The 57,671-nt window shown below is 59.8% G+C and carries 44 protein-coding genes, 7 tRNA genes and 1 pseudogene (2 of these 52 running past the window's edge); 38 read left to right on the forward strand and 14 right to left on the reverse strand.

The window, feature by feature from the left end; all coding sequences use genetic code 11:
- A protein-coding gene (gene rsgA, locus ACTG1P_RS17530; RefSeq protein ID WP_013724084.1) for a small ribosomal subunit biogenesis GTPase RsgA crosses the window boundary here: on the reverse strand, positions 1–251 show its 5' portion. Its footprint begins 784 nt before the window's first position; only the first 251 of its 1,035 coding nucleotides appear in the window; the start codon lies at positions 249–251; its stop codon lies off the left edge, out of view.
- A gap of 91 nt (positions 252–342) precedes the next feature.
- On the opposite strand from rsgA, the gene orn reads away from it, so the two are divergent.
- The 8 genes from orn to ACTG1P_RS17570 all read left to right on the forward strand — a co-directional run bounded on the left by orn (position 343) and on the right by ACTG1P_RS17570 (position 1,765).
- Positions 343–888 (forward strand): oligoribonuclease, encoded by a 546-nt coding sequence (gene orn, locus ACTG1P_RS17535; RefSeq protein ID WP_005349380.1) that lies wholly within the window; start codon positions 343–345, stop codon positions 886–888.
- 178 nt (positions 889–1,066) lie between these two features.
- Positions 1,067–1,142, forward strand: a tRNA-Gly gene (locus ACTG1P_RS17540).
- 37 nt (positions 1,143–1,179) lie between these two features.
- Positions 1,180–1,255 (forward strand) — tRNA-Gly (locus ACTG1P_RS17545).
- 33 nt (positions 1,256–1,288) lie between these two features.
- A tRNA-Gly gene (locus ACTG1P_RS17550) sits at positions 1,289–1,364 on the forward strand.
- Between the two features lie 25 nt (positions 1,365–1,389).
- Positions 1,390–1,465: transfer RNA gene (locus ACTG1P_RS17555), tRNA-Gly, on the forward strand.
- A gap of 24 nt (positions 1,466–1,489) precedes the next feature.
- Positions 1,490–1,565 (forward strand) — tRNA-Gly (locus tag ACTG1P_RS17560).
- Between the two features lie 24 nt (positions 1,566–1,589).
- Positions 1,590–1,665, forward strand: a tRNA-Gly gene (locus ACTG1P_RS17565).
- A 24-nt stretch (positions 1,666–1,689) separates the two neighbouring features.
- Positions 1,690–1,765 (forward strand) — tRNA-Gly (locus ACTG1P_RS17570).
- 425 nt (positions 1,766–2,190) lie between these two features.
- Here ACTG1P_RS17570 and ACTG1P_RS17575 read toward each other — a convergent pair.
- The 3 genes from ACTG1P_RS17575 to ACTG1P_RS17585 form a co-directional block, all read right to left on the reverse strand.
- A complete protein-coding gene (locus tag ACTG1P_RS17575) occupies positions 2,191–2,400 on the reverse strand; it encodes a cold-shock protein (protein ID WP_005297820.1) in 210 nt (69 codons plus the stop codon).
- 274 nt (positions 2,401–2,674) lie between these two features.
- Entirely contained in the window at positions 2,675–3,343 is a 669-nt protein-coding gene (locus ACTG1P_RS17580) for a LysM-like peptidoglycan-binding domain-containing protein (protein WP_278168575.1), read from the reverse strand.
- 99 nt (positions 3,344–3,442) lie between these two features.
- Positions 3,443–5,545, reverse strand: a complete 2,103-nt coding sequence (locus ACTG1P_RS17585) for a methyl-accepting chemotaxis protein (protein ID WP_201980645.1) — start codon at positions 5,543–5,545, stop codon at positions 3,443–3,445.
- Between the two features lie 273 nt (positions 5,546–5,818).
- On the opposite strand from ACTG1P_RS17585, the gene gltX reads away from it, so the two are divergent.
- The gene (gene gltX, locus ACTG1P_RS17590; RefSeq protein ID WP_440001819.1) at positions 5,819–7,234 is read left to right on the forward strand and encodes a glutamate--tRNA ligase; all 1,416 of its coding nucleotides are present in this window, start codon (positions 5,819–5,821) and stop codon (positions 7,232–7,234) included.
- A gap of 144 nt (positions 7,235–7,378) precedes the next feature.
- Here the strand turns inward: gltX and ACTG1P_RS17595 are convergent, their stop codons facing one another.
- Complete coding sequence (locus tag ACTG1P_RS17595) at positions 7,379–8,629, reverse strand: methyl-accepting chemotaxis protein (protein WP_005362726.1); 1,251 nt, start codon at positions 8,627–8,629, stop codon at positions 7,379–7,381.
- A gap of 100 nt (positions 8,630–8,729) precedes the next feature.
- Between ACTG1P_RS17595 and ACTG1P_RS17600 the strand changes: the two genes are divergently transcribed.
- From ACTG1P_RS17600 to ACTG1P_RS17650, 11 genes are all read left to right on the forward strand, one after another.
- Positions 8,730–9,482, forward strand: a complete 753-nt coding sequence (locus ACTG1P_RS17600; protein WP_234924342.1) for a potassium channel family protein — start codon at positions 8,730–8,732, stop codon at positions 9,480–9,482.
- 146 nt (positions 9,483–9,628) lie between these two features.
- Positions 9,629–10,234, forward strand: coding sequence for a TIGR04211 family SH3 domain-containing protein (locus ACTG1P_RS17605; protein WP_005335443.1), 606 nt, complete (start codon positions 9,629–9,631; stop codon positions 10,232–10,234).
- Between the two features lie 313 nt (positions 10,235–10,547).
- Positions 10,548–13,712: a bifunctional proline dehydrogenase/L-glutamate gamma-semialdehyde dehydrogenase PutA gene (putA, locus tag ACTG1P_RS17610; RefSeq protein WP_440001820.1), complete on the forward strand. Its 3,165-nt coding sequence runs from the start codon at positions 10,548–10,550 to the stop codon at positions 13,710–13,712.
- 221 nt (positions 13,713–13,933) lie between these two features.
- Positions 13,934–14,713 (forward strand): NAD(+) diphosphatase, encoded by a 780-nt coding sequence (nudC, locus tag ACTG1P_RS17615; protein ID WP_440001821.1) that lies wholly within the window; start codon positions 13,934–13,936, stop codon positions 14,711–14,713.
- 168 nt (positions 14,714–14,881) lie between these two features.
- Positions 14,882–15,949, forward strand: coding sequence for a uroporphyrinogen decarboxylase (gene hemE / locus ACTG1P_RS17620; protein ID WP_440001822.1), 1,068 nt, complete (start codon positions 14,882–14,884; stop codon positions 15,947–15,949).
- Positions 15,950–16,061: 112 nt separating this feature from the next.
- Positions 16,062–16,991 (forward strand): ROK family protein, encoded by a 930-nt coding sequence (locus ACTG1P_RS17625; protein ID WP_440001823.1) that lies wholly within the window; start codon positions 16,062–16,064, stop codon positions 16,989–16,991.
- A gap of 60 nt (positions 16,992–17,051) precedes the next feature.
- Positions 17,052–18,062: an erythrose-4-phosphate dehydrogenase gene (epd, locus tag ACTG1P_RS17630; RefSeq protein ID WP_440001824.1), complete on the forward strand. Its 1,011-nt coding sequence runs from the start codon at positions 17,052–17,054 to the stop codon at positions 18,060–18,062.
- Between the two features lie 61 nt (positions 18,063–18,123).
- Positions 18,124–19,287: a phosphoglycerate kinase gene (locus ACTG1P_RS17635; protein WP_005335436.1), complete on the forward strand. Its 1,164-nt coding sequence runs from the start codon at positions 18,124–18,126 to the stop codon at positions 19,285–19,287.
- A 116-nt stretch (positions 19,288–19,403) separates the two neighbouring features.
- A complete protein-coding gene (gene fbaA, locus ACTG1P_RS17640) occupies positions 19,404–20,483 on the forward strand; it encodes a class II fructose-bisphosphate aldolase (protein ID WP_005335434.1) in 1,080 nt (359 codons plus the stop codon).
- 159 nt (positions 20,484–20,642) lie between these two features.
- Positions 20,643–21,947, forward strand: coding sequence for an NAD(P)/FAD-dependent oxidoreductase (locus tag ACTG1P_RS17645; RefSeq protein ID WP_440001825.1), 1,305 nt, complete (start codon positions 20,643–20,645; stop codon positions 21,945–21,947).
- A 240-nt stretch (positions 21,948–22,187) separates the two neighbouring features.
- Positions 22,188–22,775: a hypothetical protein gene (locus ACTG1P_RS17650; RefSeq protein ID WP_440001826.1), complete on the forward strand. Its 588-nt coding sequence runs from the start codon at positions 22,188–22,190 to the stop codon at positions 22,773–22,775.
- A gap of 53 nt (positions 22,776–22,828) precedes the next feature.
- On the opposite strand, the gene ACTG1P_RS17655 is transcribed toward ACTG1P_RS17650, so the two are convergent.
- The 3 genes from ACTG1P_RS17655 to cutA form a co-directional block, all read right to left on the reverse strand.
- Complete coding sequence (locus tag ACTG1P_RS17655) at positions 22,829–23,242, reverse strand: hypothetical protein (protein WP_440001827.1); 414 nt, start codon at positions 23,240–23,242, stop codon at positions 22,829–22,831.
- A gap of 131 nt (positions 23,243–23,373) precedes the next feature.
- On the reverse strand, positions 23,374–25,161 hold the full coding sequence (locus ACTG1P_RS17660; RefSeq protein ID WP_440001828.1) for a protein-disulfide reductase DsbD: 1,788 nt from the start codon (positions 25,159–25,161) through the stop codon (positions 23,374–23,376).
- Entirely contained in the window at positions 25,158–25,475 is a 318-nt protein-coding gene (gene cutA, locus ACTG1P_RS17665) for a divalent-cation tolerance protein CutA (RefSeq protein WP_440001829.1), read from the reverse strand. The genes ACTG1P_RS17660 and cutA overlap by 4 nt, the downstream gene beginning before the upstream one ends.
- 244 nt (positions 25,476–25,719) lie before the next feature.
- On the opposite strand from cutA, the gene ACTG1P_RS17670 reads away from it, so the two are divergent.
- Positions 25,720–26,076, forward strand: coding sequence for a hypothetical protein (locus ACTG1P_RS17670; RefSeq protein WP_005362699.1), 357 nt, complete (start codon positions 25,720–25,722; stop codon positions 26,074–26,076).
- A 162-nt stretch (positions 26,077–26,238) separates the two neighbouring features.
- Here ACTG1P_RS17670 and ACTG1P_RS17675 read toward each other — a convergent pair whose 3' ends face one another.
- Positions 26,239–26,685 (reverse strand): PACE efflux transporter, encoded by a 447-nt coding sequence (locus ACTG1P_RS17675; protein ID WP_005335423.1) that lies wholly within the window; start codon positions 26,683–26,685, stop codon positions 26,239–26,241.
- A 125-nt stretch (positions 26,686–26,810) separates the two neighbouring features.
- Here ACTG1P_RS17675 and ACTG1P_RS17680 point away from each other — a divergent pair, with 125 nt between their 5' ends.
- Entirely contained in the window at positions 26,811–27,692 is an 882-nt protein-coding gene (locus ACTG1P_RS17680) for a LysR family transcriptional regulator (RefSeq protein WP_042080104.1), read from the forward strand.
- 6 nt (positions 27,693–27,698) lie between these two features.
- On the opposite strand, the gene ygfZ is transcribed toward ACTG1P_RS17680, so the two are convergent.
- Positions 27,699–28,607, reverse strand: coding sequence for a tRNA-modifying protein YgfZ (ygfZ, locus tag ACTG1P_RS17685; protein WP_440001830.1), 909 nt, complete (start codon positions 28,605–28,607; stop codon positions 27,699–27,701).
- A gap of 111 nt (positions 28,608–28,718) precedes the next feature.
- Here ygfZ and ACTG1P_RS17690 point away from each other — a divergent pair, with 111 nt between their 5' ends.
- Together ACTG1P_RS17690 and ACTG1P_RS17695 are read left to right on the forward strand one after the other, a co-directional pair.
- Complete coding sequence (locus ACTG1P_RS17690) at positions 28,719–28,988, forward strand: FAD assembly factor SdhE (RefSeq protein WP_005335417.1); 270 nt, start codon at positions 28,719–28,721, stop codon at positions 28,986–28,988.
- Between the two features lie 19 nt (positions 28,989–29,007).
- Positions 29,008–29,400 (forward strand): protein YgfX, encoded by a 393-nt coding sequence (locus tag ACTG1P_RS17695; protein WP_440001831.1) that lies wholly within the window; start codon positions 29,008–29,010, stop codon positions 29,398–29,400.
- A gap of 158 nt (positions 29,401–29,558) precedes the next feature.
- Here ACTG1P_RS17695 and nadB read toward each other — a convergent pair whose 3' ends face one another.
- A complete protein-coding gene (gene nadB, locus ACTG1P_RS17700; RefSeq protein WP_440001833.1) occupies positions 29,559–31,166 on the reverse strand; it encodes an L-aspartate oxidase in 1,608 nt (535 codons plus the stop codon).
- Positions 31,167–31,348: 182 nt separating this feature from the next.
- On the opposite strand from nadB, the gene rpoE reads away from it, so the two are divergent.
- The 11 genes and pseudogenes from rpoE to cysQ all read left to right on the forward strand — a co-directional run bounded on the left by rpoE (position 31,349) and on the right by cysQ (position 41,003).
- Positions 31,349–31,930 carry an RNA polymerase sigma factor RpoE gene (gene rpoE, locus ACTG1P_RS17705; RefSeq protein ID WP_005335411.1) on the forward strand — a complete coding sequence of 194 codons (582 nt, stop codon included), beginning with the start codon at positions 31,349–31,351 and terminating at the stop codon, positions 31,928–31,930.
- A gap of 22 nt (positions 31,931–31,952) precedes the next feature.
- The gene (locus tag ACTG1P_RS17710) at positions 31,953–32,555 is read left to right on the forward strand and encodes an RseA family anti-sigma factor (RefSeq protein WP_440001834.1); all 603 of its coding nucleotides are present in this window, start codon (positions 31,953–31,955) and stop codon (positions 32,553–32,555) included.
- Positions 32,556–32,576: 21 nt separating this feature from the next.
- Complete coding sequence (locus ACTG1P_RS17715) at positions 32,577–33,557, forward strand: MucB/RseB C-terminal domain-containing protein (RefSeq protein WP_005335407.1); 981 nt, start codon at positions 32,577–32,579, stop codon at positions 33,555–33,557.
- Positions 33,558–33,650: 93 nt separating this feature from the next.
- Positions 33,651–34,112 (forward strand): SoxR reducing system RseC family protein, encoded by a 462-nt coding sequence (locus tag ACTG1P_RS17720; RefSeq protein WP_201972855.1) that lies wholly within the window; start codon positions 33,651–33,653, stop codon positions 34,110–34,112.
- 116 nt (positions 34,113–34,228) lie between these two features.
- Positions 34,229–36,022, forward strand: a complete 1,794-nt coding sequence (lepA, locus tag ACTG1P_RS17725; RefSeq protein ID WP_005335396.1) for a translation elongation factor 4 — start codon at positions 34,229–34,231, stop codon at positions 36,020–36,022.
- A 3-nt stretch (positions 36,023–36,025) separates the two neighbouring features.
- Positions 36,026–36,948, forward strand: a pseudogene (lepB, locus tag ACTG1P_RS17730) (signal peptidase I).
- Positions 36,949–37,620: a ribonuclease III gene (gene rnc, locus ACTG1P_RS17735; protein ID WP_005335394.1), complete on the forward strand. Its 672-nt coding sequence runs from the start codon at positions 36,949–36,951 to the stop codon at positions 37,618–37,620.
- Positions 37,617–38,516 carry a GTPase Era gene (gene era / locus ACTG1P_RS17740; protein WP_005335393.1) on the forward strand — a complete coding sequence of 300 codons (900 nt, stop codon included), beginning with the start codon at positions 37,617–37,619 and terminating at the stop codon, positions 38,514–38,516. The genes rnc and era overlap by 4 nt, the downstream gene beginning before the upstream one ends.
- Positions 38,517–39,227, forward strand: coding sequence for a DNA repair protein RecO (recO, locus tag ACTG1P_RS17745; protein ID WP_005335391.1), 711 nt, complete (start codon positions 38,517–38,519; stop codon positions 39,225–39,227). It begins immediately after the preceding gene.
- 84 nt (positions 39,228–39,311) lie between these two features.
- Positions 39,312–40,049 (forward strand): pyridoxine 5'-phosphate synthase, encoded by a 738-nt coding sequence (gene pdxJ / locus ACTG1P_RS17750; protein WP_005340919.1) that lies wholly within the window; start codon positions 39,312–39,314, stop codon positions 40,047–40,049.
- Positions 40,050–40,235: 186 nt separating this feature from the next.
- Positions 40,236–41,003 carry a 3'(2'),5'-bisphosphate nucleotidase CysQ gene (gene cysQ / locus ACTG1P_RS17755; protein WP_440001835.1) on the forward strand — a complete coding sequence of 256 codons (768 nt, stop codon included), beginning with the start codon at positions 40,236–40,238 and terminating at the stop codon, positions 41,001–41,003.
- Positions 41,004–41,090: 87 nt separating this feature from the next.
- Here cysQ and ACTG1P_RS17760 read toward each other — a convergent pair whose 3' ends face one another.
- The 3 genes from ACTG1P_RS17760 to ACTG1P_RS17770 form a co-directional block, all read right to left on the reverse strand.
- Positions 41,091–41,387 carry a YciI family protein gene (locus ACTG1P_RS17760; protein WP_440001836.1) on the reverse strand — a complete coding sequence of 99 codons (297 nt, stop codon included), beginning with the start codon at positions 41,385–41,387 and terminating at the stop codon, positions 41,091–41,093.
- Positions 41,388–41,411: 24 nt separating this feature from the next.
- Positions 41,412–41,963 (reverse strand): septation protein A, encoded by a 552-nt coding sequence (locus ACTG1P_RS17765; RefSeq protein WP_041210614.1) that lies wholly within the window; start codon positions 41,961–41,963, stop codon positions 41,412–41,414.
- A 90-nt stretch (positions 41,964–42,053) separates the two neighbouring features.
- Positions 42,054–43,577, reverse strand: coding sequence for an aminotransferase class V-fold PLP-dependent enzyme (locus tag ACTG1P_RS17770; RefSeq protein ID WP_440001837.1), 1,524 nt, complete (start codon positions 43,575–43,577; stop codon positions 42,054–42,056).
- A gap of 175 nt (positions 43,578–43,752) precedes the next feature.
- On the opposite strand from ACTG1P_RS17770, the gene trhA reads away from it, so the two are divergent.
- The 3 genes from trhA to ACTG1P_RS17785 form a co-directional block, all read left to right on the forward strand.
- A complete protein-coding gene (gene trhA, locus ACTG1P_RS17775; protein ID WP_005335337.1) occupies positions 43,753–44,388 on the forward strand; it encodes a PAQR family membrane homeostasis protein TrhA in 636 nt (211 codons plus the stop codon).
- Positions 44,389–44,515: 127 nt separating this feature from the next.
- On the forward strand, positions 44,516–46,177 hold the full coding sequence (locus tag ACTG1P_RS17780; RefSeq protein ID WP_064339525.1) for a putative transporter: 1,662 nt from the start codon (positions 44,516–44,518) through the stop codon (positions 46,175–46,177).
- Positions 46,178–46,405: 228 nt separating this feature from the next.
- On the forward strand, positions 46,406–57,671 hold the 5' portion of the coding sequence (locus ACTG1P_RS17785; RefSeq protein WP_440001838.1) for a retention module-containing protein. 974 nt of this gene lie beyond the right edge of the window; the window shows 11,266 of its 12,240 coding nt (coding positions 1–11,266); it begins with the start codon at positions 46,406–46,408; its stop codon lies beyond the right edge, outside the window.

Genomic DNA, 57,671 nt, shown 5'->3' on the forward strand with positions numbered 1-57,671 from the left:
GGACGCCACACCACCTTGTCGCCGCACACCAGACTGCTGATGCTGCTGCGCCGCAGGTTGCTGCGGTGGATGGTGCCATCGACCGCTTCCACGTCTGCGTGCTGACCAAAACGGCTGATTACCACCCCTTCGATGGCGGGGCCAAACAGGGTGTCATCCACCACTGTGGTGTGATCTTTTTGCAGCCGCCGTTCGCGGTTGGCCTGGACGCGCCTTTGTTGACCCAGATTGAGTTTTGCTTTCTTTGCCACTCGATTCGCCAGTTTATGAACAGATCCAAAGCCAGTATGATACATGCAAATTGGCAAAATTCCGCCATTCCTCCCAATAGAGAGAGCAATCATGACAGTCAGCGCGCAGAACCTGGTATGGATCGACATGGAGATGACGGGTCTGGACCCCGAAGAGAACGTGGTACTGGAGATTGCCACCATAGTCACCGACAAGGATCTGAACGTACTGGCCGAAGGGCCGGTCATCGCCATTCATCAGAGTGATGAAGAGCTGGCCAAGATGGACGAGTGGAACGTCAACACCCATACCAAGAGCGGTCTGGTGGCCCGGGTCAAGGCGAGTCAGCACGACGAGGCGAAAGCCATTGCCGAGACCCTCGCGTTCATTCGGCAGTGGGTGCCGGAGCGCACCAGCCCGCTGTGCGGCAACAGCATCGGTCAGGATCGCCGCTTCATGGTCAAGCACATGGCCGAGCTGGAAGCCTTCTTCCACTACCGCAATGTCGACGTCAGCACCATCAAGGAGCTGGTACGCCGCTGGCAGCCGGAACTGCTGGATCAGTTCAAGAAGAGCGGCACCCACCAGGCGCTGGACGACATCCGTGAATCCATCGCCGAGCTGCAGTTCTATCGCAGCCACGTCTTCAAGATCTGATTCCCCGGCAAGGGGTTGTCATACTCTGGCTGCTAAAATCGACAGTTCGGCCAGCTTTTGAGCGAACGCGCGCAACCAGACAAAAAAGCCCTTGCAATTGGAATGACTGCTCTTATAATTCGGCTCCCGTACAGTAGCGCAAGCAACCAAATGCTGTACGGCCTGTTTTAAGGTAGTTGCGGGAATAGCTCAGTTGGTAGAGCACGACCTTGCCAAGGTCGGGGTCGCGAGTTCGAGTCTCGTTTCCCGCTCCAAAAATCTGATGATGACACTGGTGCAAACCAGCCCGATGCGGGAATAGCTCAGTTGGTAGAGCACGACCTTGCCAAGGTCGGGGTCGCGAGTTCGAGTCTCGTTTCCCGCTCCAATCATCAGCCAGCCTCAAGACAACCAAATTGTTGCGGGAATAGCTCAGTTGGTAGAGCACGACCTTGCCAAGGTCGGGGTCGCGAGTTCGAGTCTCGTTTCCCGCTCCAAAAAATTTGTAAGTGATATTCCGATGCGGGAATAGCTCAGTTGGTAGAGCACGACCTTGCCAAGGTCGGGGTCGCGAGTTCGAGTCTCGTTTCCCGCTCCAATCACTTGCAGATGACATTCTGTTGCGGGAATAGCTCAGTTGGTAGAGCACGACCTTGCCAAGGTCGGGGTCGCGAGTTCGAGTCTCGTTTCCCGCTCCAAACATTTGTAAGTGACATTCCGTTGCGGGAATAGCTCAGTTGGTAGAGCACGACCTTGCCAAGGTCGGGGTCGCGAGTTCGAGTCTCGTTTCCCGCTCCAATCACTTGTAAATGACATTCTGTTGCGGGAATAGCTCAGTTGGTAGAGCACGACCTTGCCAAGGTCGGGGTCGCGAGTTCGAGTCTCGTTTCCCGCTCCAATCTCTCTTCGAAGTTTTAATTATCCCCCTCTGAATTGCCCATCACATCGCACTGCGATGACTTGTTGTATCCGGCGTTTGCCCGGTTTCTCACTTCTTCCCCGTACCTCTTCGGTCTTGGGATCGCTGTGCTATCACTCGCTAACAAGGTTCCTGAGTTCGGGCAAGGGTCTCTGCCGGCGGATCGCAGGTTTGGCAGGACCTGAATGACAGGCATGGGCTCGGTATAAGTTAAAACCGGGGCATTTAACCAAAATCCATAAATTTGATTTATAGCGGCCGGTTGCGGCCATAAACGGCTTGCAGGCGTTAGCAGCAAGCCCGCCAAGAGCTCTGCCGATCGGGGAGGGGACATTGCGGGTAAAAAAAGCGGGCAAAAAAATAGGAGGGCCGATGGCACCTCCTACATGTTCACTGGCGTGGCCTTAGATAACGGTGACGTTCTCAGCCTGAGGGCCTTTTTTGCCCTGGGTCACAGTGAACTGGACTTTCTGACCTTCAGCCAGGGTTTTGAAACCTGCGCTCTGGATGGAGGAGAAGTGAACGAATACGTCCGGACCCTGGGATTGTTCAATAAAGCCAAAACCCTTGGTTTCGTTGAACCATTTTACCTGGCCGGTGCGAATGTCAGACATGTGCTAAATCCTATCAATAACAAAATGAAACTAAGCCCGTGCTGGGCTGCATTTGCCTTGCAAGCAGGGGTTGGCTCATGACTGACCACGTCTCTTTGTCCCAGTAGCACGTAGAACAATCCCTGTCTAAAGCACAAACGATTGTACGTTAGCGCCGATCCTTGTCAATTTGACCCCTTTCGTTTTTTGAACAAGCTAAAAATATTGTGAAGTCAGTAGCTTATTTGAAGATATTTGACTGAAAAAAACGGGAGGCCAGTGCCTCCCGTTGTTGTTATTCCTTGAGGGCGAACCCTTCGCCCTGCCGGTCGTAGCGGTAAACCGCCTGACCGTAGGAGCGGATCTCCACCCGCTGGATGCGTCGGGTGTCGTCCACCAGGATGAAGATAGAACGGCCCGATTGCAGGCGGGTCAGGGGGCGATCCGGCCCCTCGATGGCGATCAGGCGGCTCAGTTCGGCACCCGGCAACTCGAATTTACGCCAGATGGAGTAGAGTGTCTCACCCGCCTGCACATCGTGTTGCAGCCAGGTGCCGTTGACCTTCTCTTCGACCGGCTTGGCTGCCGCGGGCGCACTGCCTGCCGCGCCATTGCCGACAGTTAGAGCTTGAGCAGGTACGGCCAGCGGCACTTCCAGCGAGCCCGAAGGGGCGGCTTTGGGTGCAGATGGTGCCGGCTCCCAGGCCAGCACCAGCAACCAGAGCGGGATCAGGATCAGCAGACCTATGGTGTTTTTGCGGGGCAGCGGGCTGGACAGCTTGAATTTGCCTGCTTTGGCATCCTGGCGGCCTTGGCCGAGGTTGCTCATCCCTTGGCCAAAACGTTGGCGCAGGGACAGGGTCGCGGCATTGATGCGATGGAGCAGGGATCCTTGTGATTCGTCTTGGCGACGCTGCTGGGCTCGTCTGTTATGGCCTCGTGGGCGACGGTCCGGGGTGGGCACGGCATTTACCTCTCACTACATTGCCTGCCATCAGGCAAATTCGTCGCCTATGGTAAACGGACTCGCCCCCGAGGGGGAGAGTCCTGAGGCGGAAAATTATCAGCTGAGACGAAATTGACCCAATAATTGCTGCAATTTGTCGGCCGCCTGACGCAATGCCTGACTGGCTTTGGCCGTTTCGGTCGCATCCTGAGCAATGTCGTTGGCCAGTGCGTTGGTTTTTGACAGGTTGCCGGAGACGGTTTCTGAGACCGAGCTCTGCTCTTCGGCGGCGGAGGCGATCTGATAGGTCATGTCGTTGATGGTGGAGATGGCCTGGTAGATGCTGCCGAGCGCCTCTTCAGCCAGATCCGCCTCGCCCACCGCCTGATGGGTCAACTGCTGGCTCTGGGTGATGGCGTTGACTGCATTGGTGGAGCTGAGGCGGATCTTCTCGATCAACTCCTGGGTGTTCTGCACCGCCTGCTGGGTATTGCCCGCCAGTTTGCGCACCTCGTCGGCCACCACCGCGAAACCACGCCCCTGCTCACCGGCCCGGGCTGCCTCGATGGCGGCGTTGAGTGCCAGCAGGTTGGTCTGATCGGCAATCCCCTGAATGACGGTGAGGATGCTGGTGATCTGGGCGCTGTCGTGAGCCAGCCCCTCCACCACTTCGGCCCCTTTCCCGGCTTCTGCCGCGACCTTGTGCATCGACTGGATCACCTGCTGGAAGCGCTCCTTGCCCTGATCGGCGGCGCTTTGCGCCTGTTTGGCCGAGTCGGCGGTGTTGTTGGCGTGGGTGGCGACCTCCTGACTGACGTAGGACATCTCCTGTACCGCGGTCAGCATCTGCTCCATCTCCGCCTGATGGTGCTGCAGGTTGTTGTCGGTCTGACCGGCGATGCGATCGGTATCACCGGCGTAGCGGTTCACCTCGCTGGCAGTCTTGAGCACATCCCCGAGCAGCCCTTGCAGCTTGTCGATAAAGCGGTTGATCCCCTTGGCGAGATCCCCCAGCTCATCCACCGAGCGGGTTGCGAGACGTTTGGTGAGATCCCCCTCGCCATCGGCGATGTCATCCACCAGGCTGACCATCTGACGGATGGGGCCGGTGATGCTGCGGGCAATCACCAGCATGGTGGCCAGCGCCAGCACCAGCACGATAAAGGCGCCCACCAATTGCTGGGTCACCGCGGCCTGGTTCATCTCATTGAGCTGGCTCTCCAGCTGATCGGCCCCCGCCAGTACCACCTTGTAGGGCAGGGTGACGATGATGGCCCAGTTGCGGCTCATTCCCGGCACCATGATGGGAACTGAAATACGGAATGACTCGTCCAGCTCCTGACGCTGAACTTCCGGTTTCAGGTATTGCTGCCACTGGTTGCCCAGCACCTTACCTGCGCTGCTGCCGAGCAGGCTGGCATCGCCACTGGTGCCGGTGATGACACCGGCGGCGCTGACGATCAGGGTTTCGCCTTTGCCGTCATAGATATTGCTGTTGAGGCTCTTGGCCTGACGGCTGATGGAGTCCACCGCCAGATCCAGCGCGGCGATCCCCTTGAACTGACCATCCACCATGATGGGGGTGGTGATGGTGCTCACCAGCACCTGTTGGCCGTTGATATCCACCTTGAAGGGATCGATGAGGCAAGAGCGTCCTTCCCGTTTTGGGCAGGCGTAGTAGTCGTTGGCTGGATTGCCGAATTCGTCCGGGTCGGTTTTTTCGATGGAGAGCAGCAGATCGGTACCGATTTGATCCTTGTCGCGATAGAAGTAGGGCACGAAGCGCCCCTTGTCGTCACTGCCCAGCGCACTCTGGCCAGCAAAGCTGGCATCCTGACCGTCGAAACCGTTGGGCTCGAAGCCGGCGAAGGCGCCATAGAGCTGTGGCTCCAGCGCCAGTTGTGCCTTGAGCAGGTCAGTGGCCTGCTGGCGATCCAGCGGCAGTTTGCCCTGTTGTTGCAGGGCGAGGGCGCTGGCCATCTGCTGGGTGTAGGAGAGCCCTTTTTGCAGCAGTTGGGTGATGGTGGCCGCCTCGGCGCGGGCATTGGCGCTGACCTTCTGCCATGCCTCCTGCTGCAGCGCTTCACGGCTGGAGCTGATGGTGAGTTGTTGGGTCTGTTGGCCGGAGTATTGATTGAGCAGGATCAGGATGACCAGGGCTGCGGTCATGGCGATCCCGGCCATCACTAGAATGCGATTCTGGATAGAACGGAACTGCATCGTCTCTTCCTTGTTCGTGAGAAGTGTGGTGAGCGTTATCTGGGTATCGACCGGAGGAGGCAGCTCTCCAGCATTGTGCATAGCAAATCGGAAACGGGGCTTCTGTTTTGCGATCCTCTTCAAATATCGGGCTACAGATGCAAATGGCGACAGATTTAATCCCCTACTTTAGCCCGCAATGGCTTCATGGTTTTCCCATCCGTGATTGTCGGTGCTAAAATGCGACGGTTTTTTTAACGAATTGGCCCAAGGCCCTCTACACAAGGCTTAAAGATGAAAGTCAAAACCCGTTTTGCTCCCAGCCCGACCGGCTTTTTGCATGTCGGCGGTGCCCGTACCGCACTCTATTCCTGGTTGTTTGCAAAGAACCAGGGCGGTGAGTTTGTGCTGCGTATCGAGGATACCGATCTGGAACGTTCCACTCAGGAGGCCATCGACGCCATCATTGAGGGCATGGAATGGCTGGAGCTGAACTGGGATGAGGGCCCCTACTACCAGACCAAGCGCTTCGATCGCTACAACGCACTGATCGACGAGATGCTGGCTGACGGCCGCGCCTACAAGTGCTACTGCTCCAAAGAGCGTCTGGAAGCGCTGCGTGAAGGCCAGATGGCCAACGGCGAGAAGCCCCGTTATGACGGCAAGTGCCGCGACCACGCCCACGATCACCCGGCCGATGCGCCGCACGTGATCCGCTTCCGCAACCCGACCGAAGGTTCCGTGGTATTCGATGACCACGTCCGTGGCCGCATCGAGTTCGCCAACACCGAGCTGGACGATCTGATCATCCGCCGTACCGACGGCGCGCCGACCTACAACTTCTGCGTAGTGGTCGATGACTGGGATATGGAGATCACCCACGTGGTGCGTGGCGAAGACCACATCAACAACACCCCGCGCCAGATCAACATCTACAAGGCGCTGAACGCGCCGGTACCGGAATTTGCCCACGTCTCCATGATCCTGGGTGACGACGGTGCCAAGCTCTCCAAGCGCCACGGCGCAGTCTCCGTGATGCAGTACCGCGATGACGGCTACCTGCCGGAAGCGCTGCTGAACTATCTGGTGCGTTTGGGTTGGTCCCACGGCGATCAGGAGATCTTCAGCCTGGAAGAGATGATCAAGCTGTTCAGCCTGGATGCCATCTCCAAGTCCGCCTCTGCCTTCAATACCGACAAGCTGCTGTGGTTGAACAACCACTACATGCGCAGCCTGGACCCGGCTTATGTTGCCAAGCATCTGGCATGGCACATGGAAAACCAGAAGATCGACATCAGCAATGGCCCGGCGCTGGCCGAAGTGGTCACCCTGCTGGCCGAGCGCTGCAACACCCTGGTCGAGATGGCCGCCCAGAGCCGCTACCTGTTCGAAGAGTACGAAGCGATCGACGAAGCCGCTGCCAAGAAGCACCTGCGCGGGGTGGCTGCCGAGCCGCTGGCTCTGGCCAAAACCAAGTTGGCAGCACTGGATAGCTGGACTACCGAAGCGCTGCACGAGCTGATTGAAGCGACCGCTGCCGAGCTGGGTCAGGGTATGGGCAAGGTTGGTATGCCGCTGCGCGTGGCCGTCACCGGTCTGGGTCAGTCCCCTGGCATCGACGCCGTGATGGCGCTGGTGGGCAAGGAGCGTGTACTTGCTCGTATCGACCGTGCGCTGGCTTACATCGAAGCCCGCATGGCCGCCGAGTAACTGCTGCCGATGTGGCAGGCGAGGGGATAACCCCGCTCTGCCACATGCTGAATAGCAAAAATCCGAAACCACAGGTTTCGGATTTTTTTATGGCCAGAGCTGCGGCGGGGCACAATGGCGGTCATGCCCGACCAAGGAGAGCTGTCATGCGAGTTTGAAGGACTGGATCTGGCTGTCGAGCTCCTTGCTATGTTGTTCGACCAGTTCGGAGGCCTCTTGCAGTTCGCGCAGCACTACGACGGAGCCTTCGGCGATCTGCTTGACCTGCTCCAGATTGCCGCGCATCTCTTCGGCGACCGAGCTCTGTTGCTCGGAGGCGGCGGCGATGTGGCGGTTCATGTCGGCGACACCCTGTACCCGCTGCACTATGGTGGCGAGCTGGGTACCGGCCTGGGTCACCTGTTCCACCCCCTTGTCGGCCTGCTGTACGCTTTGGGCCATCAGTTCGCCAGCCTGATGGGCATTGCCCTGCAGCTGTTCGATCATCTTCTGGATTTCGACGGTGGCGGCCTGAGCCCGGTTGGCCAGCTCGCGCACTTCGGAGGCCACCACGGCAAAGCCACGACCCGCTTCACCGGCGCGGGCCGCCTCGATGGCCGCGTTAAGTGCCAGCAGGTTGGTCTGTTCCGAGATGCCGCGAATGGTGTCGACCACAGAGCCAATGCGCTCGACCCCCTGCTCCACCTCGTTGACCACGGTGGCGGAGCGCTGGATGTTGCCGGAGAGGGTGTCGATGGTGCTGACGGTGTCGGCGACGCAGCGGCTCCCCTCTTCCGCCAGCTGGCTGGTTTCGGCGGTGGCGTGAGAGGCCTGATCCGCATGGGCGGCCACTTCGCGAATGGCGCCGACCATCTGGCTCATGGCGCTGGCTAGCTGTTCGATCTGGGTGAACTCTTCGTTGATCGCTTCGTTGGCCTCTTCCATGCAAAGGGTCACCTGGGAGGCGATGTCGTTGAGCTCCTTGCAGGCGGCGCGCTGGTTGCCAAACACCTCTTTGAGGTTCTCCTGCGAGTGGGAGACCGCCTTGGCGATGTCACCGAATTCGTCACGAGACTTGAGCAGTACCTTGTGGCTGAGGTCCCGCTTGGCGAAGCGCTCCAGCAGGCCAACCAGATAGTGAACCTGTTTGACCATCAGGCGGGAGCCGGTGAGCAGCAGGATCACGAACAGCAGCCCCATGATGGCGGTCTCCATCAGGCCGGTCCAGAGCAGGCGATTGGAGATGGCATCTGCCTTGGCGGGGTCGAGCCCTTCGCTGAGCAGGGTCGCTTCCAGATTGTTGGCGTCAAACCAGAGTTTGGTCAGTAGCAGGAGGGTACTGAACACCATCAGCAGCACCACTTTGGGTACCAACCGGATGTTGCTCATTCTTTTCTCCAGCAGGTTCAGCTGCATTGTCATTCTCCTTTTAAAAGCCGTTTTTCCTTTGCCCTCAGGACTATCGGCATTATCTTCTCTTTTATTAATTTGCACCGTGTTTAAAGTTGGAAAATGTATGCGACATCACTTAACTCATCTGCGGGCGATGGATCTGCTGATGGCATTTCTGTCGATTATCTCGGTTGTGCTGGTGACGGCCCGCTGGTGGGGCCATCAGACACTGACCCCCCAGACCCTGCAGCTCTTCTATGACCTCGACAGTCTGATCTGCTACTTCTTCCTCGCACACTTTGCTTATGGCTGGATCCGGGCACCCGATCGCAAGGCTTATTTCAAGGCCAACTGGTTCTATTTGCCGGGTAGTCTGCCCATGGTGGAGTCCCTGCGCTGGGCCCGTTTACTTCAGCTGTGGCGGGTTTATCAACTATTCACCGAGCATCCTGATCTCTGGGGCATGTTCCGTCGCGAGCGCAACGAGACGACTATCTCCGGCATCCTGTTCCTGTTCTTCCTGCTGCTGGGGGTAGGCTCCGCTGTCATGTACTGGATCGAGTCTGGCCAGCCCGGCAGCGAGATCCAGACGCCCTACGATGCCTTCTGGTGGACGCTGGTAACCCTCTCTACCGTGGGCTACGGCGATCTGGTGCCCAAAACCGAACAGGGGCGGTTTGTCGCCAGCTTGTTGATTCTGTTCGGCGTCGGTCTGTTCGGTGCCATCAGCGGTTTTATGGCCAGCCTGTTTTTGCAACCTCACAAGGGAGAAGGCGAGAGCGACAAGTGGCGTCATCACTACAACAACCAGCAAGAGGAGCTGCTGCGGGAGATCCGCGCCCTGCGCAGCGAGGTGCGGGAGCTGAAAAACAAGTGAGGCTGCGGGCGGGCAAGTTGCGAGGTGACTCGCAACTCTGCGCTCTTTATCCGGGGGGAGGTGCTTTTTCTTTGCTTGTCCTTTAACCTGCTGGCGGCTTAACATTCAACCTCTTGTCCAAACCTGAAAAAGAGAACCGATCGACCATGCGCGCCCTTCTCGGGATTTTGATCTGCTTGTGTGCCCAACAGGCACTGGCCGATACCCGTTATGTTTCAGACAACATCTTTACCTATATCCACAATGGCCCGGGTACCCAGTACCGGATCCTTGGCAGCGTCAAGGCTGGTGAACCGCTGGAGGTAAAGGCGGTGAATAGCGAGGCCGGTTTCACCCAGGTGGTGGACGGTCGTGGCCGCGAGGGGTGGATCAAGAACAGCGAACTGCAGAGCCAGATCAGCCTGCGCGAGCGTCTGCCCCAGGTGGAAAAAGAGCGCGATGAGCTTAAAGATCGCCTGCAGAACCTCAACGGTGACAACGAGAAACGCTTCACCGAGAAGGATGGTCAGATCGCTGCCCAGAGCAAGGAGATCGCCGCCCTCAAGGCCCAGCTGGTCAGTCAGGGTGAGGAGATGAGCAATCTCAAAGAGCAGAATGATGCCCTGACCCAAAGCTACGACAACCAGGAGCACGACATGCAGATGGACTGGTTTATCCGTGGTGGTGCCATGGTGGGTGCCGGTATCCTGCTTGGTATCCTGCTGCCCATGCTGCCCCGTCGTCGCAGCCGTGGCGATCGCTGGATGAACTGACAGCATCTGGCTGAATGAATTGCTGAGAAGGGTCGCCGTGGCGACCCTTCTTTATTTGGGCGCATTGGGCGGAATGCGTGGCTGCTTTGCGACAAGGTGGTGGCAGATCGTATACAAAATGAAGTCAGATGACCCTCACGCTTGCTGGCGTATTGGCTTCAAAAGGGAGTTAACTGGGTGAATGAGCGATCTTTGTTAAAGAGTGGCAACAAATTCATTTCATATAGGGTGCAACATTGTATACATTATCGGCGTTTCGGCGGCGCGTCCGCCTTTGTCGATATCAGCCCTAGGGCGTACAGGAAGACCCCATATGTTCAAAGCTACTCAAGTGCTTGCCGCTGACTATATCCCCTCCGATCTGGCCGCCCTGCGCGAAGCCATCACCCAGAACTACGTGGTGGATGAAAATGCCTATCTGGCCGAACTGTCGGCCATGCTGCCGGGGGATGGCGCCTCGCTCGAGCAGGTGACCCAGCGTGCCCGCACCCTGGTGACCAAGGTACGCAAGGAGAGCGGCTCCGGTGACGGTATCGACGCCTTCCTGCAGGAGTACAGCCTCGATACCCAGGAGGGGATCATCCTGATGTGTCTGGCCGAGGCGCTGCTGCGCATTCCCGATGCCGAGACCGCCGATGCCCTGATAAAGGACAAGCTCTCTGGCGCCAACTGGTCGTCCCATTTCCGCAAGAGCGATTCCACCCTGGTCAACGCCTCCACCTGGGGGCTGATGCTGACCGGCAAGATCATCAAGCTCGACAAGAAGCTGGACGGCAACCCGGCCAACCTGCTGGGGCGCATGGTCAATAAGCTGGGGGAGCCGGTGGTGCGCTCCGCCATGTACGCCGCCATGAAGATCATGGGCAAGCAGTTCGTGCTGGGGCGCGACATGAAAGAGGCGCTCAAGGCGAGCCGCAAATCCCGCGAGCTGGGTTACACCCACACCTACGACATGCTGGGTGAATCGGCACTGACCATGCAGGATGCCGACAAGTATCTGACCGATTACCGCAACGCCATCGAGGCGGTCGGCAACGAGCGGATCAGCGACGGCGGCCCGGCCCCCTCCATCTCCATCAAGCTGTCGGCGCTGCATCCGCGTTATGACGTGGCCAACCGCGAGCGGGTGCTTGGCGAGATGTGCGAGCGGCTGGTAGGGCTGGTGCGTCTGGCCCGCGACAAGGATGTGGCCATCAGCATCGATGCCGAGGAGATGGACCGCCTCGAGCTGTCGCTGGACCTGTTCGAGCAGCTCTACCGCTCCGATGCCAACCGTGGCTGGGGCAAGCTCGGCATGGTGGTGCAGGCTTACTCCAAGCGCGCCCTGCCGGTACTCTGCTGGCTCACCGCGCTGGCCCGCGAGCAGGGTGACCTCATTCCGGTGCGACTGGTAAAAGGCGCCTACTGGGACAGCGAACTGAAATATGCCCAGCAGGCGGGCCTGCCCGGCTACCCGCTCTTTACCCGCAAGGCGGGCACTGATATCTCCTACCTCGCCTGCGCCCGCTACCTGCTGAGCGAGCCGACCCGCGGCTTTATCGCTCCCCAGTTCGCCACCCACAACGCCAATACCGTGGTCAGCATTCTGGAGATGGCTGGCGATCGCCAGTTTGAATTCCAGCGTCTGCACGGCATGGGGGAGGAGCTGCACAACGCCGTGCTGAACGATAATCCTGGCCTGCACTGCCGCATCTATGCCCCGGTCGGCGCCCACAAGGATCTGTTGCCCTATCTGGTGCGCCGCCTGCTGGAGAACGGGGCCAACACCTCCTTCGTTCACAAGCTGGTGGACCCCAACACCCCGGTGGACTCGCTGGCCGAGCATCCGCTGCGGACCCTCAAGCGCTACTCCGGCTTTGCCAACGACCGCATTCCGCAGCCGGTGAACCTCTTCACCGACCGCAAGAACTCCAGCGGCGTCAACATGAACATCCTCTCCATCCAGCGCCCCTTCTTCGCCCGCTTGAAAGAGCTGGAGAGCAAGCAGTGGCTGGCGGGCCCCATCGTCGATGGCGAGACCCTCAAGCGCAGTGAGGCCCGCACCGTGCTGAGCCCGCAGGATGTGAGCCTCACCGTCGGCAAGATCCACTGGGCCGACGAGCAGGCGGTGGAGCAAGCCTTGGCATCGGCCCACGCCGCCTTCCCGCGCTGGCGTGAAACCCCGGTGAGCGAGCGTGCTGCCGCGCTGGAGAAGCTGGCGGATCTGCTGGAAGCGAACCGCGAGCAGTTTGTCTCTCTCTGTACCCGCGAGGCGGGCAAGCTGCTGCAAGATGGCATCGACGAGGTGCGTGAAGCGGTCGATTTCTGCCGCTACTATGCGGTGCAGGCGCGCAGCCTGATGGGGCAGGCGACCCTGCTGCCCGGTTACACCGGCGAGCAGAACGAGCTGTTCCTGCAGGGGCGGGGCGTGTTTGTCTGCATCAGCCCGTGGAACTTTCCGCTGGCGATCTTCCTGGGCCAAGTTGCTGCAGCGTTGGCCACCGGCAACACCGTCATCGCCAAACCGGCGGAGCAGACCGGCCTTATCGCCCATCTGGCGGTGACTCTGGCCCATCAGGCCGGTATTCCGGGCGACGTGCTGCAGCTGCTGCCCGGTGACGGTGCTACCGTCGGCGCCAAGTTGACAGCCGATCCGCGCATCGGTGGCGTCTGCTTTACCGGCTCCACCGAGACCGCCAAGCTGATCAACATGACCCTGGCCCAGCGCGATGGCGCCATCCTACCGCTCATCGCCGAGACAGGCGGCCAGAACGCCATGATTGTCGACTCCACCGCCCTGCCGGAGCAGGTGGTGCGCGACGTGGTGAGCGCCGCCTTCCAGAGCGCCGGTCAGCGCTGCTCGGCCCTGCGGGTGCTCTATCTGCAGGAGGAGATCGCCGAGCGGGTGCTGGAGATCCTCACCGGTGCCATGCAGGAGCTGAAAGTGGGCAACCCAGCCGAGCACAATACCGACGTCGGCCCGGTGATCGATGCCGATGCCAAGGCTGGTCTCGATGCCCACCTCGCCTACATGATGCCGCGCGCTCGCCTGATTGCGCAGGCGCCGATGCCTGCCGCGACCATGGAAGGGCACTTTGTCCAGCCGACCGCGCTGGAGATCGGCTCCATCCGCGAGCTGGCCAAGGAGCAGTTCGGCCCCATCCTGCACGTGGTACGCTACGCCACCCGGGATCTGGACAAGGTGATCAGCGACATCAACGGTACCGGTTATGGCCTGACGCTCGGGATCCACAGCCGCAATGAATCCCACGCCGAGGAGCTGGCAAGCCGCATCAACGTGGGCAACGTCTACATCAACCGCAACCAGATCGGCGCCATGGTCGGGGTGCAGCCGTTCGGCGGCCAGGGACTCTCCGGCACCGGTCCCAAGGCAGGCGGTCCCCACTACTTAAGCCGCTTCGTCACCGAGAAGACCCGCACCATCAACACCACTGCTGTGGGTGGCAACGCCTCCCTGCTGGCGATGGGCGATGCCTGATCCGCGTCGATAGAGGCCGGATACTGGATACCGGATAACAACGGGCCGCCTTCGGGCGGCCTCTTTATTTGCACCATCCGTTTTTTACGAATGGGACAATCGGCCACGGTGGGGTCGTCAGCGACCCGTGCTGGTCGTAAGATGGGAGCCATTCGCGCGGCGTTTGCCCCTTGCTCGGCAAGCCGTGGCCAGGATTCTGTTTTAACGAGAGTGTTTATCTGATGTCATTAACCGAACAAGCCCGCTGGTTCGTGCTGGGGGGCGATCATCTGGTACTGCTCGATCAGCAAGGTCAGGTGCCACAGGGCAGTAAAGCGTGCCTGCCCGCAGCGCTGGCTGACGCCCATTTCGAGCGTTTCGACGAGTGGCAGGGGCTACCCTGCTATCTGCTGGATCTGGGGGACGAGGCCGACACGACTATGATGGCCCCGCTGCGCCAGCTGATGGTGGCGGGGGACGAAGAGGGCTTTCGTCTCGCCGGTCGCGCCTGGCAGCTCGCCACTTTCCGCCGTACCCACCGTTTTTGCGGCGAGTGCGGCGCCCCCATGACCCCGAAGGCGGGGGAGTGGGCGCAGGTGTGCCACCACGGCCACACGGCCTATCCGCGCATCTCTCCCTGCATTATCGTGGCGGTACGGAAGGGGGCTGAGATCCTGCTGGCGGCCCATCGCCGTCACTATCAGGCGGACGATCCCATGTATACCGTGTTGGCTGGCTTCGTCGAGGCGGGAGAGAACCTCGAGCAGTGCGTGGCGCGGGAGGTGTTCGAGGAGAGCGGCATCCGGGTGTGTAATGTGCGCTATGTAGCGAGCCAGCCCTGGCCATTCCCTCACAGCCTGATGATGGGCTTTACCGCCGACTACGAGAGCGGCGAGATCAAGGTGCAGGATGACGAACTGGTGGCCGCCGATTTCTTTACCGCCGACCGCTTGCCGCGTTTGCCACCTCACGGCACCATCGCCCGGTGGCTGATCGAGCGTTCGCTGGCGGGCGAGGGGTAACGGCGCTTATCTTTTCGCCAATTCTTTCGGGAACGGAGCGGTCAGGTTTGCGCCCCTTCACATCTTTGCAACCGCGCGTCCATTTGCCACGTTTTGGGCAGTCCGATCCGGTGGGCAAAGTGGTATTATGGCCGCCATTTTATGCGTGATACGAACTCAGGAACTGGGATGAAAGAGCTGAAGAACGATCGATACCTGCGCGCTTTGCTGCGTCAGGATGTGGACATGACCCCGGTATGGATGATGCGCCAGGCAGGGCGCTATCTGCCGGAATACAAGGCGACTCGCGCCCAGGCGGGGGATTTCATGTCCCTGTGCCGCAACGCCGAGCTGGCCTGTGAAGTCACCCTGCAGCCGCTACGCCGTTACCCGCTCGATGCCGCCATCCTCTTCTCCGACATCCTGACCGTGCCCGATGCCATGGGGCTGGGTCTCTACTTCGAGCAGGGTGAAGGCCCGCGCTTCGAGCGTCCGATCACCTCCATGGCCGATGTGCAGGCGCTGCCTATCCCGGATCCGGAAGATGAGCTGGGCTACGTGATGAATGCGGTGCGCACCATCCGCCGCGAGCTGAAGGGTGAAGTGCCGCTGATCGGCTTCTCCGGCAGCCCCTGGACTCTGGCTACCTACATGGTGGAGGGGGGCAGCTCCAAGGCGTTCACCAAGATCAAGCAGATGATGTACGCAGAGCCGCAAACCCTGCACCTGCTGCTCGACAAGCTGGCCGACAGCGTGATTAGCTATCTCAACGCCCAGATCAAGGCGGGTGCGCAGGCGGTCATGGTGTTCGACACCTGGGGCGGCGTGCTCACCCCGCGCGATTACCGAGACTTCTCCCTGCTGTACATGCACAAGATTGTCGATGGCCTGATCCGCGAGCACGACGGTCGCCGCGTGCCGGTCACCCTGTTCACCAAGAACGGCGGTCAGTGGCTGGAGCAGATTGCCGCCACCGGTTGCGATGCGCTGGGTCTGGACTGGACCACCGATATCGCCGACGCCAAGCGCCGGGTCGGCGACAAGGTGGCGCTGCAGGGCAACATGGATCCCTCCATGCTCTACGCTACCCCGGCTCGCATCCGTGAAGAGGTCGCCTCCATTCTGGCCGGTTTCGGCCACGGCAACGGCCACGTATTCAACCTTGGCCACGGCATCCATCAGGATGTCAACCCGGAACATGCTGGCGTGTTCGTCAACGCGGTACACGAGCTCTCTGCCCAGTACCACGGTCGCTAAGGCCGGGGCGAGCGAAGAAGAGTTTGTTTGATATTCGGGGCCGTCAGGCCCCGTTTTACATTAAAAAATGGCGCTGCGACGACGAGCGCGTGGCGGCCGTGCAGGAGGCAAGATGAGCAGCAAGTCACTGGATTGGGGTATCGATCTTGGCGGTACCAAGTGTGAATGCGTGGTGCTGGATGGCGACGAGGTGCTGCTGCGCCACCGCATCCCCACCGAGCGGGCGGGCGGTTATGACCATATGATCGGCCAGATCGCCAAGCTGGTAGCAGAGTGCGCCGAGAAGATTGGCCAGCGCCCGATCGTCATCGGCATGGGGACGCCGGGGGCGCGGGATCCGCAGACCGGCCTGATGAAGAACTGCAACACCACCGAGCTCAATGGCAAGCCGTTCAAGGAGGATTTGGAACGCAAGCTGGGCGTGCCGGTACTGATTGCCAACGATGCCAACTGCTTTGCGCTGGCAGAAACCCATCTTGGTGCGGTGCGCCAGCACCATCCCGATGCGAAAGTGGTGTTCGGCATCATCATGGGTACCGGGGTCGGCTCCGGCATCGTCATCAATGGCCAGATCCTCAACGGCCACCACGGCATTGCCGGTGAATGGGGCCACAACGTGCTCTCCCCCGATGGCCCCGAGTGCTACTGCGGCAAGCGTGGCTGCGTCGAGACCCTGATCAGCGGCCCGGCGCTGGAGGCCTGGTACGAAGCCAAGGCCAAGCGCCGCCTCTCGCTGGCTCAAATCGCGGTTGCCACCGCCCATGATCATGTGGCCAAGCTCACCATCGACCGGCTGCATCTGCTGTTTGGTCAGGCGCTGGCCAACGTGGTCAACATTCTCGACCCGGATGTGATCGTCATCGGTGGCGGGGTGGGCAATGTGCAGAGCCTTTACAGTGCCGGGCGGCAGACAATTTTGCCCTTCCTCTTTAATCCCCGCTTCGCAACCCCCATTATTGCTCCTGCCCTTGGCGACAGTGCCGGGGTATTCGGGGCCGCACTGCTGGCCCGCGGTGAATTCAAGGAGGCCCTGCTGTCGTAGCCGGGGCTCCCGGGCGGCCGGTGCGCCGCCCTGTTGCTGGTTCAAGGAAACGGATTCTCGATGATCAAGATTGCCATCAATGGTTACGGGCGGATCGGTCGCAACGTGTTGCGAGCCCTCTATGAAAGCGGGCGCGACAAGACCATCAAGATCGTCGCCATCAACGAGCTGGCGGCCCCCGAGGCCATGGTGCACCTGACCCGTTACGATACCAGTCACGGTCGTTTCCACCATCCGGTGCAACTGGCGGGCAACAGCATGCTGGTGGGGGAGGATCTCATCTCCCTGTTTGCCGAGCGGGATCCGTCGAACTTGCCGTGGCGGGCGCTGGGGGTGGATGTGGTGCTCGACTGCACCGGGGTATTCGGCTCGCGGGCCGATGCCGAGCTGCATCTGGCGGCGGGGGCGGGCAAGGTGCTCTTCTCCCACCCGGCGGATGCCGATGTGGATGCCACCGTGGTCTACGGGGTCAACCATCATACCCTCACCGGAGCGGAGCGGATCGTCTCCAACGCCTCCTGTACCACCAACTGCGTGGTACCGGTGATTGAAACATTGCATCGAGAATTCGAGATAAATTGTGGTACTATTACGACAATTCATTCGGCCATGCATGATCAGCAAGTCATCGATGCCTACCACAGTGACTTGCGCCGAACCCGCGCTGCCAGTCAGTCCATCATTCCGGTGGATACCAAGCTGGCAAAGGGGCTGGAGCGTATCCTGCCCCACTTCGCCGGCAAGTTCGAGGCGATCGCGGTGCGGGTGCCGACCATCAATGTAACAGCGATGGATCTGAGTATTACTGTTCGTAAAAAAGTGACAGTTACTGACGTAAATCAAGCCCTGCAACGGGCATCCAGAGGTACATTACACGGTATTCTGGATTACACGGAAGAACCGCTGGTCTCCGTAGACTTCAATCATGATGCGCACTCATGCATCATTGATGGTACCCAGACCCGGGTGAGCGATGCCAACCTCGTCAAGATGTTGATGTGGTGCGATAACGAATGGGGCTTCGCAAACCGGATGCTGGATACCACCCGGGCCATGATGGTTGCAGGCTGAGCCTGCCCCGGGCGAAAGGTTACTGTTTTTAACATTACCTGGAAAATATAGAGGACTGAATATGTCTGTTATCAAGATGACTGACCTGGATCTGGCGGGTAAACGCGTTCTGATCCGTGCTGACCTGAACGTACCGGTAAAAGACGGCAAGGTCACCTCCGATGCACGTATCGTTGCGACTCTGCCGACCATCAAGCTGGCTCTGGAAAAGGGCGCCAAGCTGATGATCACCTCCCACCTGGGTCGTCCGACCGAGGGTGAATACAACGAAGAATTCTCCCTGGCTCCGGTTGTCAACTATCTGAAAGACGCTCTGTCCTGCCCGGTTCGTCTGGCCAAGGATTACCTGGATGGCGTAGAAGTCGCTGCCGGTGAGCTGGTTGTGCTGGAAAACTGCCGCTTCAACAAAGGCGAGAAGAAGAACACCGAAGAGCTGGCCAAAAAATACGCCGCCCTGTGTGACGTCTTTGTAATGGATGCGTTCGGTACTGCTCACCGCGCCGAAGGTTCCACCTACGGTGTTGCCCAGTTCGCACCGGTCGCCTGTGCCGGTCCGCTGCTGGCGGGTGAACTGGAAGCCTTGGGCAAAGCCATGCTGAAGCCTGAGCGCCCGATGGTTGCCATCGTTGGCGGCTCCAAGGTCTCCACCAAGCTGACCGTTCTGGAATCCCTCTCCAAAATCGCTGACCAGCTGGTTGTCGGTGGTGGCATCGCCAACACCTTCATCGCTGCTGCCGGTCACAACGTCGGCAAGTCCCTGTGCGAGCACGACCTGATCGACACCGCCAAGAAACTGGCTGCCGAGACCAACATTCCTGTGACCACCGACGTGGTTGTAGGTGCCGAGTTCTCCGAGTCCACTCCGGCTACCATCAAGTCCGTCTCTGACGTAACCGACGGCGACATGATCTTCGACATCGGTCCGGATTCTGCCAAGGCCCTGGCTGACATCATCATGAACGCCAAGACCATCCTGTGGAACGGCCCGGTTGGTGTGTTCGAGTTCGACCAGTTCGCTGAAGGCACCAAGGTTATCGCTGAAGCCATCGCTGCTTCTCCGGCCTTCTCCATCGCTGGCGGTGGTGACACCCTGGCTGCCATCGACAAGTTCGGCATCGCTGACAAAGTCTCCTACATCTCCACTGGCGGCGGCGCCTTCCTGGAGTTCGTAGAAGGCAAGGTACTGCCGGCTGTTGCGATTCTGGAACAGCGCGCTAAAGCCTAATTGACCCGGAACGGGGGGCAAAAGCCTCCCGTTTCGTTTATCATGTGCCCGCTGTGCCGGTTCATGATGAACCCCCCATTTTTTTATTAACGGCATACGAGACAGGACGATTAAACATGTCTAAGAAAATTTTCGACTTCGTAAAACCCGGCGTGATCACTGGTGATGACGTTCAGAAAGTGTTCGCCATCGCTAAAGAGAACGGCTTTGCTCTGCCGGCCGTAAACTGCGTTGGTACCGACTCCGTTAACGCCGTACTGGAAGCTGCCGCCAAGGTTAAAGCGCCGGTTATCGTTCAGTTCTCCAACGGTGGTGCCGTGTTCACCGCCGGTAAGGGTCTGAAGCTGGAAGGTCAGAAAGCGGCCATCCTGGGTGCCATCTCTGGTGCCAAGCACGTTCACGCTGTTGCCGAAGCTTACGGCGTGCCGGTAATCCTGCACACCGACCACGCTGCCAAGAAGCTGCTGCCGTGGATCGACGGTCTGCTGGAAGCGGGTGAGAAGCACTTTGCTGAAACCGGCAAGCCGCTGTTCTCCTCCCACATGCTGGATCTGTCTGAAGAGTCTCTGGAAGAGAACATCGATATCTGCTGCGAGTACCTGACCCGCATGGCCAAGATGAACATGACTCTGGAGCTGGAACTGGGTTGCACCGGTGGCGAAGAAGACGGCGTCGACAACAGCCACATGGATCAGTCCGCTCTGTACACCCAGCCGGAAGATGTTGCTTACGCTTACGAGCGTCTGTCCAAGATCAGCCCGCGTTTCACCATCGCTGCCTCCTTCGGCAACGTACACGGTGTATACAAGCCGGGTAACGTCAAGCTGACCCCGTCCATCCTGGACGCTTCCCAGAAGTACGTTTCCGAGAAGTTTGGCATCCCAGCCAAGTCTCTGGACTTCGTATTCCACGGTGGTTCAGGTTCCACTCTGGAAGAGATCCGCGAGTCCATCTCCTACGGCGTAGTGAAGATGAACATCGACACCGACACCCAGTGGGCAACCTGGGAAGGTCTGCTGAACTTCTACAAGAAGAACGAAGCTTACCTGCAAGGCCAGCTGGGCAACCCGGAAGGCGCCGACAAGCCGAACAAGAAGTACTACGATCCGCGCGTATGGCTGCGTGAAGGTCAGACTTCTATGATCGCTCGTCTGGAAAAAGCATTCTCCGACCTGAACGCCATCGACGTACTGTAATTCGTTACAGCACCTTGATTGCATGAAAAGGCGCCCTTCGGGGCGCCTTTTGCATTTCTGTGATCCGCACCGGTTGGTGAGTGGAGGAGGAACTGGGTATTATCGAAACAACTTTGCTTATTTTATTAAACAATTTGCAACCAAGGCAGGATGCTGAGTATGCAGGCAGGAAAGCACAACGGATATCAGGAGCATGTCGCCTCCTACTACGCGGCCACCCGCAACGATTCGCAACAGTGGCCTGAGCTGGAGGGGGAGCACAAGGCTGACGTCTGCATCATCGGCGGCGGTTTTACCGGTCTCAATACCGCCATCAATCTGGCGGATGCCGGGTACAAGGTTGCCTTGCTGGAGGCCAACCGTATCGGCTGGGGTGCCTCCGGGCGCAACGGCGGCCAGCTTATTCGCGGTATCGGCCATGACACCAGCCAGTTCGCCCGCTGGATTGGTGAGGATGGGGTTCGCGAGCTCGACCTGATGGGGCTGGAGGCGGTGCAGCTGGTACGCGAGCGGGTCGAGCGGTTCAATATCGAGTGCGATCTCACCTGGGGTTACTGCGACCTTGCCACCCGTCAGCGCCATCTGGCCGGCTTTGAGGAAGATCTCGACCATCTGGCGAGTCTGGGCTATGAGCACGAACTCAAGCTGGTGCCACGGGAAGATATCCATAGCGTGGTGGGGTCGGATCGCTATATCGGCGGCCTCATCGACATGGGCTCAGGCCATCTCCATCCCCTCAATCTGGCGCTCGGCGAGGCGCGCGCCGCAGCCAGCCTCGGGGTTTCCCTGTTTGAACACTCCAGAGTGACCCATATCGATTACGGCAAGCAGGTAGAGGTGACCACCGCCCACGGCCGGGTCACTGCCGACTATCTGGTGATCGGCTGCAACGCCTATCTCAATGACCTCAATCCGGAGCTGGGCGGGCGGGTGCTGCCCGCGGGCTCCTACATCCTCGCCACCGAAGTGCTGGATCGCCGCTTGCGCCAGCGCTTGCTGCCGCAAAATATGGCGGTGTGCGATCAGAACGTGGCGCTCGACTACTACCGCCTCTCCGCCGACGGTCGTCTGCTGTTCGGCGGGGCCTGCAACTACTCGGGAAGGGATCCCCGCGACATCAAGGCCTTTATGTTGCCCAAGATGCTGCGAGTCTTCCCCGAGCTGGCTGGCACCGCCATCGAGTTTCAGTGGGGCGGGATGATCGGGATTGGCGCCAACCGGCTGCCGCAGATTGGCCGCTTGAAGGCTCACCCCAACGTGCTCTATGCCCAGGCCTACTCGGGGCATGGCCTCAACGCCACCCATATGGCGGGCAAGCTGGTAGCCGAGGCGATCCGCGGCGAGAGCCGGGGTTTCGATCTCTTTGCCAGCGTGCCCCATATCACCTTCCCTGGCGGCCCGGCGCTGCGCTCCCCGCTGTTGGCACTGGGAATGTTGTGGCACCGGATGAAGGATATCTTCTGACCCCCATTGTCAGCCTGCGCAGTGATGGCTGAACGTGGCCCCTTTTTGCCAACTCCTTGTTTATAGCGGGTTGGCACTATCGTTCCGCCTGATAGACCAAAAGATGCATTCGCGCCAATCTTGTCTGGTTGGCGCTATCTTTTAGGTGTGAGAGCGGTTATCTGCCAAGGGGCAAGGGTTTGTCAGATTGCCGGAATATTTGCCGAAAAAGGGCCAGAGGGCGGGGAGAGGAGGACCAAGATGGAGATAAATGTGGTCGCGTCAGGCGGGCTGAGCCCGCTGGCGCAACGGCAGGATTCTCCCGCTGTGCAGGCACAAGAGAGGGCTGCAACTTCACCATCAACGGGCAGTGACAGCCTGGTGCGCGACCTTGGCGCTGTGCTGGATGAGCTGGGGCTGTCACAGCAAGGGGAGAGCCGCGGCGGTGGCACTGTTTCAATCAGGGATTCGCTGGAAGCGTTCATCAACACCATGATGGGCTCCCTGCAACAGCAGCAGGAGCAACAGCTGGCATTGCAGCAACAGCAGCGGCAAGAGCAGGAACAGCGCAAACTCGCCATCGCCGACAGCAGCGAAAACCCGCTCAAGCGGGATCTGGCGCGCCTGCTGGAGACGCTGGATCAACAGGGCGGGCAGGGAAAAGAGAGCGAGCAAGTAGCCGAGATCGAAGCGGTGAACCCCTTGCAGAGCCAGCTGACCAAGCTGCTTGAGAGCAGCGGTGCGGCAGAGAGCGGGGTCACCCTCAAGGAGGTGCTGTCAGGGTTGGCCAGCAAGCTGCCGAACGAACCTGCCGAGCGAAAAGGGTATCGGGTCGATACCCAGGTTTGAGCTGGTTGGCAATGGCAGATCTGCCGTTGCAGACAGAAGGGGTGAGAAGCCCTTTATTGGGCCGGTTCCGCCAGCCGCCACCCCTGTTCGTCCTTCATCATCCACACCTCTGCCTCTTGTGGCAGCACCTGGCCCGCCTTGAACTCGCCATATTTGCGCTCGAGCTCCATCAGCCCCATCTCCTGCTGGAAGGGGCCTACCCGGTCGTAGACCAGATCCTCGTCGTGCAACACCTGCAACTGATCGAGCCCCTGCTTGAAGTGGAGCTGGTAACTCACCTTGACCAGATAGACCCCCTCCATCCGCTCCTCCTTGCCGAGGATGGTGAAGTCGCTGATTTCGAACAGGTTGGCGTCTGTCTCGGCCAGCAACTTAGCGGTAACTTGGCTCCGGATATCCTCTTCACCGGGCCCTGCACTGCAGCCATAAAGCCAGAGGGCTAGCAGGGGGATGAACCACTTTTTCATCAAAACTCCGGACGGGCGAGACAATCGAAGGGCAAATTCTGCCATGCTGCCGGTCATATACAAGGGATTGCCAGAAAAATCAGCGCGTAACGTATAAGGCGGCCCCCGCCTGTCGACAGGGGCGCCGCTGGTCAGCGTAGCTGATCAAGCTTGCCCAAAAACTCGGCAGGCCCCATAAAACCGGTAACCCGTTGCCCTGCCAGCTCCTTGCCCTCGCGGTCGAAGAAGATGAGGGTCGGCAGCCCGAGCACATTGAGGCCGTTGAGCAGCTCGATATCGGCATCGTCGTTGGCAGTGACGTCTGCCTGCAGCAGCACCATCTGGCCGAAGCGCTCCCGCACAGCTGGATCGCTGAAGGTCTTGTGCTCGAACTCCTTGCAGGCGACGCACCAGTCGGCGTAGAGGTCGAGCAGCACCGGTTTGCCGCGGGCGGCGGCCAGCTGCACCTTGAGATCATCCAGCGTCTTGATGCGGATAAACTGCGGCGCCGTTTGACTGGCATCCGCCGTGGCGGCAGCAGGGGTGGCCGGTTGCAGCAGATCCTTGCCCACTACCACGGCGCTGATCATCGCCAGCAACAGCACGAAGCCGCGCACGCTTTTGGCCACTGAGTGGGGCTGGTGCTGGTTGTGGTGATAGAGATAACCGCACAGCAGCAGCCCCCAGCCGAGCCAGGCGAGGGTAGTAACTTGATCGCTCCAGAGCCGTGACAGCAGCAGGATCGGTACCGCCAGCAGGGCAAAGCCAAATAGCTGCTTGATCACATCCATCCAGGCGCCCGCCTTGGGCAGCAGCTTGCCACCCGAGGTGCCGAGCAGCAGCAGCGGCAGACCCATCCCCAGTGACAGCGCATAGAGCGCAGCGCCGCCGAGCCAGAGATCGCCGCTCTGGGCCACGTAGATCAGTGCCCCCGAGAGCGGCGCTGTGGTGCAGGGGGAGCAGACCAGCCCGGAGATCATCCCCATGATGGCGACCCCGACCACAGAGCCGCCCTGCTGGCGGTTGGAGAGGCCGGAGAGACGGGTTTGCAAACTGCTCGGCAGTTGCAGGGTGTAGAGCCCGAACATGGAGAGGGCCAGCAGCACGAACATCACCGATAGACCGATCAGCACATAGGGGTGTTGCAGCGCCGCCTGGAATTTCAGACCCGCCGAGGCCACTACCAGCCCCAGCAGGGTGTAGGTGACCGCCATCCCCTGCACATAGACCAGGGAGAGCAGGAAGGCACGGCCGGTGGAGAGGCGATGGCCAGCACCGGCGATGATGCCGGTCAGGATCGGGTACATGGGGAAGACGCAGGGGGTGAAGGCGAGCCCCAGCCCCAGTGCGAAGAAGGCGACGATGCTGAGCCAGAACCCCTGATGGCCGAGGGCGGCGGCCAGCTGATCTTGCTGGCTAACCGGTGCGACGCTTTGTGCCGTATCAGCAGTGGACGCTGTGGTTGCCGTGACCCGCGGGGCCACGTCGATCAGTTTGTCGGTCGGCGGGTAGCAGAGGCCGTCGGTACAGCCCTGATAGCGCACCCGCAGGGTGGCATTTTCCCCCACCTCCTTTAGCGGCACCGCGATGCTCACCTGCTGGTAGTAGACCCGGGTCTTGCCGAAGAAGTCATCCTCGTGCTCGGTGCCTTCCGGCAGGGTCGGCTCGCTGAAGCTGAGGTTGTTCCCCTTGAAGCGCAGGCTGTGGCGATAGAGGTAGTAGTCATCGGCGATGTGGAGAGTCAGCAGCAGCTGATCGCCGCGCTGTTCGCTCTCGATCTGAAATGCCTCATCGACCTGCAAAAATTTGGGCTTGGCGTTGGCCTCAATACCCAGCGAGCTGAGCAGATCGGCGCCGCTGGCGTGGGCTGGGGAGCTGCCCACCGCTGTCATCAACAGGGCACAGAGCAGCAGTGGAGAGAGCAAGCGGTTGAACGTCATGCGGTTTCCCCATTGAGCCAGTCGAGATAGGCGGGTAGTCCGGCACTCACCGGCAGGGCCAGCAGCTCGGGCACCTCATAGGGGTGATGGGCTTGAATACATGCCTGCAGCCCGGCAAAGAGTGGCTGGCGAGATTTGATGATGAGCTGGATCTCGGTGGCGCGCTCCACCTTGCCTTGCCAGCGATAGACAGAGGTGACGCCCGGCAGTTGATTGATGCAGGCGGCCAACCGCTGGTTCAGCAGCTGTTCGCAGAGAAGGTCGGCACTGGTTTGATCTGGGCTGGTGCAGAGCACCACAATGGCGTCGGTCATAAAGCGGATCTTCACCTCGTTGGGGTAAACCGGGCAGGCGCCCTTGCCGTCTCATCCCTTTCCGCGGATGAAGGTGAAAAAAGCGCCTGAAAATCAGCGGCTACTATACCCCAGAGCCACTTCAAATAGCATCTGTAGCCATTTGTGAGCCAGCGCCAAAAATTTGTGGGGGGCATGAGATAGACGCTGTCATGGGGACAGGGCAGAATGAGCGGGCTTGTTCCCAATTGACGTAAGGAAATGTATGACCCAACAGAATGAGCAGCAGAGAAACCGCATGTTGAGCCTGCTGCGCGAAGGTGAGCGCCGCATGTTGGTTCAATTGGCCGGGCTGCTGCGCACGACCGCCGATGAAATCAATGCCGAGCTGGAGAAAGAGGAGCTGATGGCCACCCTTGAGCAGCCCATCACGGTGGAGTATCTCAACGGCGTGGTGCAGCACCATCTGTTCGAGCGCAAACACAAGGGTGATATGGCGGTTGCCCAGCAGATCCTGAGCGATTATCAGAGCGAGCTGGAAGCGCTGCAGGCTGCCCAAGCCCAGCCTGAAGAGGCTGCCGCGGCCGACGAGAGCGGCGAAGAGCTCAAAGCCCAGGCTTGAGCGACGGGCAGGCCTGAATCCTTACCTCTGAATCAGCCGGCCTGCCAGCGCCGATCCCTGTTGCGGCCCCATCATGTCTGCCATGATGGGGCCGTGTCGTTTCTTCTGTAGTCTTTCCTTGTTGCTCTTCGCTTCTCGGTTTCAATCCAACGGATTCGTGCCTTAGCGCGCCTCTTGGGGCATGCCGTGCGGCACTTCGCGGGGGATGGGGAACACCTTGTCATAGCCCCAGTTGTAGACGAAGGCATAGATCAGGTAGAAGACGACGAAGCCCAGATCCAGCACCAGCGCCTCCAGCATGCTGACGCTCAGCCACCAGGACATGACCGGCAGCGCGACGATCAGCAGACCGCCCTCAAAGCCGAAGGTATGCAGCACCCGTTGCCACAGGGTTTTGTGGGTATGGCCCTGATATTTGAGCAGCAGCTTGTCGACCCCGATGTTGTAGATGTAGTTCCAGACGGTGGCCAGCACCGAGAAGAACAGTGCCAGCGGGCCCATATGGTTGAGCCCGACCCCGGTGACCCAGCTGGCCAGCGGGGCGGCAATCAGCAGGCCAATGAATTCAAAGCCAATGGCATGGCGCAGGCGATCGTTACGGGTACGCATAAGTCACTCTCTCAATCAGATTTATTCACGGATTGCTGGTTAATCTATAGATCTTTAGCGATAGATTCATGTTGGTATCCATCGCTAAAATAGATGGATGAGAGGGCTTGCCGGAGGGCCATAAGATGACGCCATCACTGGAACAACTGAGGATCTTGCTGGCGGCCGCCGAAACCGGCTCGTTTTCCGCTGCCGCCCGCAAGCTGGGCAAGGCGCAGTCGGTGGTGAGCAGCGCCATCGCCAATCTGGAGATCGATCTGGCGCTCACCCTGTTTGACCGCAGCGGCCGCTATCCGCAGCTGACGGAGGCGGGGGCCCGCATGGTGCAGGAGGCGGGGATCCTGCTGGCGCAGAGTGAACGATTGCAATCCATTGCCGGGGAGCTGGCGGCCGGGGTGGAGACGCGCCTCACCCTGGCCATCGATGATGACTCCCACCTCCCCTGGCTCGGCACCCTGCTGGAGGAGTTCGCCACCCGCTATCCGACCGTGGAGCTGGAGCTGCTCTTCCCGCTGATGGAGGATGTGACCGAGATGCTGGTGACTGGCCGGGCCCAGCTCGGCATCAGCTATCAGAAGGTGCATCCCCAGCGGGAGATCGTCGCCCGTTCGCTGGGGGAGGTGACCATGCCGCTGGTGGTGTCACCGGATCATCCATTGGCTCGCAAGCAGCCGCTGCGGGAGGTCGATCTGCAGGGGGCACGCCAGCTGATGGTGACCGGCCGACGGGAAGGGAGCGAGCGTCAGCGTTTTCGCATCTCGGCTCAGGTGTGGTGGGTCGAGGGAGATCTCGGGGTACTGGAGCTGGTCAAGCGGGGCCTTGGCTGGTCCGCCATTCCGGAATTTCTGCTGCATCAACCGCTGAAGCGGGGTGAAGTTGTGGTGCTGGAGCCGGACTTTATCGCCAGCCACGCGCTGGCGCTGGAGTTGCAGTGGCATCGCGCCCGCCCGTTGGGGCAGGCGGGGCGCTGGCTGAAGGAGGCCCTGCTGGCGCGCGTGCCTCGCTAGCCGACCTTACTCGGTCAGTTCGTAGGGGAGGGGTTGCAGGGTGAGCTGGGAGCTCTCCTCCTGCTTGAGGCGAAAACGGGCGTCAGCCTCGGTATCTTTCGGCAATACGGCGGTGAGCCACACCTGCCCGGCCTGTTGCCAGGCGTTGAGCACCATGCCGCTGCGGCGCCAGTTGTCACCCAGTTGCAGCTCCAGAGTATCGCCGCTGGCGACCGGCTCGCCGGCAGTGCCCGCCAGCAGGAACAGGGCGCGGTTGTTGGCGCCGCGATATTTGGCGCGAGCCACCGTCTCTTGCCCCATGTAGCAGCCCTTGTTGAAGCTGATGCCGTCCAGTGCCTGCAGGTTGAGCATCTGCGGGATGAACTCCCCCTGATGCACAGCTTCCATGTGTGGCAGGCCCGCCTTGATCTCGAGCCCCCACCAGAGTGACTCGTCCCCTTGCGGCAGGGCGTCGGCTTGCTGACTGCTCACCAGCAGCCAGCGATCCTGTTCGATCTTCACCGCCATACCGCCGTCGATAAGGCCGCTCTGCTCAAGGCCAAACTGCGCGGCGATCCACGCATCGCTGCCCGTACCGGCGATCCCGGTGGCGTGACGCTCATCGGCGGCGATCTCGACCTTGGAGAAGACGGCAAATTTCTTCAGCTCCGGCAGCTGACGCTCAAGTACCGAAGGGCTGGTCAGTAGCAGCAGACTGTCGTCGAGGCAGAGCAGGCGGAAATTGCTCCACAGCTTGCCCTTGGGATCACAGTGGCCGCCCGGGGTCTGTTGCCCCGGTTGCAGGGCGTTGACATCACAGGTGACCTGACCTTGCAGATATTTGGCGCGATCCTGGCCGCTGATACGGGTGATGGCCAGCTTGGTCAGGGGGAAGCGGGTCGGCTCGGCAGGAAAAACAGGTGGTTGCAGGCTCACGATGGTATTCCAGAGAGAAAGTATGTGAGCTGCATGGTAAAGACGTAACTAATGTTTGTCAGCCGGAAAATCCAGCTGGTACCATCCCCCGGTCTTTGTAAGGAGAGTGCCATGTTGAGCCCAGTTGAAAAATCCCGCCTGAAGTGGGCCTGCCGTCGCGGTATGCTCGAGCTGGATGTGATCTTTATGCCCTTTTTCGAACACGAGTTCGACTCCCTGAGCGAAGCCGATCAGCAGACCTTTATCCGCCTGCTGGCGAGCGACGATCCGGATCTGTTCAAATGGTGCATGGGTCATGGTGTCCCTGCCGATCCCGCATTTGCCGCCATGATCCCGATGATCCTGGAGCGCAATCAGGCGCGCCACGACCGCCAGGGGTAATACCGTGGAGCGGGTGATCATGACGGTTCACCCCTCCCGCCATCAGCAATATTTGCTGGTGGCCCTCTTTCTGTTGCTGCTCTGGCCGGTGGCTGGCCTGATTGCCGGTTGGCAGTGGGCGCTGTTGCTGCCCGTCTGGCTGGCGGCGCTCTGGTTGAGCTGCCACACCCTCGCCGCGCCCCCGTTCGAGCTTGTCTGGGATGGCCAGTGGCTGCAGTGGCAAGGTCGTCGCTATCAGCTCGACAAGAAAAGCCGCATTCTGCCCGGCGCGCTCAGGCTGGCACTTTGTCCCGAACCGCAAGAGAGTGGAGGCGTGTCGCCACGGCAATTGTGGCTCTTCTCCGACGCCCTTTCCCCCGAACATTACCGCCTGCTGGCGCGAGCCATCCACTTTCTGCCGTCCAGGCACTAACGCAGTTTTCCCGTGATGACCATGTGCTGATTTATCGCGATGATCCGCTGCCATGTGGCTGATGACGGTACTCTTTTTGTGACTGAAAAGCGGTTGAAAACAAGTGACCCCGCCATGGCGGGGTCACTGATTGCTGCAACGCTTTGCGGGAAGGGGGATTAATCCCGCTCCGGGGTCAGCACAGTCGGCTTGGAGTCCGGCAGCATATTCGGATAATCCAGGTTGTAGTGCAGGCCGCGAGACTCCTTGCGCTGCAGGGCGCAGTTGACGATAAGCTCGGCCACCTGCAGCAGGTTGCGCAGCTCCAGCAGGTTGTTGGAGACGCGGAAGTTGGCGTAGTACTCCTGCACCTCCTGCTTGAGCAGGTCGATGCGGCGCTTGGCGCGGGCCAGGCGTTTGTTGGTTCGCACTATCCCCACGTAGTCCCACATCATCAGCCGCAGCTCGTGCCAGTTGTGCTGGATCACCACCAGTTCGTCGGAATCTTCCACCTTGCTCTCGTCCCACACCGGCAGGCGCGGCGGCTCCACACTCATCGGCAGCTTGGCCAGAATGTCGGCCCCTGCCTGATGGGCATAGACCACGCATTCCAGCAGGGAGTTGGAGGCCATGCGGTTGGCGCCGTGCAGACCGGTGTAGGTCACTTCACCGATGGCGTAGAGGCCGGGGATATCGGTCTGGCCGTTGTTATCGATCATCACGCCGCCACAGGTGTAGTGGGCGGCTGGCACGATGGGCATCGGCTCCTTGGTGATATCGATGCCGACCGCGAGGCAACGCTCATAAATGGTCGGGAAGTGCTTGATGATGAAATCGGCCTGTTTGTGGCTGATGTCCAGATACATGCAATCCGCCCCGAGCCGCTTCATCTCGTGGTCGATGGCGCGGGCGACGATATCCCGCGGTGCCAGCTCGGCCCGCTCGTCAAACTCCGGCATAAAGCGGCTGCCGTCCGGGCGGCGCAGATAGGCCCCCTCGCCACGCAGGGCTTCGGTCAGCAGGAAGTTGGGATCATCGGGGTGGAACAGGCTGGTGGGGTGGAACTGGTTGAATTCCAGGTTTGCCACCCGGCAGCCAGCCCGCCATGCCATGGCGATGCCATCGCCAGAGCTCACATCCGGGTTGGAGGTGTACTGGTAGACCTTGGAGGCGCCACCGGTGGCCAGCGCCACGAAACGGGCACGGATCACCTCGACCTGCTCGGCGTTGCGGTTCCAGACGTAGGCCCCCAGCACTTTGTTGCCCGGCAGGTTGAGCTTGCGGGTGGTGATGAGGTCGACCGCGTTGAAGCGCTCCATCAGCTGGATATTGGGGTGAGCGCGCACCTGATCGATCAGGGTGAGCTGCACCGCCTTACCGGTGGCATCCGCCGCGTGGAAGATGCGGCGATGGCTGTGGCCCCCTTCCCGGGTGAGGTGGTACTGGGACTCGCCGTCGGCGTTCTCCTCCTGATCGAAGGGGACCCCTTGCTGAATGAGCCACTGGATGGACTCGCGGGCGTGGCGAGCGGTGAACTCCACCACTGCCGGGTCACACAACCCGGCGCCCGCGTTGAGCGTATCGCTCACGTGGGATTCGATGCTGTCGGTTTCGTCGAAAACGGCAGCGATGCCTCCTTGCGCATAGAAAGTGGCCCCTTCACTGATGGGCCCCTTGCTCAGAACCAGGACTTTGGCGTGGTCTGCCAATCGCAACGCGAGGGACAAACCAGCGGCACCGCTGCCAATGATCAGTACATCGCAAAGGTATTCAACACTTGCTTTCATAAGTATCATTGGCCTGGATTAAGAACTGGCACCATGGTAGCCCAAGCGAGGGCGAGGATGCAGCTTGCATCACATTTTTTTCAATTGAAGCGAACTTTCTCTGATTCTCCCTGTCTGAACTTGTGCGCTTAGGAAGGGCCGGAAAAGAAGAACGATAACCTGATGGGGGTTTTACGGCTCTGATGAGCGACCAGAATCTACTGGACGAACAGCTGGTTGAACGGGTCCAGCGCGGCGACAAAGCAGCTTTCAACCTGTTGGTAAAAAAATACCAGCATAAGGTGGTCAACCTGGTTGCCAGGTATGTCAACAATCCCGGTGATGTGCCCGATGTGGCGCAAGAGGCCTTTATAAAAGCCTACCGTGCATTGCCGACATTCCGTGGCGAAAGTGCTTTTTACACCTGGTTGTACCGAATTGCCGTGAACACGGCGAAGAATTATCTCACCTCCCAGGGGCGCAGGCCGCCCAGCAGTGATGTGGAGGCTGACGAAGCGGAGTCTTATGGTGGTGGTGAAGCCTTGCAAGAGGTCTCAACCCCCGAAAACCTGGCGCTGACTGACGAGATCAAACGCACAGTGTTTTCAGCCATAGAGGCATTGCCTGAAGACCTGAGGACAGCTATCACCCTTCGCGAACTGGAAGGGCTGAGTTACGAAGAGATTGCCGAAATCATGGATTGTCCGGTGGGTACGGTGAGATCCCGTATCTTCCGGGCGAGGGAAGCAATCGATAAAAAGCTGCAACCTCTGATCGAGAATTAACTGGGGAAAGACGGGTTAACTTATGGCAAATAAAGAGCAAATCTCTGCCCTGATGGATGGTGACCTGAGTGACGCAGAGGTACTGAACGAGCTGGAGATGTACTCCGACTTGCAAGATACCTGGGGTCGTTACCACCTGATCGGCGATGCCATGCGGGGTGACCTGCCGGTCAATCTGCAACTGGATCTCAGTGACAGCATCATGGCTGCGCTGGAGGATGAGCCCACCATACTGGCACCCAAGCCGGTCGAGACGGCTCCCGTGCTGCAACCAGCCGTTGCGCCGGTCAAGACTGATTCCAATGTGGTTCCGTTGTTCCGCCGTGTTGGTCAGCAGCTGGGTCAATATGCCATTGCTGCATCTGTGGCCGCTGCCGTGATCTTCGGGGTGCAGCAGTATCAGGGACCGGATGGCGTTCCGGCCAATCCGGTTCTCAATACCATTCCAATCGGTGGCAGTGCTGCACCTGTGAGTGTTCACTATCCGCAACAGGACGGTGCCCGCGCCCGTCAGCAGGGGCTGACCGAACAGCAGATGCAGGAGCAGCGGGAGCGGATCAATGCCTTCCTGCGTGACCACCAGTTGCAGCAGCGCCTGTTGCAAGACAGACAGATCCAACAATAACGAATTGTCAGGGATACAAACGTGCGCCAGTCCAGCCGTATTTTGCTGGCCTCTCTCCTGCTGATTAGTGCCAAGGCCTCGGCCGACGATAAGTCGGCCGAGGCCTTGTTGCAGCAGATGCAGAGTGCCGTGCAGCAACAGAATTTCGAGTTGTCCATGGTCAAGGCCCGTCAGGGGCGTCTTGAACCGATCCGGATCAGCCATGCCGTGATCAACGGCAAGGAAGTGGCCCACCTCAGTTACCTCGATGGCAAGGCGATCGAGTATCTCCAGCGTCAGAACGAATACACCTTCTTTGAAAACAGCCACGATCCCTACACCCTGAAGGATGCCCGCTTCCCCGGCATCTGGTCGACCCTGGTGAAGATGCCGCTGGCACAGGTGCTGGAGAGCTATGATCCTGTGCTGGCCGGCCGCAGCCGGGTTGCCGGTGTGGTGGCGCAGGTGGTAAGGCTGGTGCCTAAAGAGGCCGACAAATATGGTTTCGTGCTCTGGATTGATGAGCAGAGCCACTTGCTGCTGCGGATCGACATGGTCGAGCGGGAAGGCAATCTAGTGGAGCAGGTGCTCGGTGTCGAGCTGGATCTGCAGAGCAAACCGGCCCCCTGGCTGGTGAAGCTGGCCAACAGCAAGCAGCCTCCGGCGCTGGCGCTGGAGGATGCCTATCCAGCGCCGCAACAGCAGTTGAACTGGCAGATCACCTGGTTGCCCGATGGCTTTAAGGTGCTGTCGCAAGACCGGCACCAGCTGGTGACCACTAGTATGCCGGTGGATTACATGATGCTCTCCGACGGGCTGGTGGATCTCTCGGTCTATGTCTCCCGGGTGGATCCCAAGCAGGCGGTGCGCCAGCAGCTGATCCGCCAGGGGGCGACCTCGCTGGTGAGCTATGTCAACGAGGTGGGGGTCGAGATCACCGTGGTCGGCGAGGTGCCTGCCGAAACCGCCAAGCGCATAGCCGAGTCGGTCCAGCCGCTGGCCCGCAACGAAGCGGTGCAGTAACGGGGGATGCGGGGTTGTCCCCCGCTTGCCGAGCGTGGCGAGTCGTGGTCAGATCCCCTGATTGTGTGAACCCGAGGTGTTGCCGTGAATGAGATGAGTGAAGAGCTGGCGACCGTGGTGGCCATTGAGGGTGACCATGCCTGGGTGGAGTGCGAGCGTCGCTCCGCCTGCAGCGGTTGTCAGCAGCAATCCAACTGCGGTACCGGCACCGTGGCCAAGGCGTTTCCCCTGAAAGCCCCCCGCTTGCGGGTCAGGCTGACCGCCGAGGTGCGGGTTGGCCAGCAAGTGAGGCTCGGTATCCCGCAGGAGAGTCTGCTGCGCGGGGCTACGCTGGTCTATGTGTTGCCGCTGTTTTGTCTGTTGGCCGGCGCCTTGCTGGGGCAGCTCTGGCTGGCACCGCTGCTCTCGGGCGGGGAGGGAATTACCATTCTCTGCTGCCTGCTGGGGGGCGTGCTGGGCTTTTTACTGGTTCGTTACTTTTCCAACCGCCTGGATCAGGGGCGCTACGGCCCGCAGATGCTCGGCGTGGTAGTCCCTGTCCGCATCCTCCCCTGACTGAACAGGCGCTATTTCACTGGCGCTGGCGACTAAAGAATGGCCGTCAGCCGGGTTATCCAGTAAAATCGCGCCTCCATAACTGACCTTAACTAATTTTGAGTGACTCTTGCTCGATGAAACACATTCGTAACTTTTCGATTATTGCGCACATCGACCACGGTAAATCGACCCTGTCGGACCGTCTGATCCAGACTTGCGGTGGCTTGTCCGACCGCGAGATGCAGGCTCAGGTGCTTGACTCCATGGATCTGGAGCGCGAGCGCGGCATTACCATCAAAGCACAGAGTGTGACCCTGAACTACCAGGCACAAGACGGTAACACCTACCAGCTGAACTTTATCGACACCCCGGGCCACGTGGATTTCTCCTACGAGGTCTCCCGCTCTTTGGCGGCCTGTGAAGGGGCGCTGCTGGTGGTGGATGCCGGCCAGGGGGTTGAGGCACAGACTCTGGCCAACTGCTATACCGCCATGGAAATGGATCTGGAAGTGGTGCCGGTGCTGAACAAGATTGACCTGCCGGCCGCAGAACCCGAGCGGGTTGCCGAGGAGATCGAAGACATCGTCGGTATCGACGCGGTTGATGCGGTGCGCTGCTCCGCCAAGACCGGTCTGGGTGTTGATCTGGTGCTGGAAGAGATCGTCGCCAAGATCCCGGCGCCGGAAGGTGACCCGGATGCCCCGTTGCAGGCGCTGATCATCGACTCCTGGTTCGACTCCTATCTGGGGGTTGTCTCTTTGGTGCGGATCAAGAACGGTTCCCTGAAGAAGAACGACAAGATCAAGGTGATGAGCACCGGTCAGGTGTGGGGTGTCGATCGTATCGGTATCTTCACGCCCAAGCAGGTGGATACTCAGGGTCTGGGTTGCGGCGAGGTAGGTTGGGTTGTCTGCGGTATCAAGGACATCCACGGCGCGCCGGTGGGCGATACCCTGACTCAGGCCAAGAACGGTGCCGACAAGGCGCTGGCTGGCTTCAAGAAGGTGAAGCCGCAGGTTTATGCGGGTCTGTTCCCCATCTCCAGCGATGACTACGAGTCGTTCCGTGATGCCCTCGACAAGCTCTCCCTGAACGATGCCTCCCTGTTCTTCGAACCGGAGAGCTCCACTGCGCTGGGCTTCGGCTTCCGTTGTGGCTTCCTCGGCATGCTGCACATGGAGATCATTCAGGAGCGTCTGGAGCGTGAATACGATCTGGATCTGATCACCACGGCGCCGACCGTAGTGTACGAGATCGAGCTGACCGACGGTTCTACCATCCACATCGACAGCCCGGCCCAGATGCCTGCCATCACCAGCATCAAGGAGATGCGCGAGCCGATCGCCGAGTGTCATATCCTGTTGCCGCAGGAGTACATGGGCAACGTCATCACCCTCTGTATCGAAAAGCGTGGCGTGCAGACCAACATGGTCTACCACGGCAAGCAGGTGGCGCTGACCTATGAAATCCCGATGGCGGAAGTGGTGCTCGACTTCTTCGACCGTCTGAAGTCCACCAGTCGCGGTTACGCCTCGCTGGACTACGGCTTCAAGCGCTTCGAAACCTCCGACATGGTCCGTCTGGACATTATGATCAACGGTGAGCGAGTCGATGCCCTGGCCATCATCACCCACAAAGACAACGCCCAGTATCGCGGTCGTCAGGTGGTGGAGAAGATGCGTGAGCTGATCCCGCGCCAGATGTTCGATATCGCCATTCAGGCGGCCATCGGCAACCAGATCATCGCACGCAGCACCGTCAAGGCACTGCGTAAAGACGTAACCGCCAAGTGCTACGGTGGTGACGTGAGTCGTAAGAAGAAACTGCTGAACAAGCAGAAAGAAGGTAAGAAGCGGATGAAGTCCCTCGGCCGTGTCGACGTGCCGCAGGAAGCCTTCCTCGCGATTCTCCACGTCGGAAAGGATTAATAGATGGCAAGCACGTTTTCCCTGATCCTGGTGGTGGTCTGCGCGATCACCGGTGTTATCTGGTGTCTGGACAAGATGATTTGGTCCAAGCAGCGCGCCGCCAAGATTGCCGTGGCTCGTGCCCATGGCGGTGCCCACCTGGATGAGAAGACCCTGGCCAGGTCGCCCCCGTGCCGGTCTGGATTGAGCAGACCGCCGGGGTCTTCCCGGTCATAACCTTTGTGCTGATCCTGCGTTCGTTCATTTTTGAACCGTTCCAGATCCCGTCAGGTTCCATGATGCCCACCCTGCTGGTGGGCGACTTCATCCTGGTGGAAAAATTTGCCTATGGTCTGCGGGACCCGGTGACCAACACCAAGTTCCTCGAGACTGGCGAGCCCAAACGTGGCGACGTGGTGGTGTTCAAGTATCCCCTTGAACCGCGCGTTGACTACATCAAGCGGGTGGTCGGCATGCCGGGTGATCGGGTCATCTATCGCAACAAGGAGCTGATGATCCGGCCCAAGTGCGAAGAGCAGGAAGGGAAAACGTGCCCGGGCTTCAAGAAGCTCGACGTCAAGTTTGAACAAAGAGGCGAATTTACCCAGATGGGGATCCCCCTTGACCGCTATACCGAGCAGTTGGGTGATGTCTCCCACGAGACCCTGCGCAATCCGCTGATGCCCGACATGGTTGGCCGTTACTATCGCCAGCCCGGCACCTACCCCGACGAGTGGGTGGTACCGGAAGGCCAGTATTTCGTGATGGGCGACAACCGCGACAACAGCACCGACAGCCGCTTCTGGGGCTTTGTGCCCGAGCAGAATCTGGTCGGCAAGGCGGTCGCTATCTGGATAAGTTTTGAATTCGAGCGCGAAGAAGGCTCCCTGCTGCCAAGTTGGGTACCGACAGGTGTGCGCTTCAACCGCATTGGCGGAATCAAGTAAATGAATATCAAGATGAACAGACTGCAGTCCCGTCTCGGGCATGTCTTTGCGGATCTGGAACTGCTGACCCGCGCGCTGACTCACCGCAGCGCCGGTTCCCGTCACAATGAGCGACTGGAATTTCTGGGTGACTCCATTTTGAGTCTGGTGATTGCCGACGATCTCTTCCACCGCTTCCCGCAAGCGGCGGAAGGGGATCTCAGCCGGATGCGCGCCACCCTGGTGCGCGAGAAGACCCTGGCCGAACTGGGCCGGGAGTTCGACCTCGGGGATCACTTGATCCTCGGTCCCGGCGAACTCAAGAGCGGCGGTTTTCGCCGCGAATCCATTCTGGCAGACACGGTCGAGGCGGTGATCGGTGCCGTCTATCTGGATACCAATCTTGAGACGGTGCGGACACTGCTGCTGAGCTGGTACGCCAGCCGCCTGGAAGAGATCAAGCCTGGCATCGAGCAGAAAGATCCCAAGACCCGTCTGCAAGAAATTTTGCAGGGAAGCCGCAAATCCCTGCCGACCTACACCGTGACCAACGTCAAGGGCGAGGCCCACAACCAGGAGTTCACCGTCCAGTGTGACGTGGAAGGTCTGGATGGTCCCCTCGTCGGGGTCGGCACCAGCCGTCGCAAGGCCGAACAGGCCGCGGCGCAGCAAGCATTGGAAAAACTGTCATGACAGATACCACCTACTGCGGCTTTGTCGCCATCGTGGGCCGCCCGAATGTGGGCAAGTCCACCCTGCTCAACAAGCTGCTTGGCCAGAAGGTCAGCATTACCTCGAAGAAGCCCCAGACCACCCGTCACCGGATTTTGGGGATCGACACCGAGGATAACTACCAGACCATCTATGTAGATACCCCGGGTCTGCACATTGAAGAGAAACGGGCCATCAACCGCCTGATGAACCGTGCTGCCACCAGTTCGCTGGGTGATGTGGCCATGGTGGTGTTCATGGTCGACGGTACCCACTGGACCAAAGACGACGAGATGGTGCTGGGCAAGCTGCGCAATCTCAAGTGCCCGGTGGTGTTGGCGGTCAACAAGATCGACAACGTCAAAGAGAAAGAAGATCTGCTTCCCCACCTCGAGTGGCTGGGCCAACAGATGAACTTCGCCCATATTCTGCCCATCAGTGCCGAAAAGGGCACTAACGTGGAGAAGATCCGCGAGTGGGCCAAGGATCTGCTGCCGGAAAACGTCCATTTCTTCCCGGAAGATTACGTGACCGACCGCTCCTCCCGCTTTATGGCCTCCGAAATCATCCGCGAGAAGCTGATGCGCTTTACCGGTGAGGAGCTGCCCTACTCGGTGACGGTGGAGATCGAGCGCTTCAAGGTGGAAGAGAACGGCCTCTACCACATCCACGGCCTCATTCTGGTCGAGCGCGATGGCCAGAAGAAGATGGTCATCGGTAACAAAGGCGAGAAGATCAAGACCATCGGCACCGAAGCGCGCCTCGATATGGAGCGGCTGTTCCAGAACAAGGTGCACCTCGAGCTGTGGGTCAAGGTCAAGTCGGGCTGGGCTGATGATGAGCGCGCCCTGCGCAGCCTCGGGTATGGCGACGACTGATTGCTGACCCCGGCTTTCGTCATCCACAGTCGGCCCTATCGGGAGACCAGCCAGCTGGTCGAGGTCTTCACCCAGGATAGTGGCCGATTTACTCTGGTGGCTCGCGGTTCTCGCGGGCCACGCTCCCCTCTCAAGGGGCTGCTGCAACCCTTTACCCTGCTCACCATCGCCTGGCGCGGCAAGGGTGATCTCAAGAACCTCACCCAGGTCGAATGCCCGGATCACTCCCTGCGTCTCGGCGGCGATCGCCTCTTCTACGGCCTCTATCTCAACGAGCTGGTTTACTACCTGCTGGAAGCCCACACCCCGTTCCCTGAAGTGTTCGATGCCTATGCCCGTGCCATCATGGCGCTGGCCGACGGCGAGACGCCGGAGCTGCCGCTGCGCCGCTTCGAGTTCCTGCTGCTGCAGGCGCTTGGCTATGCGGTGGATTTCGAATACACGGCGGACGACGAGTCGCCCATCGAGCCGACCTTGCTCTATGGCTTCGAGCGTGAATTGGGCTTTGTTGCTTGCGAGCGGGCGCCGGATCCCCGTACCCTGTTTCTCGGTGCCCACCTGCTCGCCTTTGCCGAGGGACGTTTCGATACCCCTCCCTTGCTGCAGGCGGCCAAACGTTTCAGTCGATTGGCACTGCAACCCTATCTGGGCAAGCGTCAGCTAAAGAGTCGGGAGCTGTTTTTAAAACGCAAAGCCAGTATGCAAGGCTGACACAGATTACAGACATACGGATATTGGCGCGGTGTGATTCGCTGACCGCGCAGTCAACAGATGAAGCCTTTCAAGGAGTTCTCAATGAGTGAAATCTATCTGGGTGTGAACATCGACCATATCGCCACCCTGCGCAACGCCCGGGGCACCCAGTATCCGGATCCGGTACAGGCCGCCTTCGTGGCCGAACAGGCCGGGGCCGATGGCATTACCGTGCATCTGCGAGAAGATCGCCGCCACATCACCGACCGCGATGTGGAGATCCTGCGTCAGACTATCCAGACCAGAATGAATCTGGAAATGGCGGTGACCGAAGAGATGATCGGTATCGCCTGCCGCATCAAGCCCCATTTCGTCTGTCTGGTGCCGGAGAAGCGCACCGAGGTGACCACCGAGGGCGGTCTGGATGTGGCCGGTCAGCTGGCCAAGGTGACTGATGCCGTTGCCCGTCTCTCCGCGGTGGGGGCGCAGGTTTCGCTCTTTATCGATGCCGATCCCATTCAGATCGATGCGGCTGCCGAGAGCGGTGCTCCCTTTATCGAGATCCATACCGGTCGTTACGCCGATGCCACCACAGATGCCGAGCGTAACGCCGAGTTCAAGCGCATCGCCGCCGGTGCCTCCTATGCAGCTGGCAAGGGGCTCAAGGTCAATGCCGGTCACGGCCTGCACTACCACAACGTCAAGGCCATCGCCGCCATCCCCGAGCTCTATGAGCTCAACATCGGCCACGCCATTATTGGTCGCGCCGCCTTCGACGGCTTGGCCAAGGCCGTGAGCGATATGCGCCTGCTGATGCAGGAAGCCCGTCAGGGGATCTGACCCACCAGACAGGCGGCCTGATGCAGGCAGCTAAAATAACAAGGGACGCCACGGCGTCCTTTGTTATTTTTGGCCCTGTTCAAGCGATGGCGACTCCCGCGCCGTAATAACCCAGCACAATCGGCTATAAGCAGTTGATGTCAAAAGGGTTACACTGGTCGACCCTGTGAGTTGGACGAGATTGTTATGGATCACCCCCTGTACCACCCCGATATCACCGAACTTGAACCTGTCGCCCGCGCTGCGGGGGCGGCCATCATGGCCATCTACAGCCAGCCTTTCGCGGTGGAGTACAAGAGCGATGAGAGCCCGCTGACCGCGGCCGACAAGGGGGCTCATGAGGTGATCGTTCAGGCGTTGGCACGGCTGACTCCCGACATCCCTGTATTGTCCGAGGAGTCGGGGCCAGAGGTGATGGCAGCGCGCCACGGCTGGTCACGCTACTGGCTGGTGGATCCCCTCGATGGCACCAAGGAGTTTGTCTCCCGCAACGGTGAGTTCACCGTCAATATCGCACTGATTGAAGAGGGGGGGCCGCGCTGGGGGCTGGTTTATGCGCCGGTGCTGGACACGCTCTGGTATGGCGGCAAAGGCGTAGGCGCCTGGCGCATCGCTGGTGGCAAGCGCGAGTCCATCCAGACCAGGCCTCATCGTGAAGGAGAGGCGTGGCGGGTGGTGGGCAGTCGCAACCACCTGTCGCAGGAGACCCTCGATTTCTTGGCACCTTTTGGCGACATCGAACTGGTCTCCATGGGCAGTTCGCTGAAGTTCTGCATCATCGCCGAGGGGGACGCCGAGCTCTATCCGCGCCTCGCACCCACCTGCGAGTGGGATACCGGCGCTGCGCAGGCGGTGCTGGAGGGGGCGGGGGGCAGCGTCACCCAACTCGATGGTTCACCGCTGCGCTATAACAAGCCAGATATCCTCAACCCCTGGTTTGTCGCCAGGGCGTGACCTTGCCAGTACGCTTCGCATCGCCCAATAAAAAGAGGCCGGAGCGGGTTGCATACCCACTCCGGCCTCTTTGTATTTGACGCAGTTTTAAAAGACTTTCTTGAACGGTTTGATGGTCACTTTGGCATAGATGCCAGCTGTCACATAGGGATCGGCATCGGCCCAGGCCTGGGCGTCCGCTTGTGAGGCAAACTCGGCGATGACAGTGCTGCCGGTAAAGCCGGCATCGGCCGGATCCTCGGCATCGATGGCAGGATTAGGACCGGCGGTCAGCAGGCGACCTTCATCCTGCAGGGCTTGCAGGCGAGCCAGATGGGCGGGGCGAACCTGCTTGCGCAGCGGCAGGCTGCCCTGAACATCTTCGGAGTAGATGAGATACCACATGAGACAATCCTTTTCTGATGAGGGTTATTTTTTCAGCTGTTCTTTTTGATCAGCCGGAATATGGCGGTAGAGGTAGACACCGCTGAGCAGGGTAAAGACCAGCGTCATCCCCAGCAGGCCGAACACCTTGAAGTTAACCCACATCTCCTGCGGCAGGTTGAAGGCCACATAGAGATTGAGCAGGCCGCAGACGGCAAAGAAACCGGCCCAGCCGAGGTTGACCCGATCCCAGATGGCGTCGGGCGCCTGAAGCTCCTTGGCCAGCATCTGCTTGATCAGGTTTTTGCCAAAGCCGTAGCGGCTGATGAGCAGACCCAGCGCAAACAGGGCGTTGATGACGGTCACTTTCCACTTGATGAAGGTGTCATCGTGGAAGAACACGGTGAGACCGCCAAAGAAGCCGACCAGCAGGAAAGTAAATAGCTGCATCTTCTCGACCTTGCGATAGCGGATCCAGCTATAGGCGAGCTGCAGACCGGTGACCACCACCAGGGCGCCAGTGGCCATGTAGATGTCGTAGAACTTGTAGACAGCAAAGAAAACGATAAGTGGAATAAATTCAATAAATTGCTTCATTTCTGACGCCTAGTCCTCAAAGATGGCCTGCAAATTTTGCCCAGTCTACCTGCACGGTGGACAACGGCAAATGAATAAGACCGCTCATTTTTACGCCGGTTCCGCGCTGTCGCCAAACAGTTGGCGAGCAATGGTGAGCCCCAGTCGCTGCTGATCGGCCAGCAGGTCGCGGATATGGCGCTCTTCAATCAGGGGGTTGAGCAGCACGGCGCGCAGCAGGGTGAGGGGTTGGGCACCGTAGCGCACCACGGCGCGCTGGGTACGGGAGACGAAGCTGTGCCCCTCGGCGCGCTGGGCTTTTTGCAGCGCCACGTTGAAGGCGTTGACCTGCTCGTTGGCGGCTTCATCCAGCACCTTGCCCTGCAGATGGGGCGGGATGCAGCGATAGGAGAGCAGGTTCATCACCGGAGCAGACATCAGCTCGAAGGCCGGATTACTGGTGATGAGCTCGGCCATCAGTCGGGCCCGGTCGTAGTTGGCCTCGATGAGGTCGGCATAGCCTTGTTGGCCGAACAGCTGGAAGGCGGCATCCAGATAGAGGGCATTGGCCGGGCGGGTGCCCTCCAAGGTAAAGCGGCCCTGATCAAACGAGGTGGCACGAATGGCGTAAGGCGCCTCCCGTTTGACCGCCATCATCAGGTCGGGCTGGCGGCAGAGCAGCATGCCGGTACCTAGCGGCACCAGCAGCTGTTTGTGGCCATCCAGAGTGACGGTATCGGCGTGTTCGATCCCGGCCAGCAGGTTTTGATAGCGGGGGGAGAAGAGGGTCGGGCCACCCCAGGCGGCATCAACGTGGAAGTGGATCTGCTCGCGCTCGGCGATGGCGGCCAGCTCCGGCAGGGGGTCGATAGAGCCAAAGTCGGTGCTGCCCGCCACGCCGACCAGCGCCAGCACCTTCAATTTCTGCTCTTTGCACTGGAGCAGCGCCTGTTCCAGCGCAGCCAGACTGAGCCGGTTCTGCTCGTCGGTCTCGAGGCGCCAGACGCTGCGGGCGCCCAGCCCCAGCAGATCCATCCCCTTGTCGAAGGAGTAGTGCATCAGCCGTGAACCAAGAATGACGGCGCCGCGATAGCCCTGCTCATAGAGGGCGAACAGGTTGTCGCCGCAGGCGCGGTTGCGGGCGAGCCAGAGGGCGGTGACGTTGGCGATGGTGCCGCCGCTGGTCATGACGCCGAGGGAGGCATCCTTGGCATGCATCTGTTCGCCGTAGAAGGCATCGTCCATGCCGTAGATGAGGCGGTGCAGCTTGGCCAGCACCTCCCGCTCCAGAAAGCTGAGCAGGCGTGAGGACTCCATCTTCATCGGATTCTGGTTGAGCATCACCACCAGACGGGAGAGCTCGGCAGTGAAGGCCGGCAATGGTGCCGTCATATGACCCATGTAGCGTGGCGAGGTGAGGTGAGAGGCGCCGGGTACCAGAGTAGCCAGCCGGGCGAGATAGGCTTCGGTCGAGCAGCCGCTGGCGGGCATGCGGGACTGGTCGAGCTGATGGGTGAACAGGTCGCGCTGGTAGGGGGCCTGACTGTCGTCGGAGTGGTGGAAGGTCTCCAGCAAGGTGCTCATCGCCTCGCCAAAGGCGGGATCCGCTTGTGCAAACAGCTCAGTCAACTTCATCAGGTTCTCCAGACCAGGTCACCGGGGTAGGTGTCTATGCCGCTTCTGTCGGGCATCGGCGGCAGAGCATACACCAAAGGGGGGCGGGTGACAGCCACCCCATTTTTTAAGCGAACACTTGTACTCTGAAATGGCGCTGGGTAGAGTGAGCCACAGTTATTGTGGAGTCGATGTTATGAGTGGTGTGATGGATTACTCCCCCCGGGAGGAGCTGGCAAACCGGCTGAGTCACGGTGCGGGATTGTTGCTGGGGATTGTCGGGCTGGTGTTGTTGCTCATCAAAGGATGGGGGCAGGGCACGCAGGCGCTGGTGAGTTACAGCCTTTATGGCGGCAGTCTGGTGCTGCTCTATCTCGCCTCGACCCTCTACCACAGCATGGCGGAAGGGCGGGCCAGACGCTGGTGCAAGGTGTTTGATCACTGTGCCATCTATCTGCTGATCGCCGGTACTTATACTCCGTTCCTGCTGGTTGCACTCGACACGCCGCTGGCGAAGGGGTTGATGGTGGTGATCTGGGCCCTGGCGCTGGCTGGCGTGGTGTTCAAGCTGGTATTTATCAACCGCTTCAAGAAGTTGTCGCTCTTTACCTACCTGATGTTGGGCTGGCTGTCGCTGGTGGTCATCTATCAGCTCTATATCCATCTGGCTGGTGAGGGGCTGCTGCTGCTCGGGCTTGGCGGCCTTATCTACAGCCTTGGGGTCATCTTCTATGTGGCCAAGCAGATCCCCTATAACCACGCCATCTGGCATCTCTTTGTGCTGGGTGGCAGCGTTTGTCACTTTATGGCCATTTACGGCTACGTCGCCTAACGTCTTGCAACTAGCCCTTAATTGGTATTTTTAGCGCGTAAAAGGATAAATTCGTGCGGTATCACACAGTTGACATCAGCGTTTGCTGACAAGCTAGGGCCAGTTCAATTCGCAAAGGATGCACGAAATGAGTGAAATCGCGCTTTCCATCAGCATGTTGTCGCTGGTGGCAGTGCTAGGGCTCTGGCTGGGAAACTGGCGAGTCTATGGCGTTGGGTTAGGGATCGGTGGGGTGCTGTTCGGCGGCATCATAGTGGGTCACTTTGCCGGAGTGTCAAATCTGGCGCTTGATGAGCAAACACTCCATTTTATTCAAGAATTTGGCCTGATCCTGTTTGTCTATACCATCGGTATCCAGGTCGGGCCCGGTTTCTTCTCGTCATTGCGCAGTTCGGGTCTCAAACTCAACGCCTTTGCCGCTCTGCTGGTCATCCTCGGCTGCGTGGTAGCCGCTGGCTTGCATCAATTTTTCGATGTGCCGTTGCCGGTCATTCTGGGGGTCTTCTCCGGAGCCGTCACCAATACGCCATCCCTCGGTGCGGGCCAGCAGATCTTGGCCGAGCTGGGCGCCGCGCCCGGTTCGACTGGCCTGATGGGGATGGGCTATGCGGTTGCTTATCCGTTCGGCATCTGTGGTATTTTGCTCACCATGTGGCTGGTTCGGGTCTTCTTTCGCATCAAGATCGACGATGAAGCCGCCCAGTTCGAGCTGCAAACCGGTAAAACCAAGGAGAGCTTGCAGACCATCAACATCGCGGTACGCAACCCCAACATGCACGGCCTGATGCTGAGCGAGATCCCGAGTCTCGACGAGTCCGATGTCATCTGTTCACGGCTCAAGCGTGGCGACGAGCTGATGGTGCCACGGCCGGAATCCCGTATCGAACTGGGTGACTTGCTGCATCTGGTGGGTGAGCGCCACGCGCTGCACAAGGTGTTGTTGGTGCTCGGGGAGGAGGTGGAGACGTCGCTCTCGACCCGTGGCACCGATCTGCGCGTCGAGCGGGTGGTGGTAACCAACGAGCAGGTTCTGGGCAAGAAGATCCGCGATCTTGATATCAAACAGCGTTATGACGTGGTGATCTCCCGTCTCAACCGCGCCGGTATCGAGCTGGTGCCGACCAGTCAGACCAGCCTGCAGTTTGGCGATATTCTCAATCTGGTGGGGCGCCTCGATGCCATCGAAGCGGTGACCAATGTAGTCGGCAACGTGCAGCAAAAGCTGCAACAGGTGCAGATGTTGCCGGTATTTATCGGGATTGGCCTTGGCGTATTGCTCGGCTCCATCCCCTTCTATCTGCCCGGTTTCCCGGCCGCCCTCAAATTGGGTCTGGCGGGTGGGCCGCTGGTGGTGGCGCTGATCCTGTCGCGGATCGGCAGCATCGGCAAGCTCTACTGGTTCATGCCCCCCAGTGCCAACCTGGCGCTGCGGGAGATCGGGATTGTGCTGTTTCTGGCAGTGGTCGGCTTCAAGTCGGGGGCCGGTTTCGTCGATACCCTGATCAACGGTGATGGCCCGGCCTGGATGCTCTACGGTATGGCGATCACCCTGATCCCGCTGCTGGTGGTCGGTGTGCTGGCGCGCCTCTACGGCAAGATGAACTATCTGACCCTGTGCGGCTTGCTGGCCGGCTCCATGACAGACCCTCCCGCGCTGGCCTTTGCCAACGCCATGCACCCGACCAGTGGCGCCAGTGCGCTCTCATACGCCACTGTCTACCCGCTGGTGATGTTCCTGCGGATCATCTCGCCACAGCTGCTGGCTATTATCCTCTGGGCGGGAGCCTAGGGTTCCTGACGGGAGCATGCCTTGTCATGCTCCCGTCATCATTCTGTAATTTATTGATAATTTTGGTTTTTGCCACTCTCGCAACCTCGTTTTACACACTTCTGTCTGGCTGAACAGTTCAGCCTCAAATCGGTCTATCCTTTCGAATTTTCGAGCTGGTTATTTTTCCCCTCAGTCTGCAAAGTAGGCTGTGGCTTATTGCATTCAAATCAGGATTCAGGAGAGAACATGATTACCAATGCCGTTACCTTGGAACAGGGCGTAACCGTAACCCAACTCAAAGGACAAATTTATCTGGTTGCCGCTGATGGCAGCCGGAAGCTGTTGGCTGAAGGTGATGTGCTGCCGAAAGGGGCGGTGATCATGTCGCCGGATGGCGCCAGTTTCATGGGCGGCGGACAGTCGTTCACTGTGCAACCAGCCAGCGAGCAGAGTAGTGAGCCTGCCGAAGAGGGGGATGCTCCCCAGCTGGCGCAAAATGGTGCCGCTGGCACTCCTGATGATATCAATGCCCTGCAACAGGCCATTTTGGGTGGCGCTGACCCGACTCAGGCCTTTGAAGCCTCTGCCGCAGGCGGTGCACCTGCCGCCGGTGGTGGCGGTATTGGAGGCGTCGCCGGTGCCAGTGGCAACGGCGGTTTTGTCACCATCGACCGTACCGGTTCCGCAACCATTGCTGAAGCCACTTTCGATACCACCTACAACGCCAATGGTGAGCCGCCGTTGGGTGCTGCTGGCGAAGATGAGGTATTTGACCTGACTCCGCCCACCATTTCCGTCGTTGCGCCAGATAACACCAATGACACCACTCCGACCCTGACCGGAACCACGGATGCTCCCGTTGGCAGCACCGTGACCCTGCTGGTCACCGATGCAAATGGTAATCAGCAAACCCTTACCGCGATAGTCAATCCAAACGGCACTTTCACTGTCGATGTAGTCACCCCCTTGGCTGAGGGCTCTTATAACGTCACGGCCAGTGTCACCGATCCTGCGGGGAATACCGGAACGGCAACCGACAATGGCAGCGTCGACACCGTGGCACCGGAGCTGGACATCGACCTCGACCCGATCGTGGTGGGTAGCGACAACACCGTCAACAAAGCGGAAGCGGATGATAAGGCGAGCGTGACCCTGAGCGGCACCGTGAGCGGCGACGCCAAAGTGGGTGACACCGTGACCCTGACCCTGGGCGATGGCAGCAAGCTGACAACCCAGGTTGTCGTGCTGGGCAATGGCCAACTGGGCTTTAGCACCAGCACCACCGCCGACAAGCTGGTCGATGGCACGAGCGTGAAGGCCGAGATCACCGTGACCGATGCGGCGGGCAACAGCACCACCAAGTCCGACAGCGAAAGCTACAGCATCGACACGGCGGCCCCGAGCGTGATCGTCAACATCGTTGACGACAAGCTGACCGTGGGCGAGACCAGCGAGGTCACCTTCACCTTCAGCGAGCAGGTCAAGGGCTTCGAAGTGGGCGACCTGACCGTGGTGGGCGGCACTGTTACCGACCTCAAGACCACTGACGGCGGCAAGACCTGGACCGGCACCTTCACGCCGACCCCGGGTTTTGAAGGCACAGCCAGCGTCACCGTGAACGAGGGCAGCTACACCGACCTGGCGGGCAACGCGGGCACCGGCGGCAGCGACACAGCCGGCGCCGATATCAAAGCACCGAGCGTGATCGTCAACATCGTTGACGACAAGCTGACCGTGGGCGAGACCAGCGAGGTCACCTTCACCTTCAGCGAGCAGGTCAAGGGCTTCGAAGTGGGCGACCTGAGCGTGGTGGGCGGCACTGTTACCGACCTCAAGACCACTGACGGCGGCAAGACCTGGACCGGCACCTTCACGCCGACCCCGGGTTTTGAAGGCACAGCCAGCGTCACCGTGAACGAGGGCAGCTACACCGACCTGGCGGGCAACGCGGGCACCGGCGGCAGCGACACAGCCGGCGCCGATATCAAAGCACCGAGCGTGATCGTCAACATCGTTGACGACAAGCTGACCGTGGGCGAGACCAGCGAGGTCACCTTCACCTTCAGCGAGCAGGTCAAGGGCTTCGAAGTGGGCGACCTGAGCGTGGTGGGCGGCACTGTTACCGACCTCAAGACCACTGACGGCGGCAAGACCTGGACCGGCACCTTCACGCCGACCCCGGGTTTTGAAGGCACAGCCAGCGTCACCGTGAACGAGGGCAGCTACACCGACCTGGCGGGCAACGCGGGCACCGGCGGCAGCGACACAGCCGGCGCCGATATCAAAGCACCGAGCGTGATCGTCAACATCGTTGACGACAAGCTGACCGTGGGCGAGACCAGCGAGGTCACCTTCACCTTCAGCGAGCAGGTCAAGGGCTTCGAAGTGGGCGACCTGAGCGTGGTGGGCGGCACTGTTACCGACCTCAAGACCACTGACGGCGGCAAGACCTGGACCGGCACCTTCACGCCGACCCCGGGTTTTGAAGGCACAGCCAGCGTCACCGTGAACGAGGGCAGCTACACCGACCTGGCGGGCAACGCGGGCACCGGCGGCAGCGACACAGCCGGCGCCGATATCAAAGCACCGAGCGTGATCGTCAACATCGTTGACGACAAGCTGACCGTGGGCGAGACCAGCGAGGTCACCTTCACCTTCAGCGAGCAGGTCAAGGGCTTCGAAGTGGGCGACCTGAGCGTGGTGGGCGGCACTGTTACCGACCTCAAGACCACTGACGGCGGCAAGACCTGGACCGGCACCTTCACGCCGACCCCGGGTTTTGAAGGCACAGCCAGCGTCACCGTGAACGAGGGCAGCTACACCGACCTGGCGGGCAACGCGGGCACCGGCGGCAGCGACACAGCCGGCGCCGATATCAAAGCACCGAGCGTGATCGTCAACATCGTTGACGACAAGCTGACCGTGGGCGAGACCAGCGAGGTCACCTTCACCTTCAGCGAGCAGGTCAAGGGCTTCGAAGTGGGCGACCTGAGCGTGGTGGGCGGCACTGTTACCGACCTCAAGACCACTGACGGCGGCAAGACCTGGACCGGCACCTTCACGCCGACCCCGGGTTTTGAAGGCACAGCCAGCGTCACCGTGAACGAGGGCAGCTACACCGACCTGGCGGGCAACGCGGGCACCGGCGGCAGCGACACAGCCGGCGCCGATATCAAAGCACCGAGCATGATCGTCAACATCGTTGACGACAAGCTGACCGTGGGCGAGACCAGCGAGGTCACCTTCACCTTCAGCGAGCAGGTCAAGGGCTTCGAAGTGGGCGACCTGACCGTGGTGGGCGGCACTGTTACCGACCTCAAGACCACTGACGGCGGCAAGACCTGGACCGGCACCTTCACGCCGACCCCGGGTTTTGAAGGCACAGCCAGCGTCACCGTGAACGAGGGCAGCTACACCGACCTGGCGGGCAACGCGGGCACCGGCGGCAGCGACACAGCCGGCGCCGATATCAAAGCACCGAGCGTGATCGTCAACATCGTTGACGACAAGCTGACCGTGGGCGAGACCAGCGAGGTCACCTTCACCTTCAGCGAGCAGGTCAAGGGCTTCGAAGTGGGCGACCTGAGCGTGGTGGGCGGCACTGTTACCGACCTCAAGACCACTGACGGCGGCAAGACCTGGACCGGCACCTTCACGCCGACCCCGGGTTTTGAAGGCACAGCCAGCGTCACCGTGAACGAGGGCAGCTACACCGACCTGGCGGGCAACGCGGGCACAGGCGGCAGCGACACAGCCGGCGCCGATATCAAAGCACCGAGCGTGATCGTCAACATCGTTGACGACAAGCTGACCGTGGGCGAGACCAGCGAGGTCACCTTCACCTTCAGCGAGCAGGTCAAGGGCTTCGAAGTGGGCGACCTGAGCGTGGTGGGCGGCACTGTTACCGACCTCAAGACCACTGACGGCGGCAAGACCTGGACCGGCACCTTCACGCCGACCCCGGGTTTTGAAGGCACAGCCAGCGTCACCGTGAACGAGGGCAGCTACACCGACCTGGCGGGCAACGCGGGCACCGGCGGCAGCGACACAGCCGGCGCCGATATCAAAGCACCGAGCGTGATCGTCAACATCGTTGACGACAAGCTGACCGTGGGCGAGACCAGCGAGGTCACCTTCACCTTCAGCGAGCAGGTCAAGGGCTTCGAAGTGGGCGACCTGAGCGTGGTGGGCGGCACTGTTACCGACCTCAAGACCACTGACGGCGGCAAGACCTGGACCGGCACCTTCACGCCGACCCCGGGTTTTGAAGGCACAGCCAGCGTCACCGTGAACGAGGGCAGCTACACCGACCTGGCGGGCAACGCGGGCACCGGCGGCAGCGACACAGCCGGCGCCGATATCAAAGCACCGAGCGTGATCGTCAACATCGTTGACGACAAGCTGACCGTGGGCGAGACCAGCGAGGTCACCTTCACCTTCAGCGAGCAGGTCAAGGGCTTCGAAGTGGGCGACCTGAGCGTGGTGGGCGGCACTGTTACCGACCTCAAGACCACTGACGGCGGCAAGACCTGGACCGGCACCTTCACGCCGACCCCGGGTTTTGAAGGCACAGCCAGCGTCACCGTGAACGAGGGCAGCTACACCGACCTGGCGGGCAACGCGGGCACCGGCGGCAGCGACACAGCCGGCGCCGATATCAAAGCACCGAGCGTGATCGTCAACATCGTTGACGACAAGCTGACCGTGGGCGAGACCAGCGAGGTCACCTTCACCTTCAGCGAGCAGGTCAAGGGCTTCGAAGTGGGCGACCTGAGCGTGGTGGGCGGCACTGTTACCGACCTCAAGACCACTGACGGCGGCAAGACCTGGACCGGCACCTTCACGCCGACCCCGGGTTTTGAAGGCACAGCCAGCGTCACCGTGAACGAGGGCAGCTACACCGACCTGGCGGGCAACGCGGGCACAGGCGGCAGCGACACAGCCGGCGCCGATATCAAAGCACCGAGCGTGATCGTCAACATCGTTGACGACAAGCTGACCGTGGGCGAGACCAGCGAGGTCACCTTCACCTTCAGCGAGCAGGTCAAGGGCTTCGAAGTGGGCGACCTGAGCGTGGTGGGCGGCACTGTTACCGACCTCAAGACCACTGACGGCGGCAAGACCTGGACCGGCACCTTCACGCCGACCCCGGGTTTTGAAGGCACAGCCAGCGTCACCGTGAACGAGGGCAGCTACACCGACCTGGCGGGCAACGCGGGCACCGGCGGCAGCGACACAGCCGGCGCCGATATCAAAGCACCGAGCGTGATCGTCAACATCGTTGACGACAAGCTGACCGTGGGCGAGACCAGCGAGGTCACCTTCACCTTCAGCGAGCAGGTCAAGGGCTTCGAAGTGGGCGACCTGAGCGTGGTGGGCGGCACTGTTACCGACCTCAAGACCACTGACGGCGGCAAGACCTGGACCGGCACCTTCACGCCGACCCCGGGTTTTGAAGGCACAGCCAGCGTCACCGTGAACGAGGGCAGCTACACCGACCTGGCGGGCAACGCGGGCACCGGCGGCAGCGACACAGCCGGCGCCGATATCAAAGCACCGAGCGTGATCGTCAACATCGTTGACGACAAGCTGACCGTGGGCGAGACCAGCGAGGTCACCTTCACCTTCAGCGAGCAGGTCAAGGGCTTCGAAGTGGGCGACCTGAGCGTGGTGGGCGGCACTGTTACCGACCTCAAGACCACTGACGGCGGCAAGACCTGGACCGGCACCTTCACGCCGACCCCGGGTTTTGAAGGCACAGCCAGCGTCACCGTGAACGAGGGCAGCTACACCGACCTGGCGGGCAACGCGGGCACCGGCGGCAGCGACACAGCCGGCGCCGATATCAAAGCACCGAGCGTGATCGTCAACATCGTTGACGACAAGCTGACCGTGGGCGAGACCAGCGAGGTCACCTTCACCTTCAGCGAGCAGGTCAAGGGCTTCGAAGTGGGCGACCTGAGCGTGGTGGGCGGCACTGTTACCGACCTCAAGACCACTGACGGCGGCAAGACCTGGACCGGCACCTTCACGCCGACCCCGGGTTTTGAAGGCACAGCCAGCGTCACCGTGAACGAGGGCAGCTACACCGACCTGGCGGGCAACGCGGGCACCGGCGGCAGCGACACAGCCGGCGCCGATATCAAAGCACCGAGCGTGATCGTCAACATCGTTGACGACAAGCTGACCGTGGGCGAGACCAGCGAGGTCACCTTCACCTTCAGCGAGCAGGTCAAGGGCTTCGAAGTGGGCGACCTGAGCGTGGTGGGCGGCACTGTTACCGACCTCAAGACCACTGACGGCGGCAAGACCTGGACCGGCACCTTCACGCCGACCCCGGGTTTTGAAGGCACAGCCAGCGTCACCGTGAACGAGGGCAGCTACACCGACCTGGCGGGCAACGCGGGCACCGGCGGCAGCGACACAGCCGGCGCCGATATCAAAGCACCGAGCGTGATCGTCAACATCGTTGACGACAAGCTGACCGTGGGCGAGACCAGCGAGGTCACCTTCACCTTCAGCGAGCAGGTCAAGGGCTTCGAAGTGGGCGACCTGAGCGTGGTGGGCGGCACTGTTACCGACCTCAAGACCACTGACGGCGGCAAGACCTGGACCGGCACCTTCACGCCGACCCCGGGTTTTGAAGGCACAGCCAGCGTCACCGTGAACGAGGGCAGCTACACCGACCTGGCGGGCAACGCGGGCACCGGCGGCAGCGACACAGCCGGCGCCGATATCAAAGCACCGAGCGTGATCGTCAACATCGTTGACGACAAGCTGACCGTGGGCGAGACCAGCGAGGTCACCTTCACCTTCAGCGAGCAGGTCAAGGGCTTCGAAGTGGGCGACCTGAGCGTGGTGGGCGGCACTGTTACCGACCTCAAGACCACTGACGGCGGCAAGACCTGGACCGGCACCTTCACGCCGACCCCGGGTTTTGAAGGCACAGCCAGCGTCACCGTGAACGAGGGCAGCTACACCGACCTGGCGGGCAACGCGGGCACCGGCGGCAGCGACACAGCCGGCGCCGATATCAAAGCACCGAGCGTGATCGTCAACATCGTTGACGACAAGCTGACCGTGGGCGAGACCAGCGAGGTCACCTTCACCTTCAGCGAGCAGGTCAAGGGCTTCGAAGTGGGCGACCTGAGCGTGGTGGGCGGCACTGTTACCGACCTCAAGACCACTGACGGCGGCAAGACCTGGACCGGCACCTTCACGCCGACCCCGGGTTTTGAAGGCACAGCCAGCGTCACCGTGAACGAGGGCAGCTACACCGACCTGGCGGGCAACGCGGGCACCGGCGGCAGCGACACAGCCGGCGCCGATATCAAAGCACCGAGCGTGATCGTCAACATCGTTGACGACAAGCTGACCGTGGGCGAGACCAGCGAGGTCACCTTCACCTTCAGCGAGCAGGTCAAGGGCTTCGAAGTGGGCGACCTGAGCGTGGTGGGCGGCACTGTTACCGACCTCAAGACCACTGACGGCGGCAAGACCTGGACCGGCACCTTCACGCCGACCCCGGGTTTTGAAGGCACAGCCAGCGTCACCGTGAACGAAGGCAGCTACACCGACCTGGCGGGCAACGCGGGCACCGGCGGCAGCGACAGCGCCGACACCGACACCCAGGCCCCCAATGCTCCGACTGTGGTTATCGTGGATGATGCAAACAATGACCAAAAGCTGACCAAGGCCGAGATTGGCAATGATCAGATCCAGGTTCGGGCAGAGGTCAATCATGCTGATTTGGTTGCGGGTGGCAAGGTGACGCTGACCATCAACAATGGTGGGGTGAACAGCACTGTCCAGTTGACGCTCAAGGCCGATGGTGCCCTGCTGGCAAACAATGGCAAGAGCTACGGCTATCAGAACGGCACCATCAGCTGGACGGAGACTACCCCAGCCAATGGCAAGTCGTTGACGGTGACGGCAACCCAGACCGACAAAGCGGGCAACGTCTCCCTGCCGGGCAGCGACAACGCGCAGATTCTGAATGAAGCGCCGGAGACTGCGAATAAACAGGCAAATGGTCAGGAAGATGCAGCCAGCATCGCCATCCCGACCCTCAGTGGTAGCGACATAGATGGCAGTGTGGTGAGCTTCACCATCAAGAGCCTACCAGCCCACGGTACTCTCTATCTGGGGGGCGAGGTTGTGACGGCCAATCAGACCATCGCCGTTGCGGATGCGGGCAAGCTGACGTTTAAACCGGATGCCAACTGGAACGGTGATACCGGCTTCACCTATGTGTCGGTGGACAACGACGGCGCCGTGGATGCGAGCCCCGCAACCGTGACCATCACGGTGGATGCGGTCAATGACGCCCCGACGTTGACCATATCCAAGGATGCTGTCGTTTCCGAAGAAGGTCTCCCTGGTGGTTTGAAAGATGATGAGGGTGGCAAAGATACTACTGATGAGGTCGTTGCCAAGGGAGTAATTACCGTCGGTGATGTTGACAGCAACAACTTGACAGTTTCACTGGGATGGCCAACTGGTGTTGGTGTTACACCAGTCTATTCTGGTGGTGTTGAGGTCAAGTGGAGTTGGGACGTTGTCAGCAAAACGTTGATTGGCTATGCCGGTAGCAAGGACAACATTGTTCTTGAGGTTAAGCTGACAGCGCCAGTCGGTAGTAGCAAAGGTGACTGGGGTTATGAAGTGACCCTGAAGCAGCCGTTGGATCATGCTAATACCACCCAGGAAGACACCATTAATCTCAAGATTGATGTCTCTGTTTCTGATGGGGTTCTGTCTGTGACTAAGCCTTTGACGATTACTGTCGAAGATGACGCCCCGGTTGCTCGGAATGCTGATGCGGTCTCCGTTGCCAAAACAGACATTCCCAAGGTGTTGACTGGTCTATTTGATCTGACCCAACACTCGGCAACGGCAAATCAGAGAGAGCTTGATCTGGAAGGGTTCAAGATCACCGCCCAAGGGTTCAAGTCGGCGACCGATCCAACTCTTATTGCTGCAGATGTCAATGCTTCAACGGCTGGGCTTGGTGTTGCAAGTAGCAATAGCCCTTATCACAACCTCGCCAATGAAGTGGATTTCCGTCTCTTTGGGAATGGAAAGTCTGCATCCGAGGAGCTGATCGTCAAGCTCGATCCGGGGACCGTGGCCTATGGCGCCAATATCAAGTTCAGCCAGATGTTTGGTGGCGAGAAGGAGAGTGGTGTCGTGGAGTTTTACCGCGGAGGAGTACTGATCTCCACACTGACGTTTAGCTCGGATGCGGCAGGTGGAGAGTACAACCAGAACTTCCAGGTGCAGCAGGGCGGTTTTGACACCATGGTGATCAAGGCCACCAACAACGGCAACACCAACACCTCAGATAACAGCGACTTTACCGTCAAGTCTATCGAGTTCCTTGGCTCCTCTACCCCGCAGGCGATTGCCTATGGCTCCGGTACTCTCGCGCCACAATGGGGTGCTGATGGCAAAGGGCATATGGCGCTTGACATCAAGGCTACAGACTTTGAGCGCGGTTTATTGACTGCCACGGGGTCTCGTATCTCCATCAGCAATAGCGGTGGCAATACCCTGCTGGGGCATGATGAGAGTAACAAGTTGGTCTTCAAGTTGGAGTTCACTCCTGCTACCGGCAAGTGGGAGTTCTTCCAGTATGCCGAGATGCAGCGTCCGGACGATGGCGACATCGACTTTACCTTTATGGCATATGATCGCGATAAAGATGGCTCGCAAGGGAGCTTTGCTGTCAACCCGCTGGTACGACCGGCGGTGGTAAATGTAGCAAGTGACAGCGAGCTTGAAGGTACCAGTCTGCAACATGTGGTGACCCTGAGCGGTGCGACCAATGTGGTTACTCAGTACAGCTTCTCCATTGCCGGCACAGGAACGAATGCCGCAACAAACGCTGATTGGGGAAGACCAACATTTAGCCATGGTGTGACTTTGAGCGCCGATGGCAAGAGTGTGAGCGTACCAGCCGGGGTGACCAGCTTCACGGTTACTGTGCCTACAGTGAACGATCGTCTGGTTGAGACTAACGAGACTCTGCTGGTGACAGTGGGCGACAAGAGTGGCACTGGTACCATCATCGATAACGATTTTAGAGTTCGTTTAGAGAATGGTCTGGTTGATGAAGATGGTTTGTCTGGTGGCAATGCTGGTTTGCCAGAGCCTATCGGAGAACCGATCAGTGGTCCGCTTTCTGTAACCCAGCAGCTACAGGTGACAGATGGTAGTGGTAACAACGTGGCAGGCGTTCAACTCAAGCTGTTGAGTATTGGCGGGATAACTGGCATCGAAGGGCAAGTGTTGAACTGGGAGCAAGTTGGTTCGGGGCTTAATGGGTATATAGGTACCAAAACCCCTGCGAATCTGGCCTTTACCGTGACGGTAGACAACAGCGCAAATCCGCCGAGCTATACCTTCACCCTGATCAAGCCGCTCAGCCACCTTGTGGATGGTCAAAGCAGTGTATTGAGCAGTCAGGATGAGCTGCATCTCACCGTGAACTACGAGGTGAGCAAAGCTAGCTCCGATACTGCTACCGGCTCTTTCGATGTCGCCGTGCGTGATGATGTGCCGGTTGCCGGCCCGATCTTCCATGCCGTGGAGTCAGAAACCAAGGTCGGTGCTAACGTGCAGCTAATTCTTGATATATCTGGCTCTATGAAAGATGACGCAGGTAATGGTCAGACTCGCTTGCAAGTGATGATTGCTTCTGCAAATCAGTTGTTGGATCAGTACTCGTTACAGGGGCTGACCAAAGTACAGCTTATCGTCTTTCAGTCCGTAGCTGATCTTAAAGGCAGTTCGAGTTGGTTAGATGTCGCCACGGCGAAAGATCTTATTTCTAAGTTGAGAGCCGGTGGTGGTACTGATTACGACGATGCCTTGAAATTGGCAGAAAATAGTTGGGGAGGAAGTAATTCAGGGCGTTTGAATGGTGCAACCAATGTCAGTTATTTCCTGTCTGATGGTGCTCCGCAAGATGATGACAACGGCAATCCGGGCTCTGTTGAAGACAATGAACTATCCGCATGGAAGAGCCATCTGCTGAGCAATAAGGTGACCGCGCTTTCTTACGGCATGGGTAACAACGTTCCTGCAGGTGAGTTGGACAAGGTTGCATATGATGGTTTCCTTGGTACAGATACCAAGGGGGTGATTGTGACTGATGTCAGTAAGCTGCCACCTATCTTGCTACAGTCTGTGATTCAGCCAATTGGGGGGAATCTGTTAAATGGAGCGGATGGTTACGGTAGTGGTGCCGATGGTGGCTACGTGGGTCAACTCACTATTCGTGGCGTGACGTATAACTTTGACGGCAACACCGTTACTACTGCAGGCAGTTCGAGCGCACTCAGCCATAGCTTTGATGCAGCAACCAAAACGCTGACTATCTACATCGATAACAAGCATTCGCTGATTGTCGATCTTGATAACGGCAGTTATCAGTTCTTTGGTGCTGCAGTGTCGCCCTCGGTCAAGCTTGATTTCGGTTACACCTTGAAAGATCTCGATGGTGATACCA

This window comes from Aeromonas sp. 11P (assembly GCF_051920165.1).
Lineage (GTDB): Bacteria > Pseudomonadota > Gammaproteobacteria > Enterobacterales > Aeromonadaceae > Aeromonas > Aeromonas veronii.

What these genes read in the sequence shown, in the direction of transcription:
- pdxJ (WP_005340919.1), top strand. Translation starts at nt 39,312, where the DNA reads ATGAGTGAAATCTATCTGGGTGTGAACATCGACCATATCGCCACCCTG.
- ACTG1P_RS17605 (WP_005335443.1), top strand. Translation starts at nt 9,629, where the DNA reads ATGCGCGCCCTTCTCGGGATTTTGATCTGCTTGTGTGCCCAACAGGCA.
- orn (WP_005349380.1), top strand. Translation starts at nt 343, where the DNA reads ATGACAGTCAGCGCGCAGAACCTGGTATGGATCGACATGGAGATGACG.
- ACTG1P_RS17695 (WP_440001831.1), top strand. Translation starts at nt 29,008, where the DNA reads ATGACGGTTCACCCCTCCCGCCATCAGCAATATTTGCTGGTGGCCCTC.
- ACTG1P_RS17770 (WP_440001837.1), bottom strand. Translation starts at nt 43,577, where the DNA reads ATGAAGTTGACTGAGCTGTTTGCACAAGCGGATCCCGCCTTTGGCGAG.
- ACTG1P_RS17690 (WP_005335417.1), top strand. Translation starts at nt 28,719, where the DNA reads ATGTTGAGCCCAGTTGAAAAATCCCGCCTGAAGTGGGCCTGCCGTCGC.
- epd (WP_440001824.1), top strand. Translation starts at nt 17,052, where the DNA reads ATGATCAAGATTGCCATCAATGGTTACGGGCGGATCGGTCGCAACGTG.
- nadB (WP_440001833.1), bottom strand. Translation starts at nt 31,166, where the DNA reads ATGAAAGCAAGTGTTGAATACCTTTGCGATGTACTGATCATTGGCAGC.
- ACTG1P_RS17645 (WP_440001825.1), top strand. Translation starts at nt 20,643, where the DNA reads ATGCAGGCAGGAAAGCACAACGGATATCAGGAGCATGTCGCCTCCTAC.
- ACTG1P_RS17780 (WP_064339525.1), top strand. Translation starts at nt 44,516, where the DNA reads ATGAGTGAAATCGCGCTTTCCATCAGCATGTTGTCGCTGGTGGCAGTG.
- gltX (WP_440001819.1), top strand. Translation starts at nt 5,819, where the DNA reads ATGAAAGTCAAAACCCGTTTTGCTCCCAGCCCGACCGGCTTTTTGCAT.
- ACTG1P_RS17680 (WP_042080104.1), top strand. Translation starts at nt 26,811, where the DNA reads ATGACGCCATCACTGGAACAACTGAGGATCTTGCTGGCGGCCGCCGAA.
- era (WP_005335393.1), top strand. Translation starts at nt 37,617, where the DNA reads ATGACAGATACCACCTACTGCGGCTTTGTCGCCATCGTGGGCCGCCCG.
- ACTG1P_RS17575 (WP_005297820.1), bottom strand. Translation starts at nt 2,400, where the DNA reads ATGTCTGACATTCGCACCGGCCAGGTAAAATGGTTCAACGAAACCAAG.
- ACTG1P_RS17760 (WP_440001836.1), bottom strand. Translation starts at nt 41,387, where the DNA reads ATGTGGTATCTCATCTACTCCGAAGATGTTCAGGGCAGCCTGCCGCTG.
- ACTG1P_RS17675 (WP_005335423.1), bottom strand. Translation starts at nt 26,685, where the DNA reads ATGCGTACCCGTAACGATCGCCTGCGCCATGCCATTGGCTTTGAATTC.
- ACTG1P_RS17655 (WP_440001827.1), bottom strand. Translation starts at nt 23,242, where the DNA reads ATGAAAAAGTGGTTCATCCCCCTGCTAGCCCTCTGGCTTTATGGCTGC.
- nudC (WP_440001821.1), top strand. Translation starts at nt 13,934, where the DNA reads ATGTCATTAACCGAACAAGCCCGCTGGTTCGTGCTGGGGGGCGATCAT.
- putA (WP_440001820.1), top strand. Translation starts at nt 10,548, where the DNA reads ATGTTCAAAGCTACTCAAGTGCTTGCCGCTGACTATATCCCCTCCGAT.
- ACTG1P_RS17595 (WP_005362726.1), bottom strand. Translation starts at nt 8,629, where the DNA reads ATGCAGCTGAACCTGCTGGAGAAAAGAATGAGCAACATCCGGTTGGTA.
- ACTG1P_RS17670 (WP_005362699.1), top strand. Translation starts at nt 25,720, where the DNA reads ATGACCCAACAGAATGAGCAGCAGAGAAACCGCATGTTGAGCCTGCTG.
- ACTG1P_RS17710 (WP_440001834.1), top strand. Translation starts at nt 31,953, where the DNA reads ATGGCAAATAAAGAGCAAATCTCTGCCCTGATGGATGGTGACCTGAGT.
- ACTG1P_RS17585 (WP_201980645.1), bottom strand. Translation starts at nt 5,545, where the DNA reads ATGCAGTTCCGTTCTATCCAGAATCGCATTCTAGTGATGGCCGGGATC.
- cutA (WP_440001829.1), bottom strand. Translation starts at nt 25,475, where the DNA reads ATGACCGACGCCATTGTGGTGCTCTGCACCAGCCCAGATCAAACCAGT.
- fbaA (WP_005335434.1), top strand. Translation starts at nt 19,404, where the DNA reads ATGTCTAAGAAAATTTTCGACTTCGTAAAACCCGGCGTGATCACTGGT.
- ACTG1P_RS17650 (WP_440001826.1), top strand. Translation starts at nt 22,188, where the DNA reads ATGGAGATAAATGTGGTCGCGTCAGGCGGGCTGAGCCCGCTGGCGCAA.
- ACTG1P_RS17625 (WP_440001823.1), top strand. Translation starts at nt 16,062, where the DNA reads ATGAGCAGCAAGTCACTGGATTGGGGTATCGATCTTGGCGGTACCAAG.
- ACTG1P_RS17635 (WP_005335436.1), top strand. Translation starts at nt 18,124, where the DNA reads ATGTCTGTTATCAAGATGACTGACCTGGATCTGGCGGGTAAACGCGTT.
- rpoE (WP_005335411.1), top strand. Translation starts at nt 31,349, where the DNA reads ATGAGCGACCAGAATCTACTGGACGAACAGCTGGTTGAACGGGTCCAG.
- ACTG1P_RS17600 (WP_234924342.1), top strand. Translation starts at nt 8,730, where the DNA reads ATGCGACATCACTTAACTCATCTGCGGGCGATGGATCTGCTGATGGCA.
- lepA (WP_005335396.1), top strand. Translation starts at nt 34,229, where the DNA reads ATGAAACACATTCGTAACTTTTCGATTATTGCGCACATCGACCACGGT.
- ACTG1P_RS17660 (WP_440001828.1), bottom strand. Translation starts at nt 25,161, where the DNA reads ATGACGTTCAACCGCTTGCTCTCTCCACTGCTGCTCTGTGCCCTGTTG.
- ACTG1P_RS17720 (WP_201972855.1), top strand. Translation starts at nt 33,651, where the DNA reads ATGAGTGAAGAGCTGGCGACCGTGGTGGCCATTGAGGGTGACCATGCC.
- hemE (WP_440001822.1), top strand. Translation starts at nt 14,882, where the DNA reads ATGAAAGAGCTGAAGAACGATCGATACCTGCGCGCTTTGCTGCGTCAG.
- cysQ (WP_440001835.1), top strand. Translation starts at nt 40,236, where the DNA reads ATGGATCACCCCCTGTACCACCCCGATATCACCGAACTTGAACCTGTC.
- rnc (WP_005335394.1), top strand. Translation starts at nt 36,949, where the DNA reads ATGAATATCAAGATGAACAGACTGCAGTCCCGTCTCGGGCATGTCTTT.
- ACTG1P_RS17765 (WP_041210614.1), bottom strand. Translation starts at nt 41,963, where the DNA reads ATGAAGCAATTTATTGAATTTATTCCACTTATCGTTTTCTTTGCTGTC.
- trhA (WP_005335337.1), top strand. Translation starts at nt 43,753, where the DNA reads ATGAGTGGTGTGATGGATTACTCCCCCCGGGAGGAGCTGGCAAACCGG.